The organism is Streptomyces sp. NPDC001443, assembly GCF_053597355.1.
In genome coordinates this window covers 93,718-149,665 of record NZ_JBSFIA010000007.1, presented here as the reverse complement: position 1 = coordinate 149,665, position 55,948 = coordinate 93,718, and the positions used below count along the sequence as shown (strand labels likewise).

49 protein-coding genes, 1 tRNA gene, 2 pseudogenes and 1 riboswitch (1 of these 53 cut by a window edge) are annotated in these 55,948 nt (G+C 73.0%); of the genes and pseudogenes, 27 read left to right on the top strand and 25 right to left on the bottom strand.

The features are described from left to right. Nucleotides 1–1,172, top strand: partial view of a DoxX family protein gene (locus ACWC24_RS10965; RefSeq protein ID WP_450662515.1) — the 3' portion only. The gene continues 700 nt to the left of window position 1, outside the view; 1,172 of the gene's 1,872 nt are visible here — the last part of the coding sequence; its start codon lies beyond the left edge, outside the window; its stop codon occupies nt 1,170–1,172. Between the two features lie 199 nt (nt 1,173–1,371). On the opposite strand, the gene ACWC24_RS10960 is transcribed toward ACWC24_RS10965, so the two are convergent. The 3 genes from ACWC24_RS10960 to ACWC24_RS10950 all read right to left on the bottom strand — a co-directional run bounded on the left by ACWC24_RS10960 (nt 1,372) and on the right by ACWC24_RS10950 (nt 4,029). Continuing rightward, nucleotides 1,372–2,103, bottom strand: a complete 732-nt coding sequence (locus tag ACWC24_RS10960; RefSeq protein WP_450662514.1) for a nucleotidyltransferase family protein — start codon at nt 2,101–2,103, stop codon at nt 1,372–1,374. Nucleotides 2,104–2,210: 107 nt separating this feature from the next. Continuing rightward, on the bottom strand, nt 2,211–2,669 hold the full coding sequence (locus tag ACWC24_RS10955) for a hypothetical protein (protein ID WP_450662513.1): 459 nt from the start codon (nt 2,667–2,669) through the stop codon (nt 2,211–2,213). A gap of 223 nt (nt 2,670–2,892) precedes the next feature. Continuing rightward, a complete protein-coding gene (locus ACWC24_RS10950) occupies nt 2,893–4,029 on the bottom strand; it encodes an ABC transporter ATP-binding protein (protein WP_450662512.1) in 1,137 nt (378 codons plus the stop codon). Nucleotides 4,030–4,247: 218 nt separating this feature from the next. Here ACWC24_RS10950 and ACWC24_RS10945 point away from each other — a divergent pair. Beyond that, a tRNA-Thr gene (locus tag ACWC24_RS10945) sits at nt 4,248–4,321 on the top strand. A 92-nt stretch (nt 4,322–4,413) separates the two neighbouring features. Here ACWC24_RS10945 and ACWC24_RS10940 read toward each other — a convergent pair. Next, entirely contained in the window at nt 4,414–4,893 is a 480-nt protein-coding gene (locus ACWC24_RS10940) for an N-acetyltransferase family protein (RefSeq protein WP_450662511.1), read from the bottom strand. An 81-nt stretch (nt 4,894–4,974) separates the two neighbouring features. Between ACWC24_RS10940 and ACWC24_RS10935 the strand changes: the two genes are divergently transcribed. Next, nucleotides 4,975–5,649: a rhomboid-like protein gene (locus ACWC24_RS10935; protein ID WP_450662510.1), complete on the top strand. Its 675-nt coding sequence runs from the start codon at nt 4,975–4,977 to the stop codon at nt 5,647–5,649. Continuing rightward, nucleotides 5,646–7,052 (top strand): NAD(P)/FAD-dependent oxidoreductase, encoded by a 1,407-nt coding sequence (locus ACWC24_RS10930; protein WP_450662509.1) that lies wholly within the window; start codon nt 5,646–5,648, stop codon nt 7,050–7,052. The genes ACWC24_RS10935 and ACWC24_RS10930 overlap by 4 nt, the downstream gene beginning before the upstream one ends. 185 nt (nt 7,053–7,237) lie before the next feature. Here ACWC24_RS10930 and ACWC24_RS10925 read toward each other — a convergent pair whose 3' ends face one another. Further along, nucleotides 7,238–8,740 carry a DHA2 family efflux MFS transporter permease subunit gene (locus ACWC24_RS10925; RefSeq protein WP_450662508.1) on the bottom strand — a complete coding sequence of 501 codons (1,503 nt, stop codon included), beginning with the start codon at nt 8,738–8,740 and terminating at the stop codon, nt 7,238–7,240. Nucleotides 8,741–8,796: 56 nt separating this feature from the next. Further along, nucleotides 8,797–9,777, bottom strand: a complete 981-nt coding sequence (locus tag ACWC24_RS10920) for a zinc-binding dehydrogenase (protein ID WP_450662507.1) — start codon at nt 9,775–9,777, stop codon at nt 8,797–8,799. Nucleotides 9,778–10,001: 224 nt separating this feature from the next. On the opposite strand from ACWC24_RS10920, the gene ACWC24_RS10915 reads away from it, so the two are divergent. After that, entirely contained in the window at nt 10,002–10,715 is a 714-nt protein-coding gene (locus ACWC24_RS10915) for a pentapeptide repeat-containing protein (protein WP_450662506.1), read from the top strand. Nucleotides 10,716–10,787: 72 nt separating this feature from the next. Here the strand turns inward: ACWC24_RS10915 and ACWC24_RS10910 are convergent, their stop codons facing one another. Then, entirely contained in the window at nt 10,788–11,288 is a 501-nt protein-coding gene (locus tag ACWC24_RS10910) for a hypothetical protein (RefSeq protein WP_162470037.1), read from the bottom strand. Nucleotides 11,289–11,325: 37 nt separating this feature from the next. Between ACWC24_RS10910 and ACWC24_RS10905 the strand changes: the two genes are divergently transcribed. Next, nucleotides 11,326–12,726, top strand: coding sequence for a M1 family metallopeptidase (locus tag ACWC24_RS10905; protein ID WP_450662505.1), 1,401 nt, complete (start codon nt 11,326–11,328; stop codon nt 12,724–12,726). 32 nt (nt 12,727–12,758) lie between these two features. On the opposite strand, the pseudogene ACWC24_RS10900 reads toward ACWC24_RS10905, so the two are convergent. Both ACWC24_RS10900 and ACWC24_RS10895 read right to left on the bottom strand, forming a co-directional pair. Next, nucleotides 12,759–13,268, bottom strand: a pseudogene (locus tag ACWC24_RS10900) (GNAT family N-acetyltransferase); the annotation flags it as partial. A gap of 95 nt (nt 13,269–13,363) precedes the next feature. After that, on the bottom strand, nt 13,364–13,939 hold the full coding sequence (locus ACWC24_RS10895; RefSeq protein WP_450662504.1) for a TerD family protein: 576 nt from the start codon (nt 13,937–13,939) through the stop codon (nt 13,364–13,366). 178 nt (nt 13,940–14,117) lie between these two features. Here ACWC24_RS10895 and arfB point away from each other — a divergent pair, with 178 nt between their 5' ends. Continuing rightward, entirely contained in the window at nt 14,118–14,555 is a 438-nt protein-coding gene (gene arfB, locus ACWC24_RS10890; protein WP_450662503.1) for an alternative ribosome rescue aminoacyl-tRNA hydrolase ArfB, read from the top strand. A gap of 32 nt (nt 14,556–14,587) precedes the next feature. Here arfB and ACWC24_RS10885 read toward each other — a convergent pair whose 3' ends face one another. Continuing rightward, nucleotides 14,588–15,196: a flavin reductase family protein gene (locus ACWC24_RS10885; RefSeq protein WP_450662601.1), complete on the bottom strand. Its 609-nt coding sequence runs from the start codon at nt 15,194–15,196 to the stop codon at nt 14,588–14,590. A 488-nt stretch (nt 15,197–15,684) separates the two neighbouring features. On the opposite strand from ACWC24_RS10885, the gene cdgB reads away from it, so the two are divergent. Together cdgB and ACWC24_RS10875 are read left to right on the top strand one after the other, a co-directional pair. Further along, nucleotides 15,685–17,343 carry a diguanylate cyclase CdgB gene (gene cdgB / locus ACWC24_RS10880; protein WP_450662502.1) on the top strand — a complete coding sequence of 553 codons (1,659 nt, stop codon included), beginning with the start codon at nt 15,685–15,687 and terminating at the stop codon, nt 17,341–17,343. Nucleotides 17,344–17,474: 131 nt separating this feature from the next. Then, nucleotides 17,475–18,416 (top strand): carbohydrate-binding protein, encoded by a 942-nt coding sequence (locus ACWC24_RS10875; protein WP_450662501.1) that lies wholly within the window; start codon nt 17,475–17,477, stop codon nt 18,414–18,416. Nucleotides 18,417–18,536: 120 nt separating this feature from the next. Here the strand turns inward: ACWC24_RS10875 and ACWC24_RS10870 are convergent, their stop codons facing one another. The 4 genes from ACWC24_RS10870 to ACWC24_RS10855 form a co-directional block, all read right to left on the bottom strand. Next, nucleotides 18,537–18,977, bottom strand: coding sequence for a hypothetical protein (locus ACWC24_RS10870; protein ID WP_450662500.1), 441 nt, complete (start codon nt 18,975–18,977; stop codon nt 18,537–18,539). A 174-nt stretch (nt 18,978–19,151) separates the two neighbouring features. Continuing rightward, nucleotides 19,152–20,081, bottom strand: coding sequence for a 1-phosphofructokinase family hexose kinase (locus tag ACWC24_RS10865; RefSeq protein WP_450662499.1), 930 nt, complete (start codon nt 20,079–20,081; stop codon nt 19,152–19,154). A gap of 132 nt (nt 20,082–20,213) precedes the next feature. Then, nucleotides 20,214–21,356, bottom strand: a complete 1,143-nt coding sequence (nagA, locus tag ACWC24_RS10860) for an N-acetylglucosamine-6-phosphate deacetylase (RefSeq protein ID WP_450662498.1) — start codon at nt 21,354–21,356, stop codon at nt 20,214–20,216. Next, the gene (locus tag ACWC24_RS10855; RefSeq protein ID WP_450662497.1) at nt 21,356–22,333 is read right to left on the bottom strand and encodes an ROK family protein; all 978 of its coding nucleotides are present in this window, start codon (nt 22,331–22,333) and stop codon (nt 21,356–21,358) included. The genes nagA and ACWC24_RS10855 overlap by 1 nt, the downstream gene beginning before the upstream one ends. A 291-nt stretch (nt 22,334–22,624) precedes the next feature. On the opposite strand from ACWC24_RS10855, the gene ACWC24_RS10850 reads away from it, so the two are divergent. Together ACWC24_RS10850 and otsB are read left to right on the top strand one after the other, a co-directional pair. After that, nucleotides 22,625–22,873 carry a DUF3263 domain-containing protein gene (locus tag ACWC24_RS10850; RefSeq protein WP_450662496.1) on the top strand — a complete coding sequence of 83 codons (249 nt, stop codon included), beginning with the start codon at nt 22,625–22,627 and terminating at the stop codon, nt 22,871–22,873. An 80-nt stretch (nt 22,874–22,953) separates the two neighbouring features. Further along, a complete protein-coding gene (gene otsB / locus ACWC24_RS10845) occupies nt 22,954–23,820 on the top strand; it encodes a trehalose-phosphatase (protein ID WP_450662495.1) in 867 nt (288 codons plus the stop codon). Between the two features lie 53 nt (nt 23,821–23,873). Here the strand turns inward: otsB and ACWC24_RS10840 are convergent, their stop codons facing one another. Further along, nucleotides 23,874–25,331 (bottom strand): alpha,alpha-trehalose-phosphate synthase (UDP-forming), encoded by a 1,458-nt coding sequence (locus ACWC24_RS10840; protein ID WP_450662494.1) that lies wholly within the window; start codon nt 25,329–25,331, stop codon nt 23,874–23,876. A 107-nt stretch (nt 25,332–25,438) separates the two neighbouring features. Then, entirely contained in the window at nt 25,439–26,383 is a 945-nt protein-coding gene (locus ACWC24_RS10835) for a glucosyl-3-phosphoglycerate synthase (RefSeq protein ID WP_450662493.1), read from the bottom strand. Between the two features lie 188 nt (nt 26,384–26,571). Then, nucleotides 26,572–26,712, top strand: a riboswitch (SAM riboswitch). Nucleotides 26,713–26,729: 17 nt separating this feature from the next. On the opposite strand from ACWC24_RS10835, the gene thrC reads away from it, so the two are divergent. The 7 genes from thrC (at nt 26,730) to ACWC24_RS10800 (ending at nt 34,867) form a co-directional block, all read left to right on the top strand. Further along, nucleotides 26,730–28,013: a threonine synthase gene (gene thrC, locus ACWC24_RS10830; protein ID WP_450662492.1), complete on the top strand. Its 1,284-nt coding sequence runs from the start codon at nt 26,730–26,732 to the stop codon at nt 28,011–28,013. After that, nucleotides 28,010–28,285 (top strand): MoaD/ThiS family protein, encoded by a 276-nt coding sequence (locus ACWC24_RS10825; RefSeq protein ID WP_152894496.1) that lies wholly within the window; start codon nt 28,010–28,012, stop codon nt 28,283–28,285. The genes thrC and ACWC24_RS10825 overlap by 4 nt, the downstream gene beginning before the upstream one ends. 430 nt (nt 28,286–28,715) lie before the next feature. After that, nucleotides 28,716–28,922, top strand: a complete 207-nt coding sequence (locus ACWC24_RS10820; RefSeq protein ID WP_007493268.1) for a cold-shock protein — start codon at nt 28,716–28,718, stop codon at nt 28,920–28,922. 336 nt (nt 28,923–29,258) lie between these two features. Next, nucleotides 29,259–30,881, top strand: a complete 1,623-nt coding sequence (gene groL, locus ACWC24_RS10815; RefSeq protein ID WP_152894495.1) for a chaperonin GroEL — start codon at nt 29,259–29,261, stop codon at nt 30,879–30,881. A 269-nt stretch (nt 30,882–31,150) separates the two neighbouring features. After that, entirely contained in the window at nt 31,151–32,278 is a 1,128-nt protein-coding gene (locus ACWC24_RS10810; RefSeq protein ID WP_450662491.1) for an NADH:flavin oxidoreductase, read from the top strand. A gap of 61 nt (nt 32,279–32,339) precedes the next feature. Continuing rightward, nucleotides 32,340–33,224 (top strand): metallophosphoesterase family protein, encoded by an 885-nt coding sequence (locus ACWC24_RS10805; protein ID WP_450662490.1) that lies wholly within the window; start codon nt 32,340–32,342, stop codon nt 33,222–33,224. Nucleotides 33,225–33,367: 143 nt separating this feature from the next. Further along, nucleotides 33,368–34,867, top strand: a complete 1,500-nt coding sequence (locus ACWC24_RS10800; RefSeq protein ID WP_450662489.1) for an MFS transporter — start codon at nt 33,368–33,370, stop codon at nt 34,865–34,867. Between the two features lie 90 nt (nt 34,868–34,957). Here ACWC24_RS10800 and ACWC24_RS10795 read toward each other — a convergent pair whose 3' ends face one another. From ACWC24_RS10795 to ACWC24_RS10780, 4 genes are all read right to left on the bottom strand, one after another. Next, a complete protein-coding gene (locus tag ACWC24_RS10795) occupies nt 34,958–35,524 on the bottom strand; it encodes a hypothetical protein (protein ID WP_450662488.1) in 567 nt (188 codons plus the stop codon). Nucleotides 35,525–35,821: 297 nt separating this feature from the next. Beyond that, nucleotides 35,822–37,747 carry a PTS transporter subunit EIIC gene (locus ACWC24_RS10790; protein ID WP_450662487.1) on the bottom strand — a complete coding sequence of 642 codons (1,926 nt, stop codon included), beginning with the start codon at nt 37,745–37,747 and terminating at the stop codon, nt 35,822–35,824. Nucleotides 37,748–37,763: 16 nt separating this feature from the next. After that, nucleotides 37,764–38,699 carry an N-acetylmuramic acid 6-phosphate etherase gene (gene murQ / locus ACWC24_RS10785; protein ID WP_450662486.1) on the bottom strand — a complete coding sequence of 312 codons (936 nt, stop codon included), beginning with the start codon at nt 38,697–38,699 and terminating at the stop codon, nt 37,764–37,766. A gap of 315 nt (nt 38,700–39,014) precedes the next feature. Then, nucleotides 39,015–39,932 carry a MurR/RpiR family transcriptional regulator gene (locus tag ACWC24_RS10780; RefSeq protein ID WP_450662485.1) on the bottom strand — a complete coding sequence of 306 codons (918 nt, stop codon included), beginning with the start codon at nt 39,930–39,932 and terminating at the stop codon, nt 39,015–39,017. Nucleotides 39,933–39,987: 55 nt separating this feature from the next. Between ACWC24_RS10780 and ACWC24_RS10775 the strand changes: the two genes are divergently transcribed. Both ACWC24_RS10775 and ACWC24_RS10770 read left to right on the top strand, forming a co-directional pair. Beyond that, nucleotides 39,988–40,371, top strand: coding sequence for a hypothetical protein (locus tag ACWC24_RS10775; RefSeq protein WP_450662484.1), 384 nt, complete (start codon nt 39,988–39,990; stop codon nt 40,369–40,371). A 55-nt stretch (nt 40,372–40,426) separates the two neighbouring features. Next, nucleotides 40,427–40,705 carry a DUF4031 domain-containing protein gene (locus ACWC24_RS10770; RefSeq protein ID WP_450662483.1) on the top strand — a complete coding sequence of 93 codons (279 nt, stop codon included), beginning with the start codon at nt 40,427–40,429 and terminating at the stop codon, nt 40,703–40,705. On the opposite strand, the gene ACWC24_RS10765 is transcribed toward ACWC24_RS10770, so the two are convergent. Together ACWC24_RS10765 and ACWC24_RS10760 are read right to left on the bottom strand one after the other, a co-directional pair. Further along, nucleotides 40,687–41,793 carry a GNAT family N-acetyltransferase gene (locus ACWC24_RS10765; protein ID WP_450662482.1) on the bottom strand — a complete coding sequence of 369 codons (1,107 nt, stop codon included), beginning with the start codon at nt 41,791–41,793 and terminating at the stop codon, nt 40,687–40,689. The two genes, ACWC24_RS10770 and ACWC24_RS10765, sit on opposite strands and share 19 nt — an antisense overlap. 25 nt (nt 41,794–41,818) lie before the next feature. Next, on the bottom strand, nt 41,819–42,484 hold the full coding sequence (locus tag ACWC24_RS10760) for an HD domain-containing protein (RefSeq protein WP_450662481.1): 666 nt from the start codon (nt 42,482–42,484) through the stop codon (nt 41,819–41,821). A gap of 46 nt (nt 42,485–42,530) precedes the next feature. On the opposite strand from ACWC24_RS10760, the pseudogene ACWC24_RS10755 reads away from it, so the two are divergent. Then, nucleotides 42,531–43,234 (top strand): annotated as a pseudogene (locus ACWC24_RS10755) (maleylpyruvate isomerase family mycothiol-dependent enzyme). 126 nt (nt 43,235–43,360) lie between these two features. Further along, nucleotides 43,361–44,053: a copper homeostasis protein CutC gene (locus tag ACWC24_RS10750; RefSeq protein ID WP_450662480.1), complete on the top strand. Its 693-nt coding sequence runs from the start codon at nt 43,361–43,363 to the stop codon at nt 44,051–44,053. Between the two features lie 589 nt (nt 44,054–44,642). On the opposite strand, the gene ACWC24_RS10745 is transcribed toward ACWC24_RS10750, so the two are convergent. After that, the gene (locus ACWC24_RS10745; protein WP_450662479.1) at nt 44,643–46,688 is read right to left on the bottom strand and encodes a HelD family protein; all 2,046 of its coding nucleotides are present in this window, start codon (nt 46,686–46,688) and stop codon (nt 44,643–44,645) included. A gap of 313 nt (nt 46,689–47,001) precedes the next feature. Between ACWC24_RS10745 and ACWC24_RS10740 the strand changes: the two genes are divergently transcribed. Together ACWC24_RS10740 and ACWC24_RS10735 are read left to right on the top strand one after the other, a co-directional pair. Continuing rightward, nucleotides 47,002–47,181 (top strand): hypothetical protein, encoded by a 180-nt coding sequence (locus tag ACWC24_RS10740; RefSeq protein ID WP_162469175.1) that lies wholly within the window; start codon nt 47,002–47,004, stop codon nt 47,179–47,181. A gap of 17 nt (nt 47,182–47,198) precedes the next feature. After that, the gene (locus ACWC24_RS10735) at nt 47,199–48,551 is read left to right on the top strand and encodes a glycosyltransferase 87 family protein (RefSeq protein ID WP_450662478.1); all 1,353 of its coding nucleotides are present in this window, start codon (nt 47,199–47,201) and stop codon (nt 48,549–48,551) included. Here the strand turns inward: ACWC24_RS10735 and ACWC24_RS10730 are convergent. Then, complete coding sequence (locus tag ACWC24_RS10730; protein ID WP_450662477.1) at nt 48,509–50,152, bottom strand: DNA repair helicase XPB; 1,644 nt, start codon at nt 50,150–50,152, stop codon at nt 48,509–48,511. The two genes, ACWC24_RS10735 and ACWC24_RS10730, sit on opposite strands and share 43 nt — an antisense overlap. Nucleotides 50,153–50,390: 238 nt before the next feature. Here ACWC24_RS10730 and ACWC24_RS10725 point away from each other — a divergent pair, with 238 nt between their 5' ends. Next, a complete protein-coding gene (locus tag ACWC24_RS10725) occupies nt 50,391–50,933 on the top strand; it encodes a hypothetical protein (RefSeq protein WP_450662476.1) in 543 nt (180 codons plus the stop codon). A 348-nt stretch (nt 50,934–51,281) separates the two neighbouring features. Here the strand turns inward: ACWC24_RS10725 and ACWC24_RS10720 are convergent, their stop codons facing one another. Continuing rightward, a complete protein-coding gene (locus ACWC24_RS10720) occupies nt 51,282–53,882 on the bottom strand; it encodes a helicase-associated domain-containing protein (RefSeq protein WP_450662475.1) in 2,601 nt (866 codons plus the stop codon). 226 nt (nt 53,883–54,108) lie between these two features. Here ACWC24_RS10720 and ACWC24_RS10715 point away from each other — a divergent pair, with 226 nt between their 5' ends. Continuing rightward, nucleotides 54,109–55,107 (top strand): hypothetical protein, encoded by a 999-nt coding sequence (locus tag ACWC24_RS10715; RefSeq protein WP_450662474.1) that lies wholly within the window; start codon nt 54,109–54,111, stop codon nt 55,105–55,107. An 81-nt stretch (nt 55,108–55,188) separates the two neighbouring features. Beyond that, nucleotides 55,189–55,824 (top strand): HAD family hydrolase, encoded by a 636-nt coding sequence (locus ACWC24_RS10710; protein WP_450662473.1) that lies wholly within the window; start codon nt 55,189–55,191, stop codon nt 55,822–55,824. Nucleotides 55,825–55,948 lie beyond the last annotated feature (124 nt).

Genomic DNA, 55,948 nt, shown 5'->3' with positions numbered 1-55,948 from the left:
CGTACGACGACGCGTACGACGACATCGAGGCGGCGGGCAGGACGCGGCGCGGCTCGCGGTCCGGGCGGCGCGCCGACGACCCGTCACGACACGCCTACTTCCCCGGCCGCCGGATGAACCTCGGCGTGGTCCTGCTCCCGCTGCGCATCTTCCTCGGCTTCATCTCGGTGTACGCCGGCATGGGCAAGCTCTGCGACCCGCTCTACTTCGACGGCGGCAAGCGCGGCTCCATGGTCAAGTGGCTCGACACCCTGCACCCCTGGGAAGTCGCCGAGCCGCTGCGCCAGTTCGCGCTCCAGCACCCGGTCGGGTCCGGCCTGGTCATCGCCTTCCTCCAGGTCGTCGTGGGCGTCCTGACGTTCCTCGGCTGCTGGCAGCGGGTCACCGCCGTGGTCGGCGCCGCGCTGTCCGCCGCGCTCCTCGTGACCGTCAGCTGGAAGTCGGTCCCGGTCTACGACGCGCCCGACATCATCTGTCTCGCCGCCTGGTCCCCGCTGGTCATCGCGGGCGCGCCCGTCTACTCGATCGACGGACGTCTCGCGGCCGGTGCCTGGCGCCGCCTCGGACCCCGCTCGGACATCTGGGAGCTGCGCCGATTCGTGCTGCGCCGCGGCGCCCTCGTCACGGCCGTCGCCGTGGGTCTCACCCTGCTCGTCGGCTCCCTGCTAGGCGGCGCGGTCCGCGACGCCGGCCGGGTCGTCGTCCCCGGCCCCGGCGAGGCCCCGCGCAACGAACTGCCCGGCTCGCCGCTCCCGCAGGACCCGGCCAAGCGCAAGCACCGGCAGAAGCCGTCGCCCTCCTCCAGCGCGCCGTCCCACGGCGCCCCCTCCGGTGCGGCCAGCCCCTCCAGCGGCACCGCCGGCACCCCGGACGCCACCCGCGACACCGGGAGCGCCACCACCGGCGCGCCCAGCCGGAGCCAGAGCACGGCCGGTCAGGCGCCGCCCCCGCGGTCCACCTCGTCCGGCGGCGCCCCGAGCACCAGCTCCGGTCCCTCGTCCGGCGGCAGCGGCTCGCCCGGTGGAACCAGCGGTTCCAGCAGCTCGGGCGGATCGGGCGGCTCCGGCAGTTCCGGCGGCTCCGGCAGCTCGGGTGGCTCCGGCGGCTCGGGCGGCGGTTCGGGCTCCTCCTCCGCCGGCCAGTCCGGCCTGGTCGGCGGCCTGCTCGGCTAGGGCCACGACCGTCACGACGACGGGGCCCCGCACGGATGACGTGCGGGGCCCCGTCGTCGTACTGTCGCGCCGCCTTGCCGTACGGGCGCAGTACAGGCGTGTACAGGCTTGTACGGCGTCGTACGAGCTGTGCGCTCGCGCCCCGGGAAAAACCCCGGGAAAGGGACGCGAGGCGCGGGGAGAGCTCGCGGAAGGCCTCTCAGCGGCCCAGAGCGGCCAGCTCCCGCGCGGCCTCGGTCAGGTCCTTCGCCGTGTCGATCGCCCGCCAGTAGGCGCCCTGCGGGATCGGGAAGCCCGCCAGGCGGCGTTCACGCGCCAGATGCGGGAACGTGGTGCGCTCGTGGTCGCCCCGCGCGGGGAGCAGATCGGCGAACTCCGGGGAGAAGACGTAGACGCCCGCGTTGATCTCGTTCGTCGTCGGCGGCGCCTCGATGAAGTCGGTGATGTGGCCGAAGCCGTCCGTCTTCACCGCGCCCCAGGGGATGCGCGGGCGGGCCAGGGCGAGGGTCGCGACGGCGTCGCGCTCGGTGTGGAAGTCCGCCATGTCGCGCAGCGAGAAACGGGTCCAGATGTCGCCGTTCGTCGCGTACCAGGACCGGTCGGGGTGCGGGAGACGGGCGGCCGCGTACTTCAGACCGCCACCGCGGCCGAGCGGCTCGGTCTCGACGACCGTCGTGACGTTCACCGGCAGGTCGGCGGAGTCCAGCCACTTCTGGAGGACGTCGGCGAGGTGGCCGCAGCTGACCACCACGTCCGTCACGCCCTCCTCGGCGAGCCAGACGAGCTGATGGCCGATGATCGGCGTCCCCGTGCCGGGGATCTCCACCATCGGCTTGGGCCGGTCGTCGGTGTAGGGGCGCAGCCGGGAACCCTGGCCCCCGGCCAGGATGACGGCTTGCGTGGGGCGGGACACGGCGTGCGGATCGGTCATGCCCGAACTGTACGCGGCGCCCCGCCCGTGGCCCGGACCGGCGATCCATCCTCGACCGGCCGGTTCCGGCCGCCCGCCGCGCGGGGCGGCCGGCCGCGAGGTCGGGTTCAGCTGTGGCCGGCCGCCACCCCCGACGCGAAGGAGGTGTCGCAGACGGGGCGCGCGTACGACTGGGCCCGCGGGGCGCCGTAGATACGCACCGCGGCACGGCCCAGGGCACGGGCGATGGAGACGCAGTGCTCGGCGAGCGACGGGTGACCGTTGACGGCCTCCTGGAGGTGCGTGAGGACGACGCCCGGGTCCTTGTCCTGCAGCTGGGTCAGCAGCCGGTCGCGCAGCAGGTCCTGCGGTGCGCGGACCACGGAGTGCGAGGCGCCGCCCGCGGTGGAGACGTCGGACGCGGTGAGCACCGAGTTCGAGGGGTTCCCCGACCAGTTGACTCGGGTGACCGCGAGGGTCCCGGAGAGCACCAGGACGACGGGCAGGACGAGGGCGAGGGTGCGGCCGATCCGGCGGGCGGGGCCGCGGTGGCCGCGTCGCGGCTGTTGGGAGATGGAGTGCTTCACGCGTGTGAGGGTAGCGCCCGGTAATGATTTGGCGACATTTAGTCACCGGTTCGGGGGATGAGAAGACGCCCTTTTTGGGGTAGGGCGTTGACGTACGTCACTCGAAAAGGGTGTTTTGCCGGGGTATTCGGCGACAACGAACCGGGCCCCGCGCTGGTGCGCGGGGCCCGGTTCGTCAGCCTGGGTGAATCCTCCGGGAGCTGCCGTCCCGGGCGGTGTGCGGTCAGTCGGTGAGGCGCTCGCCCGTGGAGGTGGAGAACACGTGGATCTCGCCCGGCCGCGGCACGACGTGCAGCTGCGCGCCCTTGTCCGGCACCTGACGGCCGCCGACGCGGACCACCAGGTCCTTGACCTCGCCGCTGACCTCGGCCGCGCCGTAGACGTAGCCGTCGGCGCCGAGCTCCTCGACGACGTTCACGGAGACCGCGAGACCGGCCGGGGCGTCCTCGGCGTCCTTCGACAGGGAGGAGGCGGCGGCGCCGTTGTGCTCGACCACGTCGAAGTGCTCGGGACGCACGCCGACGGTGACCGTGCGGTCGCCGCGGTCGGCGGCGGCCTTCAGCGCCTCGCGGTTGACCGGCACCACGCTGTTGCCGAACTTGACCCCGCCGTCGGTGATCGGGACCTCGACCAGGTTCATCGCCGGGGAGCCGATGAAGCCGGCCACGAAGAGGTTGGCGGGCTTGTCGTACATGTTGCGCGGGGAGTCGACCTGCTGGAGCAGACCGTCCTTGAGGACCGCGACGCGGTCGCCCATCGTCATGGCCTCGACCTGGTCGTGGGTGACGTAGACGGTCGTGATGCCGAGACGGCGCTGGAGCGAGGCGATCTGCGTACGGGTCGACACACGGAGCTTGGCGTCCAGGTTGGACAGCGGCTCGTCCATGAGGAAGACCTGCGGCTCGCGCACGATGGCGCGGCCCATGGCGACACGCTGGCGCTGACCGCCGGAGAGCGCCTTCGGCTTGCGGTCCAGGTACTCGGTCAGGTCGAGGATCTTCGCGGCCTCCTCGACCTTCTGCCGGATCTCCGCCTTGTTGACGCCGGCGATCTTGAGCGCGAAGCCCATGTTGTCGGCGACCGTCATGTGCGGGTACAGCGCGTAGTTCTGGAACACCATCGCGATGTCCCGGTCCTTGGGCGGCAGGTGGGTGACGTCACGGTCACCGATGCGGATGGCGCCGGCGTTCACGTCCTCGAGCCCCGCGAGCATCCGGAGCGAGGTGGACTTGCCGCAGCCGGACGGACCGACCAGAACGAGGAACTCGCCGTCCTCGATCTCGATCTCGAGTGCGTCTACGGCGGGCTTCTCGGAACCCGGGTAGATCCGGGTCGCCTTGTCGAACGAGACAGTGGCCATGGTGAATGGGCCCCCTTCTACCGGCAGGAACGTGCCGGACGATCCGTTGTAGGAAGGTGGTTGGTGTAGTCCACACGAGTGAACCGAATCAGGACGCTACCTCCCGGTCACCCGATCTGTCAGTACCCGGACGACTGTGAACTTCGCGGAAATTTTCGACAGAGAGCCCCCGCGACGTGGGTACACTGCACGGGCACGTGCGTCCGGCGGACGCGCACGCCTCCTTAGCTCAGCTGGCCAGAGCACCGCTCTTGTAAAGCGAAGGTCGTCGGTTCGAATCCGACAGGGGGCTCCGGAAAAGCCCAGGCCAGAGTTGTCGTGGCCTGGGCTTTCGGCTGTCCGGGGACCCTGGGGCCCCGGGCTGTCCCGGGGGGCGTCCCCGAGCTATTCCTGGGTCCCCAGCTTGGTCAGCGCCTCGTCCGTCAGGCGGTACGTCGTCCACTCGTCCTGGGGAAGGGCGCCGAGCGAGTCGTAGAAGTCGATCGCGGGGCGGTTCCAGTTCAGGACCGACCACTCGAGGCGCTGGTAGCCGCGCTCGACGCAGATGCGGGCGAGTTCCGTCAGCAGGGCCTTGCCGTGGCCGGCGCCGCGGGCCATGGGGCGGACGTACAGGTCCTCCAGGTAGATGCCGTGGACGCCGCGCCAGGTGGAGAAGTTCAGGAACCACAGGGCGAAGCCGACCGTCCCGCCGCCGGCGTCGTCCTCGGCGATGTGGGCGAAGGCGGCGGGCCGCTCGCCGAACAGCGCCTCGTGGAGCTGCTCCGGCGTGGCCCTGGCCTCCTGCGGGGCCTTCTCGTACTCGGCGAGTTCACGGATCAGGCTGTGGAGGACGGGGACATCGGCGGGCACGGCGGTACGGATCATGTCCGCGAGCCTAATACCGTCGCCGATTTGTTCGGAATGTCGATCGCGCGCCGGACGATACCGACGTGTGTGACTTGGCTCATGCGAATCAGCGGAGGCGAGGTCCTGCGCCGGGTGCGGGCGTATGTCCGCAGCGCGCCCGGTACGTACGTGTGGCTGGCGATCCTGTTCTTCACCACGGTCGCCCTGCACCACATGTCGCCGGAGTTCGAGGAACAGTTCCTGCGGCAGCGGTCGACGAACCTCCACGAGCTGTCGGACAACCCGGTGCGGGTGCTGATCGCCAGCGCCATGTGGATCGCCGGCGGATTCTGGTGGCCGTACGTCGTGCTGTACTCCGTCTTCCACGCGCAGGCCGAGCGCTGGCTGGGCACGCTGCGCTGGCTGGCGGTGTGCGTGGCCGCGCACGTGCTGGCGACGCTGATCAGCGAGGGCGTGCTGCTGCGGGCGATCCGGGACGGGATGGCGCCGCCCTCGGCGGTCGACACCCTCGACGTGGGCGTCAGCTACGCGCTGGCGGGGGTGGTCGCGGTGCTCACCTACCGGATCGCCGCGCCCTGGCGGTACGCGTATCTCGCCGTCGTGCTCGTCTGGTACGGGGTCCCGCTCGTGGTCGGCCGCACCTTCACCGATGTCGGACATTTCGTCTCGGTGCTGATCGGGCTGGCCTGTTTCCCACTGACCGGAGGGCGCGGAAAAAGCACGGAATCCGAAGGAGACAGCGGCCGAGTGCAGGGGTTAGCGTCCCGGACATGAGCAACTCGGGCGGCAGCGTCGTGAACGGCGGCATCTCGTTCTGGTACGCGGACGACGGTCTTCCGGCGCGGCGGGAGCCGCTGGCCGGGGACGCCTCCGCGGACGTCGTGATCGTCGGGGGCGGGTACACGGGCCTGTGGACCGCGTACTACCTGAAGAAGGCCGCTCCGTTCCTGCGGATCACCGTCCTCGAACAGAAGTTCTGCGGCTACGGCGCCTCGGGCCGCAACGGGGGCTGGCTGTACAACGGCATCGCGGGCCGCGACCGGTACGCGAAGCTGCACGGGCACGAGGCGGCCGCGCGGTTGCAGCGGGCCATGAACGACACCGTCGACGAGGTCGTCCGGGTCGTCGCGGACGAGGGCATCGAGGCTGACGTCCACCGGGGCGGGGTGCTGGAGGTCGCGCGCACGCCGGCCCAGCTCGCGCGGCTGAAGGCGTTCCACGCGGGAGAACTGGAGTTCGGCGAGAAGGACCGGGAGCTGTACGGCGCCCGGGAGACGGCCGAGCGGATACGGGTCGCGGACGCGGTCGGTTCGACCTGGACGCCGCACGGGGCGCGGGTGCACCCGGTGAAGCTGGTCAAGGGGCTGGCGGCGGCCGTGGAGGCGCTGGGCGTGACCCTGTACGAGTCGACGCCGGTGACGGAGATCCGGCCGAAGCACGCGGTCACCCCGTACGGGACCGTCCGCGCGCCCTATGTGCTGCGCTGCACGGAGGGGTTCACCGCCTCGCTGAAGGGGCAGCGGCGGACCTGGCTGCCGATGAACTCCTCGATGATCGCGACCGAGCCGCTGACGGCGGCGCAGTGGGAGTCGGTCGGCTGGGACGGGCGGGAGACGCTGGGCGACATGGCGCACGCGTACATGTACGCGCAGCGCACCGCCGACGGCCGGATCGCGCTGGGCGGGCGGGGCGTCCCGTACCGCTTCGGGTCGAGGACCGACAACGACGGACGGACCCAGGCGGCGACCGTCGAGGCGCTGCGCGCGATCCTCGTGGACTTCTTCCCCTCGCTGGCCGGGGTGGGGATCGAACATGCCTGGTCGGGTGTGCTGGGCGTGCCCCGGGACTGGTGCGCGACGGTCACCCTGGACCGGTCCTCGGGGCTCGGCTGGGCGGGCGGTTACGTCGGTTCGGGCGTCGCCACCGCCAACCTCGCGGCCCGCACGCTGAGCGATCTCGTGCAGCGGGACTCCGGTCAGGGCGGGCGCACGGAGCTGACGGAGCTGCCGTGGGTGGGACACAAGGTCCGCCGGTGGGAGCCGGAGCCGCTGCGGTGGCTGGGCGTGCAGGGGATGTACGCCACCTACCGGGCGGCGGACCGGCGCGAGCGGGAGACGCACGGCGCGCAGTCCTCCCGGCTGGCCCGGGCGGCGGACTGGGTGGCGGGACGGCACTGAGGCCTCGGGACGGCACCGGGGTGGCGCGGGACGGCACTGAGGCCTCGGGACGGCACAGGGGTGGCGCAGGACGGCACTGAGGCCTTGGGACGGCACCGGGGTGGCGCAGGACGGTACCGAGGCGGCGGGGCGGCGCCGAGGCCGCGGGACGGCCGCCGGTGGTCCGCGCCGCCCGCGGACGTCGGTCAGGCCGCCGACTCGGGGACCGGAGTCCGTGCCGGGCTCTCGCGGGCGGGCGGCTTCGCCGTCACCATCAGGCCCGCGACCAGACCGGCCAGCAGCATGATGCCGGCGGCCCACCAGATGGCGACGGTGTAGCCGTGGACGATGCCCTCGCGCACGATCAGGTCCCTCTGGGCGGGGTCGCGCAGATGCGCCGTGATGTACGCGGCGCCGCTGGTGGTGGCGACGGTGTTGAGCAGTGCCGTGCCGATGGAGCCGCCGACCTGCTGCGAGGTGTTGACGGTGGCCGAGGTGACGCCCGCGTCCTGGGGGGCGACCCCCGCGGTGGCGGTGGAGAACACCGGCATGAAGGTCAGACCCATGCCGAGGCCCATGAGGACCAGCGCGGGCAGGATCTCGGTGGGGTAGGAGGAGCCGACCGTCATCCGGGTGAGGACGAGCATGCCGCTCGCGGCCAGTACCATGCCGGGGACCATCAGCATCCGCGGGGCCACCCGCGGCAGCAGCCGGGCGGATATCTGGGTGGAGCCGATGATGATCGCGACGGTCAGCGGCAGGAAGGCCAGGCCTGTCTGCACGGGGGAGTAGCCGAGGATGACCTGGAGGTAGTAGGTCATGAACAGGAACAGGCCGAACATGCCGATGACCGCGAGGGCCATGGTCAGGAAGCAGCCGGCCCGGTTGCGGTCCCTGACGATGTGCAGGGGCAGCAGCGGTACGGGGGCCCGGGTCTGCCACCACACGAAGGCCGCGAGCAGCGCGACGCCCACCGCGAACAGCGTCAGGACCAGCGGGTCGGTCCAGCCGCGCGGGTTCGCCTCGCTGAACCCGTAGACCACCGAGACGAGGCCGCCGCAGCCGAGCAGCACACCGGGGACGTCCAGGCGGGCACCGGCGTGGCCGGGGCTGTCGCGCAGCAGGACGACGGCGCCGAGGACGGCGACGATCGCGATGGGCACGTTGACGTAGAGGCACCAGCGCCAGTTCAGGTACTCGGTGAGCAGCCCGCCGACGATGAAGCCGATCGCCGAGCCGCTGCCGGCCAGCGCGCCGTAGATGCCGAAGGCCTTGCCGCGCTCCCTGGGGTCGGTGAAGGTCGTGGTGAGGAGGCTGAGCGCGGAGGGGGCCAGGAGGGCGGCGAAGGCGCCCTGGAGGGCGCGGGCGAGGAAGAGCATCCCGGAGCCGGTGGCCGCGCCGCCGAACGCGGAGGCGGCGGCGAAGCCGACGAGACCGATGACGAACGTGCGCTTGCGGCCCACGATGTCGGCGATCCGGCCGCCGAGCAGGAGCAGCCCGCCGAAGGCGAGGGTGTACGCGGTGATGACCCACTGACGGTTGCCGTCGGACATGCCCAGCGCGCGCTGGGCGGAGGGGAGGGCGATGTTCACGATGGTCGCGTCCAGGACGACCATGAGCTGGGCGAGCGCGATCACCACCAGACCCCACCAGCGGCGCGGGTCGGCGTCCAGGGAGGTGGTGGTCTCACCCGTCCGGGGGTCACTCATCTGGTCAGAAGACCATGGTTCGGCAGGGGTCGCATCTCGGTGTGCGCCGTACCTGGTCATGGCTCCAGGACCACCTTCCCGACCGTGTTCCGGGTTTCCAGGGCACGGTGTGCGGCGGCGGCCTCGGCGAGCGGAAAACGCTGTACGACGGGGGTGAGGCGGCCGGCGGCGGCCTCGGCGAGGGCACGCAGTTCGAGGGTGCGCAGCGGGTGGGGTCCGCCGGTCCTGCGGGTCATGGCCGGGCCGAGGACCTGCTCGGAGACGCCCTCGACGAGGTGGGGGCCACCGCCGCTCAGGAGCTGCGCCGACCAGCCGAAGACGAGGTGCCGGCCGCCGGGGCCGAGCAGCGCGACGGCCTCGCGGGCGACCTCGCCGCCGACCCCGTCGAGGACGACGGTCACCGGGCGCCCGCCGAGGTGGGCGCGTACCTTGCCGGGCCAGGCGGGGTCGGTGTAGTCGACGGCGAGGTCGGCGCCGGCCGCCCGCACCCGAGCCACCTTGCGCGGGCCGCCCGCGAGGCCGACGACGGTGGCGCCGGCGTTCCTGGCGTACTGCACCAGCAGGGTGCCGATCGCGCCCGCGGCCGCCGGGACCAGGACGACCGAGTCGGGGCCGAGCTCGGTGAACTGGACGATCCCCAGCGCCGTACGACCGGTGCCGATCATGGCGACGGCCTGGGCGAAGTCGAGGTTCTCGGGGATCTCGTGGACGCGGTCGACGTCGGTGACGGCCAGTTCGGCGTAGCCCCCGGGGGCGAAACCGAGGTGCGCGACCACGCGTCGGCCGAGCCAGTGGTCCGCGACGCCCTCGCCCAGGGACTCGACCGTGCCGGCCACCTCGCGGCCGGGGACGGTGGGCAGGGCGGGCGGCTCGGGCAGCGGGCCCCGGAATCCCTCGCGCAGGGCGGTGTCGAGCAGATGGACACCGGCCGCGGCCACGGCGATGCGCAGTTGGCCGGGGGCGGGCAGCGGGTCCTCGACCTGTTCGTGGACGAGGTTCTCGGCGGGACCGAAGGCGTGGAGCCGGATGGCGTGCATGGGGGACTTCCCGTCGGGGTCGGGTCGGAGGCGGGGCCGAGGCCGGGTTCGGAGGTCGGGACCCGGGCCGGGTCCGGGGCCGAAGACGAGCTCAGTGGTCGGGGCCGTGGCCCGGGACCCACTCTTCGACCTCGATCGCACTTGAGGTCAAGGGGGCGAGGGGGCAAGGGGCAGCGGTGGGCCGGTCCGGACGGGATGTCAGTGGCGCGGTGCAGGATGAGGGCATGACGAGGACAGGCGCGGGCGGGACGGCAGGACGGAGCGGGTCCGGTACGGCGGGCCGTTCCCGGCGCGCGGGCGCGCGTCGGCCGGAGGTGCGGCTGCCGCCGCTGGAGCCGTACGGCGGGGGCGCTCTGGAGCCCGACGGGGACTACGACGGGCTCGAGTTCGGGCCGGAGGACTTCGCCGGACAGGACGGCGCGGGCGCGCGCTTCATGGACTGCGCGCTGAACGGCTGCGCGCTGGACGAGACGCGACTGCACCACGCCCGGATCCTGGACTCGGTCCTGACCGGCATACGGGGTGTCGGGACCGACCTCGCCGAGTCGACGCTGCGGGACGTGGAGCTGGTGGACGCGCGGCTGGGCGGGGTGCAGCTGCACGGGTCGGTGCTGGAGCGGGTGGTGATCCGGGGCGGGAAGATCGACTACCTCAACCTGCGCAAGGCCCGGCTGAAGGACGTCGTCTTCGAGGGCTGCGTCCTGGTCGAGCCGGACTTCGGGGGCGCCCGGCTGGAGCGGCTGGAGTTCGTGGACTGCGTGCTGAAGGGCGTGGACTTCGGCGCGGCGACCCTGACGGACGTGGACCTGCGCGGGGTCGCCTCGCTGGAGATCGCGCGCGGTGTGGACCGGCTGCGCGGAGCGGTGATCAGCACGGGGCAGCTGCTGGATCTGGCACCGGTACTGGCGGCGGAGCTGGGGATCCGCGTGGAGGGCTGAGGGCTGAGGGCTGAGGGCTGAGGGCCCGGCGCCGGGGCGGCGCCGGGCCTCGACCGGGCGGCCGGGGCGGGCTCAGCCCACCCGGGGGAAGCGGGCCTGGAGGGTCCAGATCGCCGGGTTCTCGCCCAGGTCGTCGTGCAGGTCGACCAGGTCGGCGATCAGGTCGTGCAGGAAGTCCCGTGCCTCGCGGCGCAGTTCGCTGTGGGAGAAGGTGAGCGGCGGTTCCTCGGCCGGCATCCAGTCGGACTCGATGTCCACCCAGCCGAAGCGGCGCTCGAAGAGCATGCGGTCGGTGGACTCGGTGAAGTCCAGTTCCGCGTGCTGCGGGCGGGAGGCACGGGAGCCCGCCGGGTCCTGGTCGATGCGTTCCACGATGTCGCACAGCGCCCACGCGAAGTCGAGCACCGGCACCCATCCCCAGGCTGTGGACAACTCGTGGTCCTTCTCGGTGTCCGCCAGATAGACGTCACCGCAGAACAGGTCGTGCCGCAGCGCATGGACGTCCGCGCGGCGGTAGTCCGTCTGGGGCGGGTCCGGGAAGCGGTTGGAGAGGGCGTAGCCGATGTCGAGCACGTGAATGATGGTGTCACGCCCTCATAGGATCGCTGACATGTCCCGATCCGCGCCCGTCGTGCCCGCGTTGGTGCTCACGCTCGTCCTCGCCGCGTGCGACGGCGGTGGGGTCCACGGCACGCCGGGCGGCTCCGGAGTGCGCGATCCGTACTTCCCGAAGGCGGGCAACGGAGGCTACGACGTCACCCACTACGACCTGCGGCTCGCCTACGACCCTGGCAGCCGCCGGCTCACCGGCACCGCCGGCGTCACGGCCCGCGCCACCCAGGACCTCTCCGCCTTCGACCTGGACCTCAAGGGCCTGGACGTGGGTACGGTCACCGTCGAGGGCGAGAAGGCACGCTGGAACCGGGCCGGCCAGGAGCTGACCGTCCGTCCGCCCGACGTCCTCCGCGACGGCGAGACCTTCCAGGTCACGGTCCGCTACGCGGGCACCCCGGTCACCCTCACCGACCAGGACGGCTCGAAGGAGGGCTGGCTGCCCACCGCCGACGGGGCGCTCGCGCTCGGCGAGCCCACCGGGTCCATGACCTGGTTCCCCGGCAACCACCACCCCTCCGACAAGGCGACGTACGACATCGCCGTCACCGTGCCGAAGGGCCTGACCGCGGTCTCCAACGGGGAGCAGGCCGGTGAGACCACCGCGGGCGGCCGGACCACCTTCACCTGGCACACCGCCGAACCCATGGCGAGCCATGCCGCCACCGTCGCGATCGGCCGCTACGAGGTCGGCCGTTCCACCGCCGACGGTCTGCCCGCGTACGTCGCCGTGGCCCCCGCCCGCGCGAAGGAGAGCCGCGCCGTGCTGGCGAAGCTCCCGGAGATCATGGAGTGGGCCCGGACCAACTTCGGCCCGTACCCGTTCTCCTCCACCGGGGTGATCGTCGACCGCCAGGACGAGGTCGGCTACGCCCTGGAGACCCAGAACCGGCCGGTCTTCCCCGGTGTCCTCGACCTCGACACCCTCGTCCACGAACTCGTCCACCAGTGGTACGGCGACTCGGTCACGCCGAGGACCTGGCGGGACATGTGGCTGAGCGAGGGCTTCGCGACCTACGCGGAGTTGCTGTGGCAGGAGGACCAGGGCGGCGACAGTGTCCAGGAGACGTTCGACGCGCTCTACGACGGCGACTACTTCGACACCGCGGAGGCGAACGCGGCGATCTGGGCGTTCCCGCCTGCGAAGCCGTCCGGCGCGGCGCACATCTCCGACCCGCCCGTGTACTGGCGTGGCGCGATGGTCCTCCAGAAGATCCGGCAGACCGTCGGCGACGACACGTTCTACGACATCGTCCAGGGCTGGGCGGCCGCCCACCGCCACGCCAACGCGGACACGGCGGAGTTCACGGCGTACGTGGAGAGCCAGGCGCCGGACAAGGACTTCGGTCCGATCTGGCGGGACTGGCTGTACGGAGACGGCAAGCCGGCCCACCGCTGAAGACCGGGCCCGTCGGAACGGGTCTATCCCCGCAGCGGCTTGCGCAGCACGGCGCAGGGGCGGTCGAGTTCGCGGTCGCGGCGGTGGTCGAGGACCTCGTAGCCGAGGGCGGTCCAGAAGGCGAGCCCCTCGGGGTTGGCGTCGAGGACGGCCAGGCGCACGGCGCTGCGCCCGGCGGCCCGGAACCGCTCCTCGACGGCCGTCGCCAGCTCGCGCCCGTACCCCTTGCGCCGCTCCCGCGCGTCCACCAGCAGCAGTCCGATCCACGGGTCCGGGTCGGCCGGGTCGGGATGGCGGTCCAGGGTCACGACGACCCCGACGAGCCGTCCCTCGCTGCGGGCCAGGGACACCTCCGCGCCCGGCTGGGCCAGTTCGTCCGCGAGCGCCGTCGCCACCTGCTCCGGACGGATGTCGTCCGGGTCGGGGAACTCGCCGCTGAGGGCGTGGAAGGCCCGGGCGGACGCGTAGAGCGCGGTCAGTTCGGTGAGCAGGGGGCCCGGGAGGTCGCGGTCGGGGGTGAGGGCGAGCGGTTCGAGGCGCATGGCCGCAGGGTAGTTGGGCCGTCCCCGGGAACTCCGTACCGAGAACGCCGAAGCCCCCGGCCGGTCGGACGGGGGCTTCGCGCGGGCGGTGCGGATCAGACGTTCACACCGAAGTCCTGGGCGATGCCCACCAGGCCGGAGGCGTAGCCCTGGCCGACCGCGCGGAACTTCCACTCCGCGCCGTTGCGGTACAGCTCGCCGAAGACCATGGCGGTCTCGGTCGCCGCGTCCTCGGAGAGGTCGTAGCGCGCGATCTCGGCGCCGCCGGCCTGGTTCACGATGCGGATGTAGGCGTTGCGGACCTGGCCGAAGTTCTGCGAGCGGTTCTCCGCGTCGTAGATGGAGACCGGGAAGACGATCTTGTCGATGTCGGCGGGCAGACCCGCGAGGTTGACGTTGATCGCCTCGTCGTCGCCGGCGCCCTCACCCGTGCGGTTGTCACCGGTGTGGACGATCGTGCTGTCCGGGGTCTGCTTGTTGTTGAAGAAGACGAAGTGGCCGTCCGAGTACACCTTGCCCTGGGCGTTGACCGCGATCGCCGAGGCGTCGAGGTCGAAGTCGGTACCGGTGGTGGTGCGGACGTCCCAGCCGAGGCCCACGGTGACGGCGGTCAGGCCCGGAGCCTCCTTGGTGAGCGAGACGTTGCCACCCTTGGACAGGCTTACAGCCATTGTTGGGAGTCCCTTCCCTCGTTGCGTACACGGCTTCGTACGGCACGAAGCTACCGCTACCCCTATGAACGCCGTGAGACGTACCCAAGGTTCCAGGTGTCTTTACTTTCTTTACCCGATTGCCCGAAGTCCCGGATGCCGGATATTCGCGTGACGCGGGCCGGACGCACGCGCGACCATGGACGGCATGTCCGGTCCTTATGTCGTCCGCGGCTCCGTCTCGCTCCCCGAGGCCGAGCTCATGTGGCGTTTCTCGCGGTCGTCGGGTCCCGGCGGGCAACACGTCAACACCAGTGACTCGCAGGCGGAGCTGCGCTTCGACCTGGCCGCGACGAAGGCGCTGCCCGAGGTGTGGAAGCAGCGGGCGCTGGAGCGGCTGGCCGGCCGGCTGGTCGACGGCGTCGTGGTCGTACGGGCCTCCGAGCACCGCTCCCAGTGGCGCAACCGCGAGGCCGCCGCCGTACGTCTGGCGGCGCTGCTCGCGGAGGCCACCGCGCCGCCGCCCAAGTCGCGTCGGCCGACCCGGATCCCACGGGGCATCAACGAGCGGCGGCTGCGGCAGAAGAAGCAGCGCTCGGACACCAAGCGCGACCGGTCCGGCCGGGACTGGACCTAGTACCGCACCCGGTACCGCACCCGGTACCGCACCTAGTCCAACTGCCGGTAGCGGCCGCGGAAGTACAGCAGGGGGCCGCCCTCCGCGCTCGGCACCCGTGCGGTCAGCACCCGCCCGATCACCAGGGTGTGGTCCCCCGCGGTCACCCGCTGCTCGGTACGGCATTCCAGGGTCGCCAGCGCGCCGTCCAGCAGGGGCGCGCCGGAGACCTCGCCGCGTACGTACGGGAGGTCCGCGAACAGCAGCCGGTCGCTGATCCGGCCCTTCATCGCGAACCGGCCGGCGATGTGCCGCTGGCCCTCGGTGAGCACGGAGACCGCCCAGTGGGGCTGCTCGTCCAGGAGGTCGTCCATCCGGCCGCCGGCGCGCAGGCTGACCAGCACCAGGGGCGGGTCCAGGGAGACCGACAGGAAGGCCGTCGCGGTCATGCCGACGTCCTCGCCGCCGGGCGCCGTGGGGTCGTCGGGGTCGAGCGGCGGCTCCTGCGCGGTCACCAGGACCACGCCCGCGGCCAGCCGGGCCATCGCGGCGCGGAACTCGTCGTTGCTCACCCCCTCAGCATGCCCGGCGGCGGGAGCGGGGGAGCCGGAGGGCGCGGAGGGCGCGGAGGGCGCCGAGGGCGCGGAGACGGGGGAGGGCAGGGCGGGCGAAGTCTTCAGCACGCCGGAAACGCTAGTCTCCGCTCCGCGGGCGGCACATCGGCCCTCGGTCCGAGTGCGGACCTACGACCGCGGACCGAGACGACGCCGGAACCGGCCGCACGGCAGGCTGGAAGCCGGGCTGCAAGGCGGTGGAAGGCGGTGGAAGAGGGACTGCGAGCAGGGCTGCAAGAGAGCTGCAAGGCGGGCCGCCCGTCTTGCGGACAGGGTCCGATTACAAGATCGACAACGGCGTCTTGCGCATCCTGTTCACAGGCCCACATAGTTTGCGTTCAGAAAACGCACGGGAGAAATGCAGAAACTCTACTGAATTGTTCAGCTTCGGCTGTGACTTGAGTCACAAGAGCCATTAATTGTTGACCCTGTGTACCGAGTGGGCAGCGCGCTGTGATTCAGTGACGGGGAAGCTGCAAGGACGTACGCCGAAGACAACCCTTGATTCGCTGCGAAGTCTCGGGGGGAGGGCGAGCATGGAGACCGAGTCGGAGCCCTATGTCCGTCTTGCGTCCCTGAGACAGCTGCACCAGGTCATGGCGGACATGAACACCGCCCGAAGCCTGGCCGACACGTTGCAGACTGTCGCGGAGGGCGTGGTGACCGCCCTCGGGTACGAGCTGGCGTGCGTGAACCTCGTCCGTCCCGACGGCGACCTCGTGGTCGCCGCCTTCGCCGGCAACCCGGCCGCCGAGGCCCTCATCACCGGCCGCGTCGGCTCGCGCGACTCCTGGGAGCGCCGCCTGAGCATGGGCGAGACCTGGGGCGAGCTGGTCTTCATATCCCACACCGAGGGCTGGGTCCTCGACGACGACGACGTCCCCCAGTGGTACACCGACGGGCCCGCCCCCCGCTTCGAGGACGAGTGGCACCCCTCCGACCGGCTGTTCGCCCCGATGTTCACGCCCGCCGTGCCGGGCGGCTCCAGCGGCGAGCTGATCGGCGTGCTGTCCGTGGACCGGCCGCGCAACGGCCGCCGGCCGGGCGCGTGGGGGCGCGAGGCGCTCCAGATGTACGCGTTCCAGGCCGCCATCGCCATTAGCAACGCGCGTCTACGTGCGAATATGCAGCGCGCGCTGGTCCGTCTCGAGCGGGATCAGCAGGCCCTGCGGGCCAGCGAGGAGAGCTTCCGGCAGGCCTTCGAGTACGCGCCCTCCGGCATGGCCATCGCCGAGATGGGCGGCGAGCAGCACGGCCGGATCCTGCGCACCAACGACGCCCTGTGCCGGCTGCTGGGCCGCCCGGCCTCGGCGATGCGCCGCTACTCCTTCTCCGACCTCGTCCACCCCGAGGACATCGGCACCCTGCTGCGCACCTCGGCCGAGGGCGGGCGGGCCGAGCTGCGCCTGGGCCGCCGGGACGGCACCTACGTCTGGGTCTCGCTGCGCAACAGCGTCGTCGCCGACGCCACCGACGGGCCGCGCTTCCTGCTCACCCACGTCGAGGACATCGAGGAGCGCAAGCGCCGCGAGCTCCAGCTCGCCCACCGCGCCTCCCACGACTCCCTCACCGGACTGCCGAACTCCGCCGAACTGCGGGCCAGGCTGGCCGCCCGGCTCTGCCGGCGCCCGCAGTCGGGGCACCCCGCGGCGCTCGACGCCCACGACGCGGCCTTCGGGCACGCCGCGTTCGACGCCAACGGCCACGGCTTCGACTTCCGGCCGGGCGCGGAGGCGTACGACGGCTTCGACCACCATGTGCACACCGCCGCCCCCGAGGCGGGCGAGGACGACGGCACCAAGGGCCTCGCGGTCCTCTTCTGCGACCTCGACGGCTTCAAGTCCATCAACGACCGGTTCGGGCACAACGCGGGCGACGCGGTGCTCATCGAGGTCGCCCGGCGGCTCAGCCGTCAGGTCCGCGACGGTGACACGGTGGCCCGGCTCGGCGGCGACGAGTTCGTGATCCTCGCCGACGGGCTCGGCCGGGCCGACGCCGAGGACCTGGCCGTACGGCTGCGCAACGAGATCATCCAGCCGATCCGGGCCGAGGGGCGGGCCGTTCGGGTGGGCGCCAGCTTCGGTATCGGCTGGGCGCACTGCGGAATGACCGCGGACGAGGTCCTGAAGTCAGCTGACGAACGGATGTACGTCGAGAAACGATCTCGTCCCAAACAGCACAGACGCGCAGGATGATGTGCAGGTCATCGGGTTGATGCGGCCCGAGTCACCTGTTCGGGCCATCAGAAGCGGGTAGGCTCGCCATTCTCCACTCGTATAAGAACGTGTACCGCATCCGCCCCGCACCTGTTGAGGAGTACGAAGGGATGACGCCCGGCAACAACGGCGCGAGCACGCCTGAGGAAGAAGACCCGTTCGGCTACCTCTACGCCGACGGGCAGGCCAACGGAGCTCAGCCGCCCTCCGGCGGTGGCTACGGCTACCCGAACTCGGTCAGCCGGGTGCGCGCGGTCGGTGAGCGCCAGTACGGCCAGCAGGCGCCGACCGCCGCGTACGGCCAGACCGGCGTGCCCCAGCAGGGCGCGTACGGCCAGCCGAACTCGCACTACGGGGCGCCCGAGTCGCACTCCGGTGGCCCGCCCACCGCTCCCCAGCAGCCGACGCGCCGCGCCGGCAACGGCCGCGGTCCCAACACCAAGGGCCTGCTGATCGGCGCGATCGCGGTGGTCGCGGCGGTGGTCATCGGCATCGCCGTGGCGATGACGGGCGGCGGCGGCGACGACAACAAGGCGAGCGACGACACCTCCACGGCGCCCACCACCTCCGCGAGCGCCTCACCCAGCGAGTCCGGCGGCGACGAGCCCGCTGCGGAGGCCGAGCTCCCGACGGTCGACGCGAAGGCGCTGCGACTGGACGGCGGCGCCGCCCTGTCCTCGGACGTCAAGGGCGCCGAGGCGGACGGCGGCATCTACGTCGGCAACCTCAACCAGGTCGGCAGCTCCGTCACCTGGACCGTCGACGGCATCCCCGAGGACGGCGACTACACGCTCTTCGCGCACTACAGCGTGCCGGGCCAGGACCAGTCGATGACCCTCACGTTCAACGGCAAGCAGTTCGGCACCAAGCTCAACCTGGGCAACTTCGCGCACGCCGCCGACGGTGACTTCGAGAAGGGCTGGACGAAGACCTTCGCGTACCCGACCCTCACCAAGGGCACCAACACGATCACGCTGTCCTGCCAGGACGGCGACAAGTGCAACGTCCTGCTCGACCAGCTCTGGGTCAAGAAGGGCCAAGTCAAAAACTAGATCGCCTGCACTTTCCGGCCATCCTCAAATATCGAACTGTGCGCCGTGATGCGGAAGCCCCTCACGGCGCACATTGCCCTCAGCAGCTGAACTTGTGTGGGTGACTGGGCCTGTGTGGCGTCAGTTCCATTTTGTGCAGGAGTTGAGAAGGGTGTCGCCTTCGAACCTGGCGGCCTGTACCCCGACGTCAAAGATGCCGCTCTCGTCATGTGCGTAGGTGTCCCATGACTGAGTCGATCCCGCGCCATTGTAATTCGCGTGCCATGCCCAGTATTTAATTGTTCCGGCTTGGTTCTTCGTGATCAAGCGGACTCTCACGTGGTGGCCGTCGGCGCTGGTGTCGCGCGCTCCCAGCGAGAGAACTATGGTGTCGGTGGCTCCGTCGAAGTTTGAGACGGAGACATCTCCGTTGGCGCCTGTCGTAGAGCATGAAACGAAGACGTTCGAGGCTGATGCGGGAGTGGCTGATAGCACTCCAAGTATCAATGCAGAACTCGCCACGCATGAACTCAGGGCAATTCGCCTCTTCAGCACGCTGCACTCCCCGCGGGTGTTTGTCATGAAGCTGACAATGTATTGATTCCGTCAATCGAAAGTCAACGTCGTGCATGGAAAGAAGAAGGAGTGGCCGGTTTATGTTGCCGCTGCTTCATGAGTGACGGGAATCTGCCTCACCGGCTCCTTGTGCATACCCTGGTCGAACTTGGAGACGGAGCCGTCGGGCCCGGACCGCGTTCAGGCCGCGCTGCTCTCCTCCGTCACCGAGACCTGGTCCGTCAGCTCCTCGTACACCGTCCGGTCGAACTCGCCCGCCACGGGCGTGAGCACCGTCGCCGCCGACAGGACCGCCGCCCGGGCCAGCCGCGCGGGCCACGGAAGGTGTTCCACGAGGCCCGAGAGCAGCCCCGCGACCGCCGAGTCGCCCGCGCCGGTCGGATTGCCGTGCACGCGGCGCGGCGGCGCGACCCGCCAGCGGCCTTCCGGGGTGGCCGCGATCAGGCCCTGGGGGCCGAGAGAGGCCACCACCGACTGGGCGCCGCGCCGGCGGGCGTCCTGGGTCGCCTTCAGGGGCTCGTGGGAGCCGGTGAGCTCGGCGAGCTCCGCGGCGTTCGGCTTGACGATGTCCGGACGGGCCGCGATGCCCCGGCGCAGGGGTTCGCCGCTGGTGTCCAGCAGGACGGGCACCCCGGCCGCCCGCGCGGTCCGCACCAGCAGCGCGTACGCCCCGACCGGCACCCCCGGCGGCAGGCTGCCGCACAGGGCCACCGCGGCGGCACCGCGGAGCAGTTCCCCGTACGTCTCCTGGAAGGCGGACCACTCGGCCGGCGTGATGAGCGGGCCGGGCTCGTTGAGCTGGGTGGTGTCACCGGAGAGCGGGTCGACTATGGCCACCGTGCGGCGGGTCGGACCCGCGACCGGGACCAGGGCGTCCCGGACGCCGGGCGTGTCCGCGAGCCGGTCCCGCACGACCTGGCCCGTCGCGCCGCCCGCGAAGCCCGTGGCGGTCACCGGGTGGCCGAGCGCGGCCAGCACGCGGGCCACGTTCAGGCCCTTGCCGCCGGGGCGCTCCAGTACCTCGGAGACCCGGTGGGAGGTGTGCGGCCGCAGGGACCGTACGCGATAGGTGATGTCGAGAGCGGTGTTCAGCGTGACCGTGAGAATCACCCGGAGCGACCTCCCCCGAAGAAATCAGGCACACGCCTGTCGTGTCGCCTTGCCCAGAGGCCTGATCATGCCAAAGAGACGGCGGTCGGCCCAGTCCTCGGGTCGGCCACCGTCTCCATGGGAGCGGACGTTTCACGCCACTTGGGGATCGATCACCCATTCGCCCCGGCGCATCACGCCCTTGAGGTCGAAGTCCTCGTCGAGGAGCACCAGGTCGGCGTCCTTGCCGGGTTCGAGGGAGCCCACCCGGTCGTACATCCCCAGCAGCCGGGCGGGGTTGGCGGAGAGGGCGGCGACCGCGTGCTCCACGGAGAGCCGGTCGACCGTCACCGCCCGCCGGAACGCGCGGTCCTGGGTCAGGGTGGAGCCCGCGATGGAGCCGCCCTCCACCAGCCGGGCCACGCCCTCGCTGACCTCGACCTCCAGCGGGCCGAGCATGTAGCGGCCGTCGCCGATGCCGGCCGCGTCCATCGCGTCGGTGATGAACGCGACCCGGTCCGGGCCCGCGTGATGGAACGCCAGTTCCAGGGCGGCCGGGTGCAGGTGCGTGCCGTCGTTGATGAGCTCGACCGTGACGCGCTCGTCCTCGAGGAGGGCGGCGATCGGGCCGGGGGCGCGGTGGCCGAGCGCGGGCATCGCGTTGAAGAGGTGGGTGGCGACGGTCGCGCCCGCGTCGATCGCCTCCACCGTCTGCTCGTACGTCGCGTCCGTGTGGCCGATCGCCGCGATCACCCCGTGCTCGGCCAGCAGGCGTACGGAGTCCATGCCGCCCGGCAGTTCGGCGGCGAGGGTGACCATCTTCGCGTGGCCGCGGGCCGCGTCGACCAGCTTGCGGACCTCCGCCGGCTCGGGGTCGCGCAGCAGCGCCTCGGAGTGCGCGCCCTTGCGGCAGGGCGAGATGAACGGGCCCTCGAAGTGGATGCCCGCGATGTCGCCCTGTTCGGCCAGTTCGGACAGCAGCCCGGCCTGCCGGGTGAGGACGTCCATGTCGTCGGTGACGGTGGAGGCGACGAGGGTCGTGGTGCCGTGCAGACGGTGGGCGCGGACGGCCGTCAGGACGTCCTCGGCCGGGCCGGAGAAGGACGCGCCACCGCCTCCGTGGTTGTGGATGTCGACGAAGCCGGGTACCAGCCAGTGGCCGCTGACGTCCACGGTCTCCGCGTCGGCCGGGGACGGGCCGGCGATCCGGGTGCCCTCGACGAACACGCGGCCGCCGTCCACGGTCCCGGTGGGCAGTACCACCCGGGCGCCGGCGAGAACCTTCCTAGTGGCCATCAGGCGGTTACCTCCGAGGGGTCAGTGGTGGTCAGGAGATCCCGGGCGAGGAGCCCCGCGCCCAGGCAGCCGGCGGTGTCCCCGAGTGCCGCGGGGACGATCGACGGAAGCTTCTGGAAGGTGACGCGCTGCCGGACGGCGTCCCGCAGCGGTGTGAACAAGGTTTCCCCCGCCTCGGCGAGTCCGCCACCGATGACGATCGTGCGGGGGTCCAGCAGGGTGAGTGCGGTGACCAGTCCGTCGGCGAGCGCGTCCACGGCCGTCCGCCAGACCCGGACGGCGTTCGGGTCGCCGGACGCGACGGCCTTCGCGCAGTCCGCCGCGTCGGTCTCCGGGCGTCCGCAGGCGGCGGCCCACGCCTCGCTGACCGCCGAGGCGGACGCGTAGCGCTCCAGGCAGCCGCGCTGCCCGCAGGGGCAGGGGGTGCCGCCGGGCCGTACGACGACATGGCCGATCTCGCCCGCGAAGCCGTGCGCGCCCGCCTCCACCCGGCCGTCGAGGCCGATGGCGCCCGCGATGCCGGTGCCGAGCGGGACGAACAGGAAGCGGTCGGCGCCCCGGCCCGCGCCGATCCGGCCCTCGGCCAGACCGCCGGTGCGCACATCGTGCCCGAGGGCGACGGGGATCCCGCCGAGCCGCTCGGTGAGCAGGTCGCGCAGGGGTACGTCGCGCCAGCCGAGGTTGGCCGCGTAGGCGGCGATGCCCTGCCGCTCGTCGACGATGCCGGGGACGGCGACGCCGGCGGCGGCCGCGGGCTCGCCGAAGTGCCGCTCGCCGTGGGCGCGCAGCTCGGCGGCGAAGTCGAGGATGCCGTCGACGACCGCGTCGGGGCCGCGCTCGCGGCCGGTGGCCCGGCGCGCCTGGTGCAGCAGCACGGGGGGTCCGGGCGACGCTCCCCCGGACGGTGTGGTGTCCACCCCGACCAGGGCGGCCTTCATCCCGGTGCCGCCCACGTCGAGGGCGATGACATGTCTCACGGAGACAGTGTGGCCCGTGGACCCGGGAGAGGTCTAGTCCACTTGCGCGGTATAGACCTTTATTCGACAAACGGACGAGCGGCCGGCGCGGTCCGGGCGAAGAGCGGCGCAGTCGGGACAAAGCGCGGCGCGGTGTGCCAGACGGTCCGGACCGGGACGATCGCGGTGCGTGCAGGGCGGGCCTTGCCGGCGCGGTGTGCCCTGAGCGGGCAAGGCCCGCGGCGCGGTGCGACCCGGCCGCCGGCCTCGCCGCACTCCCGCTCGGCCGCCGGGAGCGGTTACGGTGCCGTCATGGACGACGACCAGGACCGCGGTGCCGCCCTCGGCCGCCGTGAACGGGACATCCTCGCCCTGGAGCGCCGGGGCTTCGCCGGCCCCGGCGCGAAGGAACGCGCCATCCGCGAGGAGCTCGGCCTGGCGCCCGTCCGCTACTACCAGCTGCTCAACGCCCTCCTCGACGACGCGCGGGCCCTCGCCGAGGACCCGGTCACGGTGAACCGGCTGAGACGGGTGCGGGAGTCCCGGCGGGCCGAACGGTGAGCGGGCCGTACCCCTGACTCGTCGCCCCCGCGTCCGACGAGTCAGGGGTACGGCCCCTGCCCCGCGGATAGGGTCGCCGTATGGGCAGCCACGACACGCACCCCCCGCACCCCGCACGGCCCCTGCCGACCCCCACGACCCCGGCGGGCCGCGAAGCACTGGACGCCATCCTCGCCCGCCCGGAGCGCTCGGTGATCGGACTCGACTTCGACGGCACGCTCGCGCCGATCGTGGCCGACCCCGAGCAGGCCCGTGCGCACCCGGACGCGGTGCCCGCGCTCGCCGCCCTCGCGCCGAAGGTGGCGGCGGTCGCCGTGGTCACCGGCCGGCCCCCCGCGGTGGCCGTACGGCACGGCGGTTTCGAGGCCGTGCCGGGCCTGGACCACCTCGTCGTGCTCGGCCACTACGGCGCCGAACGCTGGGAGGCCGGCACCGGCGCCGTCATCGCCCCGCCGCCGCACCCCGGCGTCGCGGCCGTACGGGCCGAACTGCCGGGCTTCCTCGACGCGATCGGGGCCTGGAAGGGCACCTGGATCGAGGAGAAGGGCCGGGCGCTCGCCGTCCACACCCGCCGGGCCGAGGACCCGCAGGCCGCCTTCGAGGCGCTGCGCGAGCCCCTCGCCCGGCTCGCCGCCCGCCACGGCCTGATCGTCGAGCCCGGCCGCATGGTCCTCGAACTGCGGCCGCCGGGCATGGACAAGGGCGTCGCCCTCACGGACTACGTCCGCGAGATCGGCGCCGAGGCCGTCCTCTACGCCGGTGACGACCTCGGCGACCTCCCCGCCTTCGCGGCCGTCGACAAACTCCGCTCCGAGGGCGTCCCAGGCCTCCTGGTGTGCAGCGGCAGCGACGAGGTGGCCGCCCTGCGGGAACGGTCGGACCTGGTGGTCGACGGCCCCGAGGGAGTCGTGGACCTGCTGCGCGCCCTGACGGCCCGGCTCGGCTGACGGCCCGGCTCGAGGCCGACCGCCGGGGCGGTCGGCCTCGAGCCGCAGGACGGTCAGCCGCGCAGAGCGTTCAACTGGTCCAGGAACCACTGGGCCGGCGGCAGCGCGGTCGCCGCGCCGGCCAGCCGCTTCGTGCGCTCCGCCCGCTCGGGCACCGGCATCACCAGCGCCTCGTGCAGCGCCCGCGCCGTCCCGGTCACATCGTACGGATTGACGGTGATCGCGTCCTCGCCCAGCTCCTCGTACGCCCCCGCCTCCCGTGACAGCACCAGCGCGCACCCCTCGTCGGAGACGACCGGCACCTCCTTGGCGACCAGGTTCATGCCGTCCCGGATCGGGTTCACCAGCGCCACGTCGGCCAGCCGGTACGCGGCCAGCGAGCGCGCGAAGTCGTCCTTCACGTGCAGCACGACCGGCGTCCAGCCCGGCGTCCCGTACCCGGCGTTGATCTCGTCCGCGAGCCGTTGCACCTCGGCGGTGTACTCGCGGTAGACCGCGAGGTCCTGCCGGGAGGGGTAGGCGAAGGCGACGTGCACGACCCGCTCCCGCCACTCGGGGTGGTCGTCGAGGAGCTGCCGGTACGCCAGCAGACCGCGCACGATGTTCTTCGACAGCTCGGTCCGGTCCACCCGCACGACCGACCGGCGGCCCTCGCCGATCTCCGCCCGCAGCGCCGCCATCCGCTCGCCGACGTCGGCCCGGTGGGCGCGCTCGCGCAGGAAGTCGGCGTCGGCTCCGAGGCCGTGCACGCCGATCGCCGTGGTCCGCGGCGCGCCGCCGCCGGGCGGGGTGTGCTCGATCGTCCCGTGCGGTCCGTCGTCCGGCCGGGCCGGGCGGATCCGCTCGCGGTCCACCTCACCGGCGCAGTCCATGAAGGCGCCCGCCCACCGGTGGGTGAGGAAGCCCAGCCGGTCCGCGCCGAGCATGCCCCGCACGATCTGCTCGCGGATGTCGTCCGGCAGCATCCGGAAGTAGTCCGGCGGCGCCCACGGGGTGTGCGAGAAATGGCCGATGCGCAGGTCGGGGCGGAGTTCTCGGAGCATGCCCGGCACCAGCGTCAGGTGGTAGTCCTGGACGACCGCCGTCGCCCCCTCGGCCGCCTCCTCGGCGAGCGCCTCGGCGAACGCGCGGTTGTAGCGCTCGTACGACGCCCACCGGCGCCGGAACTCCGCGTCGAAGACCGGCTCCAGCGGGGTCTGGTACAGCATGTGGTGGACGAACCAGAGCACCGAGTTGGCGATGCCGTTGTAGGCGTCGGCGTGCACGTCGGCCGGGATGTCCAGCATCCGCACGCCCGGCTCGCCCGTGCCGCGCCGCACCGCCTCGCGGTCGCCGTCGGACAGGGCGGAGCACACCCACAGCGCCCCGGCGTCGGGCCCGATGGCCGACAGGCCCGAGACCAGCCCGCCGCCGCCCCTGCGGGCGTGCAGCGAGCCGTTCTCGCGCACCTCGTACGAAACCGGGCCGCGGTTGGACGCGACCAGCACCTCAGCAGCGTGCGTGGAAGCCATACGCCTCAACCTAGCCCGGCCCGGAAACGCTCAAACGTGCGGAAGGCCCCTGACAGTCCGGAAACATTTGTATACGAACCCTTGGGGAACATCACCGCGCGCATCCGTCAGGCCACCTTGCGTGACGCGTACTCGGCGATCTCGGCCATCGGCGGCCGCTCCTCCGTGTCCACGGAGTACGTGCGCGGCTCGAAGCCGTCCCGGCCCCGCTCGAACTGGGTGAGGGAGGGCCGGACCAGATGCCCGCGGGCCATCCGCAGCTGCGCGGTGCGGTAGATGGCGGCGGCCATCCGGCCCAGTGCCTGTCCGTCCTGGTGGCGGTGCTTGCGCACCCCGACGTCCACCTGGGCGAGCGCGTCGAGGCCCACCAGGTGCAGCGAGTCGACCAGCATGCCCAGCTCCACCCCGTACCCGACCGGGAAGGGCAGCTGTTCCAGCAGGGAGCGGCGGGCCGCGTACTCGCCGCCGAGCGGCTGCACGAAGCCGGCCAGCTGCGGCCAGTGCATGTTCAGCAGCGGGCGGGCCATCAGCTCGGTGACCCGGCCGCCCTGGCCCGCCGCCCCGCCGAGCGGGCGGTCGTACATGGCCTTGACGAGGTCGACGTCCGGATCGGTGAGCAGTGGGCCCACGATGCCGGAGACGAAGTCGGAGGAGAACTCCCTCAGGTCCGCGTCGACGAAGCAGACGATGTCCCCGCCGGTGACCAGGAGGGACCGCCACAGCACCTCGCCCTTGCCGGGCACGGCCGGGATGCGGGGCAGGATGGCGTCGCGGTGGACGACCCGGGCGCCCGCGGCCGCGGCCACCGCCGAGGTGCGGTCGGTGGATCCCGAGTCGACGACGACGATCTCGTCGACGAGCGGGACCTGCTGCATCAGGTCGTGCCGGATCACGGCGACGATGTCGCCGACCGTCTCCTCCTCGTTGAGCGCGGGCAGGACGACGGAGACCGACTGGCCCCGGGCGCGTTTCGCGGCGAGGATCTTGTGGAGCGGGCGGTCGTTGACGGACCAGGAGCGGGTGCTCAGCCAGCGCTCGACTTCTTCCAGCACAGCGGCGGCTCCTTCTGCGTTCTGCGTGCTCGCGGCGGGTGGGAGTGCCCGCTGCGACAGCGGTCGACGGTCACGGGCATCTCGCGGTTCGGACGACTCTCTCAACTGTCGGGGCCTTCGGTTACAGTCTTGAACAACGCGGATGACCATCGCATGTCCAGGGTGGCCGACCGCTGAAAACTTCATACCGCTCATCCAGAGGGGCAGAGGGATACGGCCCGATGAAGCCCCGGCAACCCTCCAGTCGGTTTCTCGTTCACGCGAGGCTCCCGGCTCGGGAAGGTGCCAAATCCGTCTCACGGCGAAGTGCGTCGTGAGGAAGATGAGGAGAAAGGGCCTCGCCTCCATGGCTGCGCAGACTGCTGTAAGCACCACGAACCCCGTCGATCTGGGCTCCGCCGCGGCGCTCTCCTGCCGCGAGTGCGGACACCGGGTACCGCTCGGCCCGGTCTTCGCCTGCGAGGAGTGTTTCGGCCCGCTCGAGATCGCCTACGACTTCTCGCGGTACGAGACCGAGGAGCTGCGCAAGCGGATCGAAGCGGGACCCGCGAACATCTGGCGCTACGCGCCGCTGCTGCCCGTCCCCGCGGACGTGGCGGACAAGCCCAACATCAACCCCGGCTGGACCCAGCTCGTCAAGGCCGACAACCTGGCCCGTGAACTCGGTGTCACCGGTGGGCTGTACGTGAAGGACGACTCCGGCAACCCGACGCACTCCTTCAAGGACCGGGTCGTCGCCCAGGCCCTGGAGGCCGCGCGCGCCTTCGGCTTCACCACCCTGTCCTGCTCCTCCACCGGCAACCTGGCCGGCGCCGTCGGCGCCGCCGCGGCCCGCGCCGGTCTGCGCTCCTGTGTGTTCATCCCGCACGACCTGGAACAGGGCAAGGTCGTCATGGCCGCGATCTACGGCGGTGAACTCGTCGGCATCGAGGGCAACTACGACGACGTGAACCGTTTCTGCTCCGAGCTGATCGGCGACCCGGCGGGCGAGGGCTGGGGCTTCGTCAACGTCAACCTGCGGCCGTACTACGCGGAGGGTTCCAAGACCCTGGCGTACGAGATCTGCGAGCAGCTCGGCTGGCGGCTGCCCGACCAGCTGGTCGTCCCGATCGCCTCGGGCTCCCAGCTCACGAAGATCGACAAGGGACTCCAGGAGCTGATCAAGCTCGGCCTGGTCGAGGACCGGCCGTACAAGATCTTCGGCGCCCAGGCGGAGGGCTGCTCGCCGGTGTCCGTGGCCTACAAGGCCGGCCACGACGTCGTACGCCCCCAGAAGCCGGACACCATCGCCAAGTCCCTCGCCATCGGCAACCCGGCCGACGGGCCGTACGTCCTCGACATCGCGCGCCGCACCGGCGGTGCCGTGGAGGACGTGACGGACGAGCAGATCGTGGACGCGATCAAGCTGCTGGCGCGGACCGAGGGGATCTTCGCCGAGACGGCGGGCGGGGTGACGGTGGGCGTGACCCGCAAGCTCATCGAGAACGGCCTGCTCGACCCGAGCCTGACGACCGTCGTGCTGAACACCGGTGACGGCCTGAAGACCCTCGACGCGGTGGCCGGCACCGGTCTGACCGCGACCATCCGCCCGAACCTGGACTCCTTCCGAGAGGCTGGCCTCGCATCATGAGCGTCAACGTCCGCATCCCCACCATCCTGCGCACCTACACCGGCGGCGCCGCGGAGGTGAGCGCCGAGGGCGCGACCCTCGCCGAGGTCATCTCCGACCTGGAGAAGAACCACACCGGCATCGCGGCCCGCGTCCTGGACGACCAGGGCAAGCTGCGCCGGTTCGTCAACGTGTACGTGAACGACGACGACGTCCGCTTCGAGCAGGGCCTCGAGACGGCGACCCCGGACGGCGCGGGCGTCTCCATCATTCCGGCGGTCGCCGGAGGCTGATCATTACCTTCGGTAACCTCGGTTACCGAGTGTTCATCGAATTGCCCCCTCCGCGAGAGAAGCGGAGGGGGCAATTCTGTGTGATTGAGCGCGGTAGAGTTGGGGAACCCGCTCCCGATTCCGGGGTTTGCGACCTTCACCACCTGCCGTACGGACGACGAGAAGTAGCCAAAGTGGGCAGGTGTTTTGCGCCTTTCGTTCCCAATGCCTGGCCCAAGTTGCCCTGGAACAAGGCGAATTGCACATGTTCCGTGAGCCCGTCGTGCCCGGATTTCTCGTCCGATTGACCTGTTGCAGACGGCAGTTGGACAGATACATTCAGCCGCGGTCGACGCGTTCCGGCGCACGCCCCCGTCCCATGGGGGGTGAGGTCTGACCCGGATCCGCGAAGTGTGGATCTGTGCAAGGGCCAGTAATAGGGGAGTTAGGCATGGCTCAGGGCACCGTCAAGTGGTTCAACGCGGAGAAGGGGTACGGCTTCATCGCGGTCGACGGTGGTGCGGACGTGTTCGTCCACTACAGCGCGATCCAGATGGACGGGTACCGCACCCTGGAAGAGGGCCAGCGGGTCGATTTCGAGATCTCGCAGGGTCAGAAGGGGCCGCAGGCGGACATGGTCCGCCTGGCGACCGGCTGAAGCACGCGCCGACTTATTGCAGCGACGTTCTTCTGTTCTTTCGTCGAAGGGCTCGCATCCCCCGGGATGCGAGCCCTTCGGCCTGTCCGGGCACCGCCGCGCGGGACCCGCGGATCACCCGGGGCGCTCGCACTCGTCGGCCGGAGGCGCTTGCACTCGGCAGGGGCGAGTGCTAATCATTGCGTTAGCACTCTGAAGGTGAGAGTGACAACGAGGACCGGGTCGGTGAGGCCCGCAGGCCAAGTGGGGCAAGGAACCACGAGGCGTGCGAGCCGTCCGTCGCGGGCGCCAGCGCGGTCCGGAGCAATCCACCCCAGTCCGGGAGGACCACTTCACATGGCCAAGATCATCGCGTTCGACGAGGAGGCACGGCGCGGCCTCGAGCGCGGCATGAACCAGCTCGCGGACGCCGTGAAGGTGACGCTCGGCCCCAAGGGCCGCAACGTCGTCCTCGAGAAGAAGTGGGGCGCCCCCACGATCACCAACGATGGTGTCTCCATCGCCAAGGAGATCGAGCTCGAGGACCCGTACGAGAAGATCGGCGCCGAGCTGGTCAAGGAAGTCGCCAAGAAGACGGACGACGTCGCCGGCGACGGTACGACCACCGCGACCGTCCTCGCCCAGGCGCTCGTCCGCGAGGGTCTGCGCAACGTGGCCGCGGGTGCCAACCCGATGGCCCTCAAGCGCGGCATCGAGAAGGCCGTCGAGGCTGTCTCCGGCGCCCTGCTCGAGCAGGCGAAGGATGTCGAGACCAAGGAGCAGATCGCTTCCACGGCCTCCATCTCCGCCGCCGACACCCAGATCGGCGAGCTCATCGCCGAGGCGATGGACAAGGTCGGCAAGGAAGGCGTCATCACCGTCGAGGAGTCCCAGACCTTCGGTCTGGAGCTGGAGCTCACCGAGGGTATGCGCTTCGACAAGGGCTACATCTCGGCGTACTTCGCCACCGACATGGAGCGGATGGAGGCGTCGCTCGACGACCCGTACATCCTGATCGCCAACTCCAAGATCGGTTCCGTCAAGGACCTGCTCCCGCTCCTGGAGAAGGTCATGCAGTCGGGCAAGCCGCTGCTGATCATCGCCGAGGACGTCGAGGGCGAGGCCCTGTCGACCCTGGTCGTCAACAAGATCCGTGGCACCTTCAAGTCCGTCGCCGTCAAGGCCCCGGGCTTCGGTGACCGCCGCAAGGCGATGCTGAACGACATCGCCATCCTCACCGGCGGCGAGGTGATCTCCGAGGAGGTCGGCCTCAAGCTGGAGAACGCGACCCTGGACCTCCTGGGCCGCGCCCGCAAGGTCGTCATCACCAAGGACGAGACCACGATCGTGGACGGGGCCGGCTCCGCCGACCAGGTCCAGGGCCGGGTCAACCAGATCCGCGCCGAGATCGAGAACTCGGACTCGGACTACGACCGCGAGAAGCTCCAGGAGCGCCTGGCGAAGCTGGCCGGCGGCGTGGCCGTCATCAAGGCCGGTGCCGCCACCGAGGTCGAGCTCAAGGAGCGCAAGCACCGCATCGAGGACGCCGTCCGCAACGCGAAGGCGGCCGTCGAGGAGGGCATCGTCGCCGGTGGTGGCGTGGCCCTGCTCCAGGCCTCCGCGGTGTTCGAGAAGCTCGAGCTCTCGGGTGACGAGGCGACCGGCGCCAACGCCGTGAAGCTCGCCCTGGAGGCCCCGCTGAAGCAGATCGCCGTCAACGGTGGTCTCGAGGGCGGCGTCGTGGTCGAGAAGGTCCGCAACCTGACCGTGGGCTGGGGTCTGAACGCGGCCACCGGTGAGTACGTCGACATGATCGCCGAAGGCATCATCGACCCGGCGAAGGTGACCCGCTCTGCCCTGCAGAACGCCGCCTCCATCGCCGCGCTGTTCCTCACCACCGAGGCCGTCATCGCCGACAAGCCGGAGAAGGCCGCGGCCCCGGCCGGCGGCGGCATGCCGGGCGGTGACATGGACTTCTGATCGACCTCTGGTTGATCCACGTCCTTACCGAGGGCGGTACCTCCCGACGACGGGGGGTACCGCCCTCGGGCATTTCCCGGTCCGGCCGGTCCGGGCCCGCGTCCCCGCCCGCGCTGCGGCGGACCGGCGTCCGGTGCGTGTCCGGGATCACAGAACACGGTGACGGTGGCCGGAATGCGTCGGGGGCGCGGTGCCGTTGAGGTAGGCACGCGTTATATGCGTATGCACATACCGTCCGGTCTATCGTCACTTCGCGAGGAGCCCCCCACGTGAGCGTCACCGAGTCCGCAGTCTCCCGTGCGGCCGAGATCCTGTCCCGGCCCGTCGACATCAACGGCCTCACCGTCCCCAACCGCATCGTGATGGCGCCGATGACGCGCGAGTTCTCCCCGGGAGGGGTCCCGGGCGAGGACGTGGTGTCGTACTACGCCCGCCGCGCCGCCGCGGGCGTCGGCCTGATCGTCACCGAGGGGACGTACGTCGGCCACGACTCGGCCGGTTACAGCGACCGGGTACCGCGGTTCCACGGCGAGGAGCAGCTCGCGGGCTGGTCGAAGGTCACCGAGGCCGTGCACGCGGCGGGCGGGACGATCGTGCCGCAGCTGTGGCACATCGGCATGGTGCGCCGCCCGGGCCAGCCGCCGTTCGCGGACGCCCCGCCGGTCGGCCCCTCCGGCCTCTACAAGGAGGGCGCCGAGGTCACCGGACGGGCCATGACCCAGCAGGACCTGGACGACGTCGTCGAGGCGTTCGCGAAGGCGGCGGCCGAGGCCGAGCGCATCGGCTTCGACGGGGTCGAACTGCACGGCGCCCACGGCTATCTGATCGACCAGTTCCTGTGGGCGGGCACCAACCGCCGCACCGACGCCTACGGCGGCGACCCGGTGGCCCGGACGAAGTTCGCCGCGGAGATCGTCGCCGCGGTGCGCGCGGCCGTCTCGCCCCGGTTCCCCGTCATCTTCCGCTACTCGCAGTGGAAGCAGCAGCAGTACGACGCCCGGCTCGCCGAGACCCCGCAGGAGCTGGAGGCGCTGCTGGCCCCGCTCGCCGCGGCCGGTGTCGACGCCTTCCACGCCTCCACCCGCCGCTACTGGCTCCCGGAGTTCGACGGCTCCGACCTCAACCTGGCCGGCTGGACCAAGAAGCTCACCGGCAGGCCCGCCATCACCGTCGGTTCGGTCGGCCTCGACGGCGACTTCATCAACGCGTTCGTCGGCGAGGGTTCCCCGGTGCTCGGCATCGACAACCTCCTCGACCGCTTCGAGCGCGACGAGTTCGACCTGGTGGCCGTCGGCCGCGCGCTGCTCCAGGACCCGCAGTGGGCGGCGAAGGTGCTGGCCGACCGCTTCGACGAGCTGAAGCCGTACGACGCGGCCGCCCTGAAGACCCTCAGCTGAACCGTCGGGGCCCGCGGACGCCCTCTGGCCGCGGGCCCCGACTCCCGTTAGCGTGCGGCGGATGAGGATCCTGCATCTGTCCGACACCCATCTGGAGCGGACGGACGAGCCCAACCGGCACGGCGTCGACGCCACCGGGTCCCTGCGGCTGATGCTGGCCGAGCTGGCCGGTCAGCGTGACATCGACGCGGTCGTCGTCACCGGCGACCTGGCGAACGACGGGGCGGTGGAGGCGTACACGACCGTACGGGAGGCCGTGGGCGCGTTCGCGCGGACCTGGGGCGCCCCGGTCTTCTTCACCACCGGCAACCACGACGAGCGCCAGGCCTTCGCGAAGGTGCTGGGCAGCGGGCACCTGGGACCGGACGGCACGGACCGGGCCGCCGCCGTCCTGCCGGGGGCCGAACGGGCCGCCGTCGGCGAGGTGGCCGGCCACCGCTTCGTGACGCTGGACTCGCTGGTGCCCGGCGAGGTCTACGGGCGGCTGGGGGAGACCCAGCTCGCCTGGCTGCGCGAGGTGCTGGCCACGCCCGCGCGGCACGGCACCGTCCTCGCGCTGCACCATCCGCCGATCTGTCTGGACGTGCCGACCCAGCGGGCCTTCGGCCTGCTCGACGCGGACGCCCTGGCCGACGCGATCCGCGGGACGGACGTACGGGTCGTGCTCGCCGGACACTTCCATCTCCAGCTGTCCGGCTTCCTGGCGGGCGTGCCGGTGTGGGTCACGCCAGGCGTGGTCAACCGCGTCGACCTGACGACCCGGCCGGGCACCGAGCGCGCGGTACGCGGCGCGTCCGCCTCGCTGGTGGAGCTCGGCGGGACGGCGGGGCCGATGTTCCACACCTTCCACGCGCGCGACCCGCGGGCCCACGAGACCGTCTACGAACTCGACGAGGAACGCACCCGCGAGGTGCTCGCCCGGTACGGGCCCCCGGACCTGCGATAGGCCCCGGCGCAGCCCCGGGGCTCGGGCGCCCCGGGGGGCGGGCGTGCAAGTTTTCGCTTGCTTAAGTCAATCAATCGACTTAAGGTTGCCTGAGTCAAGCACATTGGCGTGCCCGCGCGTCCCATTCCCACGGAGGCCTCTTCATGTCCGACGCTCCTGTCCGGCCCGCAGCCGCCGGGGGAACCGCCCCGCCGAGGTCGAACGCAGTGGTGGCGGTCCTGGCCTTCGCCGGAATCGTCGTCTCGCTGATGCAGACCCTGGTCATCCCGATCGTCCCCGAGCTGCCGAAGTACCTGAACGCCTCCGCGTCCGACGCGGCCTGGGCGGTCACCGCCACCCTGCTCGCCGCGGCCGTGGCCACGCCCGTCGCCGGCCGGCTCGGCGACATGTTCGGCAAGCGCAAGCTGCTGCTGGTCAGCATCGTGCTGCTGGTCTCCGGCTCGGTGGTCTGCGCGTTCAGCGACTCGCTGGTCCCGATGATCATCGGCCGTGCCCTCCAGGGCCTGGCCGCCGCGGTCATCCCGCTCGGCATCAGCATCATGCGCGACGAACTGCCGGCCGAGAAGCTGGCCGGCTCGATCGCCCTGATGAGCGCCTCACTGGGCGTCGGCGGTGCCCTGGGCCTGCCCGCCGCGGCCTTCATCGCCGACAACTTCAGCTGGCACGTCCTGTTCTGGACCTCCGCGACCCTCGGCGTCGTCGCCTTCGGGCTGGTACTGACGCTGGTGCCGGAGTCCCCGGTGCGCTCCGGCGGACGTTTCGACTTCCTCGGCGCGCTCGGTATGGCGGCCGGTCTGGTCTCCCTGCTGATCGCCGTCTCCAAGGGCGGCGACTGGGGCTGGGGCAGCGGCACCACGCTCGGCCTGTTCGCCGTCGCGGTCGCGGTCCTCGTCGCCTGGGGCTTCTTCGAGCTGCGCACCACGACCCCGCTGGTGGACCTGCGCACCACCGCCCGCCGTCAGGTCCTGTTCACCAACCTCGCCTCGATCGCCTTCGGTTTCTCGATGTTCGCGATGGCGCTGGTCCTGCCGCAGCTTCTCGAGCTGCCCACCCAGACCGGTTACGGCCTCGGCAAGTCGATGATGACCGCCGGTCTGGTCATGGCTCCGCAGGGCCTGGTCATGATGGTGTTCGCCCCGGCGTCCGCGGCCATCACCAAGGCCAAGGGCCCGAAGGTCACCCTGATGATCGGCGCCGTGATCGTCGCCGCCGGGTACGGCCTGAACATCGTCCTGATGTCCGAGGTCTGGCACCTGATCCTGGTGTCCTGCATCATCGGCGCCGGTGTCGGCTTCGCCTACGGCGCGATGCCCGCGCTCATCATGGGCGCCGTCGACCCGTCCGCCACGGCCGCGGCGAACGCCCTCAACACCCTGATGCGGTCCATCGGCACCTCGGTGTCCAGCGCCGTCGCCGGAGTGATCCTGGCCAACATGACCATGAACCTCGGCGGCTACGCGCTGCCGTCCGAGAACGGCTTCAAGGTCGTCATGGCCCTCGGCGCGGGCGCCGCCGCCCTCGCCTTCGTCCTCGCCGCCTTCCTGCCCGGCCGCCGGCCGGCGGCCACGGCCGGCGAACCGGACCCGCAGCCCGGGAACGAGGCGGCCGACGGTGCCGCCGAGATCTCCGGAGCCAAGGCGTAGCACGCGCAGGACGCGTTCTCACCGGACGGCCGCCGCCCCGCACCGACGGGACGGCGGCCGTCCGCCGTCTTTGTCCGGCGCGCCATGGGCTCAGAGGTTCCCGAGCGGTTCGATGTCGACCTTCACCGGCGTGCCCCACACGCGCAGCACCTCGTAGTCGGTGAACTCGTGCACGAGCCGGTAGGCCATCGCGGGCCGGGAGCCGCGCCGCTGGGCGGCGATGAACAGCTCCGCCTCCCGGCGGTCGCGGCGCGGGGTGCCGCACAGCTGCCACTCCTGCCCGTTCCACAGCTCCGGCAGCCAGCGCTGCTGCGGCTGCGGCCGGTCGGCACGCACCCCGTAGCGGGACGGGCCGGTGGCGGGCCGCGGGTCGGCGGCGGGGCCGTTGATCTCGGAGCGGCGGGCGGCCCGGCGCCGGGTCTCGCACAGCAGGCACAGGTCGGGGGCGGCGGTGTCGACGGGACCGTTCGGGTGCTCGGCGCACCGGGTGCTGGGCGCGGCCGTGGTGACGCTCTCCTCCAGCAGGTCCAGGGCGCGCCGCAGATCCGCCCTGACCTCGTGCAGCCGGGCGTCGGGCGTGTCGGCGTTGAGGGCCTCCCCGTGCTCGCCGAGCAGGCGGAGAGCACGACCGAGAGCCGTGAGCTGGGCGTGATTCATGTCGGTCGGCGTAGTCCTTGGGCTTCTCGGTGTCGAGCGTGATGCCGACGGGGAGGGATGGTCGACGGTCACTCCCCAGGGTACGAGGAGGTCCCCCGGTGGGGACCGTCCTCGCGCGGGAGGGCTGGGCAGCGGTCCCGGCGGTGGGCCGGGGCGGCGGCCGGGGCGGTGGTCCGGGCTGGGGCCGGGTCGGAGACCGGGCTGCGATCCGGGCGGCGGCCGGGGCCGGGGCTGCGGCCGAGGCGGCGGCCCGGGCGGACGCAGGGGTGGTGGCCGGGGCGATGGTCCGGGCCGGCGTCAGGTCGGAGGCCTGGGGGTGGTCGGGGCGGTGGTCGGGTCGGCGGCCTGGGTGGCGGCCGCGGTGGCGGTCTGGGCGGACGCCGGGGTGGTCTGGGCGGTGGTCGGGTCGGCGGCCTGGGTGGTGGCCGAGGTGGCGGTCCGGGCGGACGCCGGGGTGGTCTGGGTGGTGGTCCCGCCGGAGGCTTGGGCGGTGGTCGGGGCGGAGGTCGGGTCGGCGGCCTGGGTGGCGGCCGCGGTGGCGGTCTGGGCGGACGCCGGGGTGGTCTGGGCGGTGGTCGGGTCGGCGGCCTGGGTGGTGGCCGAGGTGGCGGTCCGGGCGGACGCCGGGGTGGCCGGGGCGGCGGCCGGGTCGGTGGTCTGGATGGTGGTCCGGGCGGAGGTTGGGCCGGAGGTCTGGTCGGAGGCCGGGACCGTGGTCCGGTCGGAGGCCGGGACCGTGGTCCGGTCGGAGGTCTCGGCGGCGGCCGGGCCCGAGGCCTCCGTGGCGGTTCGGGCGGCGGCCGAGGTGGCGGTTCGGGTGAGGTGGGTGAGGCCGAAGAGGTAGGTCGCGGCGAAGCCGACCGCGTACCCCGTCAGCAGTCCGCCCGCGTAGATCGCCGCCGTGGCGGCCGGTCCCCTGTTCCCGGCCAGCAGCGGGAACAGGGCCCAGCCCGACGGGCCGATCGCCTTCGCGCCCACGTGGCCGCCGAGCATCGCGAAGCAGCCGATGAAGGCGCCGCCGGCCGCTCCGCCCGCGCAGGCGGTCAGGAAGGGGCGGCCCAGTGGCAGCGAGACGCCGTAGACCAGGGGTTCGCCGACGCCCAGCAGACCCGCCGGGAGTGCCGATCTGATCGTCGTACGGATGGAGGTGTCGTGGCGCAGGCGGACGTACACCGCCAGTGCCGCGCCCACCTGGCCCGCGCCCGCCATCGCCAGGATGGGCAGCAGGACGGTGCTGCCCTGCTGCTCGATGAGGGTGGTGTGGATGGGGATCAGCGCCTGGTGCAGGCCCAGCATGACCAGGGGCAGGAACAGACCGCCGAGGACCAGGCCCGCGAACGCCCCTGTGGTCGACAGCAGCCAGTTCGCGGCCGTGCCGATCGCCGTCGCGACCTGTCCGGCCGCGTACATCAGGCCGTACAGGGTGGCGAGGCCGGCGACCAGGACCGTGAGGGCCGGGGTGAGCAGGACGTCCAGGGCGTCCGGGACCCGGCCGCGGCACCACCTCTCGACGTACGTGCCCAGCAGGGCCGCCGCCAGTGCCCCCAGCACCCCGCCCTGACCGGGCGCGAGCGCCGTCCCGAACACCGTCACCTTCGCGACCCCCGGGTAGACCACCACGGCCGCCACCGCGCCGCCCAGGATCGGCGTCCCGCCGAACTCCTTCGCGGTGTTGTGGCCGACGAACACGGCGATCAGGGCCATGAACGCGGAGGCCACGGCCGACAGGGCGGGGGCGAGGCCGGGCAGGAGGCCGTTGTTCACCAGGAGCCCGGCCACGCCCGCGAGCACTCCGCAGCCGATCAGCGCCGGGATCAGCGGCACGAAGATGTCCGCCACCCGGCGCAGCACCGCCTTCGCGGGGGTGGCGGCGGGCCGCCGTTCCGCGGGCGGCGCGGTGCTCCGGGCCGCCGGGGTCCCGGCCGTTGCGCTCAGGTCCGTAGGGCCCTCGGCCGCCGTGCCCCGCACCAGCTCCTCGAACTCCGCCGTCACCCGCGCCACCGCCCCCGGCCCCAGGACGATCTGGTACGACGTGTCGTCGGCGACGACACCGAGGACACCCGGCAGGGCGCGCAGCGACCGCAGCGCCTCCTCGCCGATCCGCGTGGGATCGGCCAGCCCCAGTCGCAGCCGGGTCATGCAGTGGGCGACGGAGGTGACGTTGGCGGGGCCGCCGACCAGGGGGAGGATCGCGGCGGCGGTGGAAGCGGGATCGGTGCGCACCCGTCGAGCGTGCGGCTCAGTCCCCGGCGGCCGCCAGCGCGGCGCGCAGATGGCCGTGCGACTCCTCCAGAAGGCGGCCGGCCGTAGGCCCGTCCACCCCGGCCAGGATCGCCAGGATCGCGTGTTTCACCTCACCGCCGGTGGCCGTCAGCGCCTGCTCGATCTCCGGGTCGTCCGCGCCGGTGGCGAGCGCGACGATCCGGCGGGAGCGGGCGCGCAGCTTCTCGTTCGAGGCGCGGACGTCGACCATCAGGTTCCCGTACGTCTTGCCCAGCCGGATCATCGTGATCGTCGAGATCATGTTGAGCACCAGCTTCTGCGCGGTGCCCGCCTTCAGCCGGGTGGAGCCGGTGAGCAGTTCGGGCCCGACGACGATCTCGATGCCGTGCTCGGCGGCGCGGGCCAGCGCGCTGCCCGCGTTGCAGGCGAGCCCGATCGTCAGCGCGCCGCGCGCCCGGGCGTGCTCCACGGCGCCGATCGCGTACGGGGTGCGCCCGGAGGCCGAGACGCCGACCACCGTGTCGCCGGCGGTCAGGGCGAGGGCGTCGAGGTCGGCCCGGGCCAGCTCCCGGGAGTCCTCCGCGCCCTCGACCGAGGTGACCAGGGCGTCGGGGCCGCCCGCGATCAGGCCGACGACCTGGCCGGGCCGGGTGTCGAAGGTGGGCGGGCACTCGGAGGCGTCCAGCACGCCGAGCCGGCCGGCCGTCCCCGCCCCGGCGTAGACCAGACGCCCGCCCCGGGCCATCCGCTCCGCCACGGCGTCGATCGCGGCGGCGATCTGGGGCAGCCGGGCGGCGACCGCGGCGGGTACGGAGGTGTCCTCGCCGTTCATGAGCCGGGCGAGGTCGAGGGTGGGCAGCCGGTCGATGTCGGCGAGCTCCGGACGGAACGCCTCGGTGGTGAGGGTCTCCAGTTCGGAGCGGAGGTCGTGCTGAGGAGACGTGGAGGTCATGGCTGTGGCTCTTTCGTGTCCTGCGGGTCGACGGTCGATCGGTCCTGCGCGTCGTGGACGGTCCCGCCGGGCCCGCGTCGCCGCGGGCGGGGCGGCCGCCGTGGCTGGTGCCGCGGCAGGCGAGGTTCGCCCCGTCGCGACGCCCGGCACGCTTCCCCACGCTCGGCTTCGCTCGCGCGGGCGGTGCCCCCACCGCCGCACCGGCCGAAAGCCCGAGTACGTCCAGTACGAGGACTTCCGGCCGGCACGCCGAGAGCACGCTCCCCCACGACGCCGCTCCTTGACGGGCAAACGTTGCCTGCCGCGGCACCAGGTCTACCGATGCCGGTGGGCCAGCGCCTCGTACGACGCGGCCAGCGCCGGACCCGCCGTGTCGTACGTCCGCTGCGCCACCCCCACGAACAGGCAGTCCACCACCAGCAGTTGGCTGGTGCGGGAGGACATCGCCGCGGGCCGCAGTTCACTCTCCCGGGCCGTGGACGTGGTCAGTACGTGATCGGCGTACTGGGTGACCGCGCCGGCGGGCCGTCCGGTGATCGCCACCGTCGTCGCCCCGCGCTCGAACGCGACCCGCAGCGGCTCGATGACGTCGCCCGTGGACCCGGAGTGCGTGATCGCGATCGCCACGTCCCCGGCGCGCAGCTGCACCGCGTTGGTGACGGCGAGATGCGGGTCGCTGTGCGCGTGCGCTATCAGCCCTATGCGCAGCAGCTTCTGGGCGAGGTCCTGGGCGACCAGGCCGGACGCCCCGATGCCGTACACGTCGACGCGGCGGGCGGTGGCGACCGCGGCGACCGCCGCGCCGAGCTGTACGGTGTCGAGCCCGGCCGCGGTGTCGGCGAGGGTCTGCTGCTCGTCGTAGGCGAGCTTGGCCACCACGTCGGCGATCGGGTCGTCGACCGCGATGTCGGTGGTGATCGCGGGGGCCCGCCCCGACTGCTGCTGCGCGGCCAGGCCGGCGAGGGCGAGCCGCAGGTCGCGGTAGCCGGGGTAGCCGAGCAGCCGGGCGGTGCGCACCACGGTCGCCTCGCTGGTGCCGGTGAGTTCGGCCAGGCCGGTGACCGTGAGGGCCGCGCAGCCGGCCGGGTCGCCCGCGACGGCCTCGGCGACGCGCTGCATGGAGCGGGTCATCGACGGGGCGAGCGTGCGGACCTTGGCCGCGAGGGCGGCGGGGGCGGGCGGGCCGCCGGGTGAACCGGAGCTGCCGAAAATTTCCTTCACGTCCTGGGTCACCCTTGAAAGATATTTTCGGCTCGGTGCCTGGGTCAAGAGTGCGCACAATGGGTGCATGAACCCCATCAACCCCCTGGAGAAGGCGCTGCACGCCGCGCGCGCCCTGGTGCTCGCCGACCTGGTCGCGGGCCAGGTGGCGGAGGCGGACGTGGTCTCGCTGGTCGAGGACTCCGTGGTGCAGCGGCGCTGGTGGGTGGAGCAGTGGCCGGACGGCCTGGACTACGTGGCCGGGCTGGTCGCGCAGGACGTCCAGGACGCGCTGCTGGAGCGTTACGGCCGCTGGCCGCTGTGCCCGGTCTGCGGCTCCGGCGACCCGCACGCCCTGGACGTCGAACCGGAACTCGGACCCGACCCGCACTGGGTGTGCCACCAGGCGGGCGTGAAGGTCGCGCCGGTGGGTGCGCTCGGGTCGGCCACGGACGGGACGCCCTCGTCGTGAGGGACCGGACGAGGACATCCGCGGCGGTTCTCCCGGGCACGCGCGGGGCACGCCCGTGACGATCTACATCGATCCGCCCACCTGGCCCGGCCACGGCCGGGTGTGGTCGCACGTCGTCAGCGATGTCTCCTTCGACGAACTGCACCTGTTCGCCCATGGATTGGGCGTGCCGCGGCGGGCCTTCGAGCGGGACCACTACGACCTCCCCTCGCACCGCTACGCCGACGCGGTCGCCGCCGGCGCGGTCGAGGTCAGCAGCCGCGAGGTGGTGCGGCTGCTGCACTCCGCGGGACTGCGCCGGCCGAAGGGCCGCGCTCAGCGGCCCAGTTCGTAGGCGAGCTCCCCGTCGTCGGCGGGGTGCGGGGTGTCCGTGTCGACGCGGGTGAACCCGGCCCGGGACAGCACCGCCTGCGAAGGGGCGTTGCCCCGCTCGACGGTCGCGAACAGGGAGCGTACGTCGTCACGGGCCAGTGCCCACTCCGACAGCGCGCGCAGCGCCTCGGTGGCGTAGCCCCGGCCGCGCGCGCCCTCGACGAGGTCGTAGCCGATCTCCGCGCGTCCCTGCTCGTCGGGGGCGCCGTGGAAGCCCATGCCGCCGACCGCGCGGCCGTCCTCGGTGCGTACGAGGGCGAACACGCCCCACTCGGGCCGGTGCACCCCGGCCTCGTACGCCTTCACCAGCATCCCGGCGGCGTCCCGCGTCCCCTCGAACGGGCCGCCCTCGATCCACTCGAACCCGCCGTCGCCGCTCTGGCGCAGGTCGCGGGCGGCGGCGGGGGTGATGCCCTGGAGGGTGAGACGGCCGGCCGGGATCACGAGGTTGTTGCTCCAGCGCCAGTCGGTGACCGGGGCGCGCCCGGCCAGGTCGCCGCGGCCGGTGGCCCACAGAAGGGTGGCCCAGGGCGTCGGGCCCGGCCGGACCTGCGGGAAGATCCGGGTGAGCACGTCCTCGGCGAGGGCCGGGGAGGGCTCGTAGGCGATCCCGAGACCCTCGGCCATGTCGTGGGTGTGCAGCAGCACCTCGGTGACGCCCATCGCGGCGAAGCCCTCGCGGTTCGCGCTGCGGAACGGGAACGGGTGGAAGGCGCGGACCTCACGCGGGGTGGTGCGCAGGGTGGCGACGAGCAGGGCGCCGGTCGTCTCGACCACCTCCAGGACACCGGCGTTGTCCGCCGGGTCGAGTCCGTCGTCGCCGTCGCCGTCGAGGGTGATCTCGAAGGGGACGTACCTCTGCTGCGCCCGGCCCGCCAGCTGCCCGGCGTAGGCGAGGAGGGCGCCCGCCATGTGCGCGGCCGTCTCCCGGCAGTCCCACTCCAGCCCGCCGGCCTTCACCGTGGTCCAGTCCGTGTCCACGGCCTCGCCCAGCGCCGCGACACAGCCCGCGACGGCCTCTTCCACCTGTTCCCCGCCCCATGCATGCATGAGGGGCAGAGTAGGGGCGGGTCCGTCATCGGAGCGACAGCATTTCCAGCTCCGAACGGAGGTTGTGGCGTGCCGTGGCCTCCCAGTGCTCCGCGGCGAGCGGGGTGCGGAACAGCCTGGGCAGGTCCAGGAGTTGACGCAGGATCGCCGACCGTCCGGCGCGGAAGGCGTCGTCGGGGACGAAGTGGTACTCCTGACGGACGGCGGCCGTGTAGGCGGCGTACGCGCCGGGCGCCCCGGCCAGCACCGCGAGGTCGGCGTCGCACAGCACCTGACCGTTGCGGTCGTCCTCGGCCGGGTCGTGGCCGACGGTCAGCCGGACCAGCCGGGCGACCTCGGCCGCGCGCGCGGCGCCGACGCCGGCCTCCGGGAGCGCGCGTTCGGCGAGACGGGCCGAGCGCTCCTCGTTCTCCGACCGCTCCGGCAGGTAGACCGCGTCGTGGAACCAGGCGGCCAGCCGCACCGCGGCGGGGTCGTCCGCGTACTCCTCCAGCGTGTCGACGTGGTCCAGGACCGCGGTCAGATGGGCGACCGTGTGGTATTTGCGCTGCGGCTCCGACCAGCGGCGCAGCAGCTCGTCGGCGTACGGCCACGGGTCGGGGTGACTGGCGCCCTCGCGGGCCGCGAGCAGCGTGGGCAGCCAGCGGGAACGCAGGGCGTGCAGAGCGTCGGGAACGACGTGTTCGGCCATGTGGCCATTCTCCCGCCGGGGGCGTCTTCCCCCTAGCGTGGTGGTCATGACTGACTGGACATCCGACGAACGGGACCCCGAGCTGCCCGGGCGGCTCCTGAGGATCGAGCGGGACGCGCTGATCCCGCTGCTGCGGGCCAGGACGGACGACGACTTCGCGCTGCCCACCGAAGCGTGTCCGGGCTGGACGGTGCGTGATGTGCTGGCGCACGCCTCGGCCGCGCTGAGCCGGGTGGTGGAGGGCAGGTTCGGGAAGGGCGTCTTCTCGCCCGAGTCCAACGACCGCGACATCGCCGAGCGCGCCGGGTGGACGAACGCGCGGGTCGTCGACGAGCTGGAGCGCGGGATGACCGAGGCGGGGCCCGTGATCGCCCGGACCGACGGCGGGATCGACGGGATCGCGCTCGGGGTGGGGGTCCCCCCACGTCTTTGAGGCAGTGGGGGAGGGTGCATGCCGGGGACGTACGGGAGGCGCTCGGGGAGCCGGGGGCGTACGCCGGGGACGGACTGCCGTACGCGCTCACGCTCCTCGCCCGGATCAGCCGCGAGCGCGGCCGGCTGCCCCTGCACGCCGACCTCGACGACCGGGACGAACCGCTGGCCCTGGGCGACCACCTGGCCGGGCGTCCCCCGGCGCGCTACATCGGCGACGCCGCCACCCTCGTACGGCTGTACGCGGGGCGTCCGGTGCGGAGCGGCTCGTACGAACTGGCCGGTGCGCGGGAAGGGGAACTGAACCTCTTCGACTGACGGGCGTCGGCGCGGGCCGTGCGGCTCTCGCCGGTCCCGGGTCGGTGGGCGTACCCTGATATTGGACTAGACCTGTAGTCGCGCCGGGGGCCCGGGGAATCCGGGCAGCCCAAGAGAAGGGGACCTATGAGCACGCGTGCAGTCCTGGAGGTGATCGCCCTCGACGTCGTGGACGCGGTCGCCGCCCAGGCCGGAGGCGCCGACCGCCTCGAGCTGGTCACCGACATGGCCGCCGAGGGGCTCACCCCGTCGGTCAGGACCTTCGCCGGGATCCGGGACGCCGTCGACATCGGTCTGCGCGTGATGCTCAGGTTCGAGGCCGGCTTCACGGCGGGCGACCTCGACCGGCTGGTGCAGGCCGCCCGCGAGCTGCGGGCGGCCGGGGCCACCGAGTTCGTGCTCGGCTTCCTCGACGGGCACGGCGGCGTCGACCTGGACGCGGTCGAGCGGATCGTCGACGCACTCGAAGGCGCCCCCTGGACCTTCCACCGGGCCATCGACCGTGCCGCCGACCGGGACGCCCTGCGCAAGCAGCTCGACGGCCTGGCCGGACTGGACACCTACCTCACCGCCGGTTCGCCGAACGGCGTCGACGACGGTCTGCCCACGCTGCTGGCCGAGGCGGCCCGGCGCGGAGAGCCCGGCTACGAGCCGCGGATCCTCGTCGGCGGCGGGCTCCGGCTCGACCATGTGCCGACGCTGCTGGACGCGCGGATCGACGGCTTCCACATCGGCGGCGCGGCGCGGCCGGACGGCTGGTCGGGCCCGGTGTCGGCCACCGCGGTCGAGGAGTGGCGACGGGCGGTCGACGGGCAGTGAGACCGGCCGCGAGGCCGGGAGCGGGCGCCGGGTGAAGGCTTCCGGCCGTCTGGCGCCGGCTCCCTGACCCGGGCCGTCTGACCCGGGCCGTCCGGCGTCGATCCCGAGCGTCGACCGCCCGGTTCCGGCTCTTCGGCGCGGACCGCCGGGCGTCGACTGCCCGGCGCAGGCACTCCCTGGCGCGGACCGCCTGACTGCGACTTCCTGGCGTTGGCCGCTGGCCGCTGGCCGCTGGCCGCTGGCCGATGGCCGTTGGCCGCTGGTCGTTTGGCGCCGGTCATTCGGCGCGGGGCGGTGTGGCGTGGCGCGGCCGGGCGGCTGGTCGGGCCCGGTGTCGGCCACCGCGGTCGAGGAGCGGCGGCGGGCGGTCGACGGGAGTGAGACCCGGCGCGACGCCGGGATCGGCCGCCGGGTGACGGCCGGTACCCCTTGGTGGCGGCCACCCGGCGCCGATCGCCTGGCGCCGGCCGCTCGTGCAGGCCGCTCGGCGTCGTGCACCCGGCACGGGGGCGGGGTGGCGCGGCCGGACGGCTGGCCGGGTCAGGGGTCGGCCACCGCGGCCGGGCAGCGGCGGCGGCCGACGAGCCGGTCAGCCGGTCAGTTCGTCCGGCAGGGGTGCCGCGTGGGTGACGATCAGGCCCGACACCGCTCGGGTCAGCGCCACGTACAGGCGGCGCAGCCCGGTGCGTTCGTCCGGTTCGCCGTCCACCACGGCCCGCGGCTCGTCGAGGACCACGTAGTCGTACTCCAGGCCCTTGGCGAGCGAGGCCGGGACCAGGGTCAGCCGGGTCTGCCGGGTCGTCTCCTCGCCGGGCGCCAGATACGCGAGCCCGGCCGCCGTGAGTGCCTCGGCGAGCGCCGGGATCCGGGCGTCGGCCGCGATCAGGCCGGTCGAGCCCTCGTTGCCCAGCAACTCCGTGCAGGCCGCGACCACTTCGTCGGTCTCGGTGACCGGGCGCAGGTCGAAGAAGCCCGGGTTCTCCCGGACCGACGCGACCGGCGTCAGACCCGGGGCGATGTGCGGCAGCAGCCGGGAGGCGTAGGTGATGACGTCCGTCGGTACGCGGAAACCGGCGGTCAGTTCCTCGACCACACCGTCCGACTTCCCGAGGTGCGTCAGCGCCTCGTCCCAACTCCGGGTCGCCCACGGGGTGGTGCCCTGCGCCAGATCGCCGAGCACGGTCGCCGAACCGGTGGTGCAGCGCCGGCCCACCGCCCGGTACTGCATGGGCGAGAGGTCCTGCGCCTCGTCCAGCACCACATGCCCCAGGGAGTGCGTCCGCTGGATCAGGTCGGTCGCCTCGTCGATCAACACCGCGTCGGCCAGGGACCACTTGGCCGCCCTGACGCTCCGCGCGGGCTTCGCCCACAGGATCGCCTTCTGCTCCTCCTCGGTGAGGATCCCGGCCGCGTGCTCGGCGAGGAAGTCCACCTCGGCCAGCAGTCGCAGCACGAGCTTCGCCGGGTCGACGAGCGGCCAGAGCTCCTTCACCGCCGCCTTCACCGCGGTGTTGCGGGCCACCGCGTCCTGCACCCGGTCGTCCGGCGCCTCGCCCGACCGCTCCATCTGCACCAGCACCGCGTGCGCGACGCGCTGCGGCAGGGCCTCGCGGGCGGCGCCGTAACGCATGTCGCGCGCCAGCAACTCGCGGACGATGTCCTCCAGTTCGTACGCGGGCACGCGCCAGCGCCGGGAGCCGCGCACCACCACGACCGGCTCGGTGGGCAGCGTGACATGGGAGTACAGGGCCCGCCTGAGCACCTCGGCCATCCGGGCGTCGCCCTTGACGACCGCGGCCGTCGCGTCGTCCGTGCCCCGGATCTCCACCTGGCCCACCAGGTCGTCGACCGTGGCCTGCCGGACCGACAGCTCGCCCAGCGCGGGCAGCACCTGCTCGATGTAGTTCAGGAAGGACCGGTTCGGCCCGATGACCAGGGTGCCGGTGCGGGCGAGCCGCTCCCGGTGCGCGTACAGGAGGTAGGCGACCCGGTGCAGGCCGACGGCCGTCTTCCCGGTTCCCGGCCCGCCCTGCACACAGACCGTTCCGCCCAGCCCGCTGCGCACGATCTCGTCCTGCTCGGGCTGGATGGTGGCCACGATGTCCCGCATCGGACCGACACGCGGGCGCTCGATCTCCTGCTGGAGCAGCTTGCTGGTGCGCGCCGTCTCGGCGGGGTCCGAGAGGTGCTCGTCCTCGTACGCCGTGAGGTCGCCGCCCGTGTACCCGAAGCGACGGCGCAGCCCGACGTCCAGCGGGTCCTTCTTGGACGCCCGGTAGAACGGCTGCGAGACCGGCGCACGCCAGTCGATCACCATCGGGTCGCCGTCCCCGTCGTGCACGTGCCGGCGACCGATGTAGAACTGCTCGCCCTCCGCGCCCTCGGCCTGCTCGGCGCCGGGAGCGTGCAGGTAGTCGAGCCGGCCGAAGAACAGCGGGGTGTCGCTGAGGTCGGCCAGCGCCTTGATGCGGTCGTCGATCTGACGGGAGAGGACCTCGGCGTTGACCCAGTTCGCGGTGACGTCGCGGATGTCGAGTGACTCGACGTCCTCGCGCATCGCGCGCAGCGCGGCCCGGGACGAGGTGAGGTGGGCGCGCTCGCGGGAGAGGGGATCGTCGGCGGACGGCGTGGACAAGGGAGTGCCTCCGGGGCCTGCTGCGGGATGACGACTGGTGCGCCGCGGCCGATGGGCGGCCGCGGGGATGCCGCCCGGTTTCCGTCCGGCCGGCCGCGCTCCGCGAGGGAGGCGGGCAAGAGCGGAGATTGTAGGCGAGAGGGCGGTCCGGAAGCGAACGGTTTTCCACCCCGCGTCTCCCCCCGCGTCTCCCCTAAGGGACATCCCTTCCGTCCCGGAGGCGTTCGCTCGGCCCACGGGTGTACGTGGGGACGGTACGGGGTCGACCTCTCGTCCGATGCCGCTTTCGTCCGGGGAAGGCCACTATGGAGGTATGAGTGCAGCCATCGTCACCCCAGCACCGAATCGTCCCCCCGGGGCCACCCCGCTCACCGGGAGTCACCCGCACCGCCTCGGCGACGCCCTGCGCGCCGTGAAGGTGTTCCTGGGGGCGGCCTTCGACGTGGTCATCCTCGGGGAGTACGGCGAGGAGGCGGGCGTCCGCCACAAATGACACCCTAGGGTCACTGCGTGACCCGTCGATCACCCTCCGCGACCTCCCTTCTCCTGCTGGCGGTCTCCCTCGCCGCCTTCGTCGCCCTGTGCGTCGTGCAGCGCGCCCCGATGGCCGACGCGCTGGTCTACCGCGCCGAGGGCGCGGCCGTCCTGGACGGGGGCGGCGACCTCTACGGCTTCACCGTGACCCGGTGGCACCTCCCGGCCACCTACCCGCCCTTCGCGGCGCTGCTGTTCACCCCGGCTGCCTGGCTGCCCGTCCCCACCCTGAAGGCGGCCTTCCTCGCGGGCAACGCACTCCTGCTGGCCCGGCTGGTCCAGCTCTCCACCCGGCTCGCGGGCCGTCCGCTCGGATCCTCCGCCCTGTGCGCCGCCACGGCCCTGGCGCTCTGGCTGGAACCGGTCTTCCAGACCGTGCTGTTCGGCCAGGTCAACCTGGCCGTGACCGTCCTGGTGCTGTGGGACCTCACGCGCCCGCCGGGCGCCCCGGGCCGGGGTGTCGCCCTGGGGATCGCGGCGGGCGTCAAACTCACCCCCGCGCTCTTCGTCGTCCATCTGCTGCTGCGCGGCAGGCGCCGGGAGGCGGCCACCGCGACGGCCGCGTTCGGCGCCACCGTCCTGCTCGGCGCCCTCGCGCTGCCCGCCGCCAGCGCCGACTTCTGGACCCGCCGCCTCTACGACACCGGCCGCGTCGGCAAGCCGTGGATCGTCGACAACCAGTCCCTCCAGGGCCTCGCGGCCCGCCTCCTCGGCGACCCGACGCCCGGCCTCGCCTGGGCGCTCCCGGCGCTTGCCGTCGCCGTCTGCGGCCTGTGGCTCGCCGCGCGCGCCGCACGGGAGCGGCACGCGGTGCTGCTCACCGCGTTCACCGCGCTGCTGGTATCGCCGGTCAGCTGGTCCCATCACTGGGTGTGGTGCGTCCCGCTGATCGCCGTACTGCTGGCCGAAGGCCGTCTCCGTACGGCGCTGCTGACCACGGTGCTGTTCACCGCCCGCACGATGTGGCTGCTGCCGCACCAGGGCGACCTGGACCTGCGGCTGTCCTGGTGGCAGCAGCCGGCGGCGGCGCCGTACCCGCTGCTGGGCTGTGCGCTGCTGGCGGGCGCGGCCCTCTCCGGACGGCGGGCCGCCCGGGTCGCCGAAGACCTGCCGCGGCCCGGGACTGCGGCCCCGCCCGGGACTGCGGCCCCGCCCGGGACTGCGGCCCCGCCCGGGACGGCGGCCCCGCCCGGGACGGCGGTCCCGCCCGGGACGGCGGTCCCGCCCGGAGTCCCGGCGCGGCGGAGTCGCCCGTCCCCGGATCCGGACCCGGCGGGGCGCTCCCGTCAGCCCTCCGACAGCAGCTCGTCCGCGTCCACGATCCGGTAGGAGTACCCCTGCTCGGCCAGGAACCGCTGCCGGTGGGCCGCGAAGTCCTGGTCGATCGTGTCGCGGGCGACGACCGAGTAGAAGTGGGCCTGGTGGCCGTCGGCCTTGGGCCGCAGCACCCGGCCCAGCCGCTGGGCCTCCTCCTGCCGCGAGCCGAACGTGCCCGACACCTGGATGGCGACGGTCGCCTCCGGCAGGTCGATGGAGAAGTTGGCCACCTTCGACACCACCAGCACGCTGATCTCGCCCTCACGGAAGGCGTCGAAGAGCTTCTCGCGCTGGGCGTTCGACGTCTCGCCCTTGATCACCGGCGCGTTCAGGTGCTCGCCCAGCTCGTCGAGCTGGTCGATGTACTGGCCGATGACGAGGATCTGCTGGCCCGCGAAGCGCCGCACGATCGCCTCGGTCACCTTCCGCTTCGTCGCGGTCGTGGCGCAGAAGCGGTACTTCTCCTCGGTCTCGGCGGTCGCGTAGGCCAGCCGCTCGGAGTCGGTGAGGTTCACCCGGACCTCGACACAGTCCGCGGGCGCGATGTAGCCCTGCGCCTCGATCTCCTTCCACGGCGCGTCGAACCGCTTGGGCCCGATCAGCGAGAAGACGTCCGACTCGCGGCCGTCCTCGCGCACCAGGGTCGCGGTGAGCCCGAGCCGGCGCCGGGCCTGGAGGTCGGCGGTGAACTTGAAGACGGGCGCGGGCAGCAGATGCACCTCGTCGTAGACGATCAGCCCCCAGTCCCGGGAGTCGAACAGCTCCAGGTGCGGGTAGACGCCCTTCCGCCGGGTGGTGAGCACCTGGTACGTGGCGATGGTGACGGGCCGGATCTCCTTGCGCGTACCGCTGTACTCGCCGATCTCGTCCTCGGTGAGCGAGGTCCGCTTCACCAGCTCGTGCTTCCACTGCCGGGCGGAGACGGTGTTGGTGACCAGGATCAGCGTGGTCGACGCGGCCTGCGCCATCGCCCCGGCCCCGACCAGCGTCTTGCCCGCGCCGCACGGCAGCACGACGACACCGCTGCCGCCGTGCCAGAAGTTCTCCACGGCCTGCTTCTGGTACGGCCGCAGCGCCCACCCGTCCTCGGCCAGCTCGATCGGGTGCGCCTCGCCGTCGACGTACCCGGCGAGGTCCTCGGCAGGCCAGCCCAGCTTCAGCAGCGTCTGCTTGATCTGCCCCCGCTCGGAGGGGTGCACGACAACGGTGTCGGGGTCGATGCGGCTGCCCACGAGCGGCGCGATCCGCTTGGAGCGCAGCACCTCCTCCAGCACCGGCCGGTCGGTGGTGGTCAGGACCAGCCCGTGCGCCGGGTGCTTGGACAGCGTCAGCCGGCCGTAGCGGTCCATCGTCTCCGCGATGTCGACGAGCAGCGCGTGCGGCACGGGGTAACGGCTGTAGTGCACGAGCGCGTCCACGACCTGCTCGGCGTCATGGCCGGCGGCCCGCGCGTTCCACAGACCGAGCGGGGTCAGCCGGTAGGTGTGGATGTGCTCCGGCGCCCGCTCCAGCTCCGCGAACGGGGCGATGGCCCGGCGGCAGTCGTCGGCCTGCTCGTGGTCGACTTCGAGGAGCAGGGTCTTGTCGGACTGGACGATCAGCGGACCGTTCACTCGGGGCTGCCTTTCTGGATGGCGCGGCATGGCCAAACGTCCAGTGTGCCCTACCGGCCGTCGGCGCGGTCGGCCCCGGGACGAAGGTCCGCCGGCCCCCGGGGCACGGCCGACGGAGATGTCCGGACCGTTGTGAAAAGTGGTTTCTTCATTCTCCCGCGCAACCCTGTCCACCCGGCGGCTGTCTGACCAGGACGGAAGCGGCGCGGTCCGGGCGGCGCGGTGAGGAGCTCACGGAATGTCGGTACGCAGATGGGGCACCGGCGTGGGAGCCGCGGCGGTGCTGGTGGCGACGGGCTCGTGGGTCATGACGCGTCCGGCGGACATCGACACGCGGCTGTGGGACGAGGTGGGGCCCGTGATCGAGGCCCGGCTGGTGGCGCAGTCGCAGGGCAGCGGGTACGGGGAGAGCGTGCCCGAGCTGGAGGCGCGGTGGTTCTGCCGGGCGAGGGCGCTGGAGATGGAGCGCAGCGGGGACCGGATCCGGGCCGGTGTGGACACGCTGTGCAGGGAGTACGGGGTGCGCGACGGCGCTCTGGTGGAGTGCAGCGGCTCCCACGTCCCGCAGGTGGTCCGGCTGGAGCGGGAGACGGACGGCGGCTACCGCGTGCTGTCGCAGGAGGAACCGCCGGACGGCGCCGGGTACGGCGAGTGGGAAGCGGACCACTTCGGGTTCCACGCCCGGTCCGTGCTCGACGGCGCCGACCGGCCCTCGGCGCTGGAGGCCGCCGCCCGCAGACACTTCGGCCTGCCCGAGGGCACCCGCGTGGAGGACTGCTGACCGCGCCCCCGGGCGAGGACCGTCGGCGGGCCCGGGGGCGCGGTCCGTCGGCCGGATGGCGGGCAGGGGCTTTGGGCGAGGTCCGTCGGCCCGTCCGGGGGTGGAGGCTGTTGCCGGGGGCCGAGGGCGGGACCGCGTGCGAGGTCCGTCCGGCCCGGTCGTGGACGGGTACCTCTGCCGCGGGCCGGAGCCGTCGGCCGGATCACCGGATCGAGGTCCGTCGGCCGGACCGCAGGCGAGAACCGCTGTCCCGGACCGCGGGCGAGGCCGTCCGGCCGTGGCCGGGGCCTCTGCCCCGTACCGCCGGCCGGAGCCGTCGGGCCGGGGCGCCGGGCGGTCACCGCCGCGTCACTGCTGCTCGTCGGCGAGTTCCGCCACCCCCGTGATCCGGTGCAGCGGATACGTGCGGACCTCGTCGGCCGTGTGGTCGTACGCCGTGACGAAGCCGCCCTCGACCCGTACCGGCGCGATCACCCGCTGGCTCGCGGCGCCCTCGGCGTTGACGTAGCCGATCCACACGGCCTGGCCGGTGAGGACGGCGGCCTGCATGGTGGCCAGGGTCTCCGCGGAGCCGGTGCGCGGGAGCTCGCCGCCGGCCGGCGGGGCCGCGTCGTCGGCCGGGACCTTCCGCGGGGCCGTGGAGGCCAGGTCGCCCGCCCGGATCGCCCGGATCGCCGCCGTCAGCAGCGTCGGGTCGGGCACCGGCGGACCCTCGGGGACCGGCTCGGGGGCCGTGCGGGGCGGGGTGCGGTGGGCGTGCGCGCGGGCGATCAGTACGTCGCCCTCGGCGGACTCGGCGGCGGGCGCGTACCCCATCGCCCGCAGTCCCTCCAGCAGCGTCGCCGGGTCGGCCTCGGCGGCCAGCACGGTCGGCGCGAGACGGCGCAGCCGCAGGGCGGCGGCACGCCTGTCGGCGATGATCTCGTTCAGCAGGGCGTCGTCGTCGCAGCGCACGTACGCCGAGGCCGCACCGACCCGCAGATGACCGTGTCTGCGGGCGACGTCGTCGATCAGGTACGCGAGCGGCTGCGGGACCGGGGTACGGGAGTGGGTGGCGAGGAAGGCGTGCAGATCGCTCGCGGTCCGGCCGGCGTCCAGCGCGCGCCGTACCGAGCCCGGCGTGAACCGGTACACCGTCGCCCCGCCCTTCGACTCGACGTCCGCGAGCACGCCCAGCGTGTCGGCCAGCGGGCGGCGCAGCGGTCCGGGTGCCACCGCCGTGAGGTCGGCCTGGAGCAGCACGTGGTCCAGCGGCTCGGGCAGCAGCGGGGCGAGCAGCCGGGCCGCGGTCGCGGAGGCGACGGACTGGTCGGCGGGGGAGAGGGGTTCGAGGCGGGCGGCCCGGTGGTGCGGGAAGGGCAGCCTGCCGCCCGGCCCGGCGGGACCGTCGGCGTCGGCCGCCCTCGGCCCGGGCGCCCCCAGCAGCGCCCGCCCGTGCGCCGACAGCGCGCCCCGGCCGGTCACGCCCAGCGTCTCCGCCTCCGACAGCGTCCAGCGCACCAGCCGGGAGCGCAGGTCGTCGTCCTCGCTCCCGGGGGTCCCGGGGTTCCTGGGGTTCCCGGTCTCGCCGGGACGGGCGACGGCGCCGCCGCGGGCGCGCAGCGGACGTTCCCAGCGCAGCCGGGCGAGCACCACGTCGGCGGCCGGCGCGGTGCCCTCCGGGAGCCCGGCCAGCAGGGTCAGCACCCGGTGCCGCACCTCGGGCGCGGCGGACCGGTCGAGCCCGGGGCCCAGGGCCGACAGCGGCCGTTCCTTCGCGTCCCGGCCGCCGACCACGCCCGCCGTCCGGGTCGCGAGCAGCCAGACCTCGGCGAGCCGCGCCCAGCGCTCGGCCGGCGGCTGCTGGAGCCACTCGTCGTAGGCCGGGGTGGCCGCGTACCGTTCGTCGGCCTCGCCGTCGGAGGCCAGCAGCCCCGCCGCGTAGGCGAGTTCGACCCAGAACGCGGCCATGGGCTCGGACGCGTCCAGGGCGACCGCGGTCCGCTTCAGGTCGCGCACGCTCAGCCCGCCCGCCCGCAGCACGGCCGGCCCGCCCTCGTCCCAGTCCTTCAGCAGCTCCTCCACGGTCGCCAGCGCCGTGTACGCCTGGCCGGCCGCGGTCGAGTCCACCACCGCCGCGGTGTGCGTACCGGCCGGTTCGACGGCGGGCGGCACGGGCTCCGGGGCGCGGTGTGCCCGCCCGGCCCGCAGATGCAGGGCGACCTCGCGGGGCAGTACGACCGTGCCGGGCGCCGTCGGCAGCAGCAGCCCGCGGTCCAGCAGCCAGCGCAGCCGGGCCGCCGGGTCGGCCGTGACCTGCCCGTACGGCGGGCCCCACACCAGCCGGTCCAGGACGTCGAGCGAGTCGGCGGGGGCCTGGCCGAGCAGCGCGTCCATCCGGGCGCGGTCGGTGAACAGCGCCGTGAGCGCGGCGGCCGCGGACACGGCGTCGTGCGTCGACGCCAGCCCGGCGGTGCCGACGATCTCCTGGATCCGGCCGGGCGACATCCCGGCCGTCACCTCCTGCACCGTCGGGCCCAGGCCGGTCGGCGACGGGTGCTGCGGCGACGGCGCGAGCAGTTCGCGGGCGGTGCGCACCAGCCGCAGCCGGTCGTCGCCGCCCCACACCAGGGCCTGTTCGCGCAGTCCGGCCACGGCACCGGGCAGGGCCGCGGTGACGGCCGGGTCCCCGTCGTCGCCGCCCATCAGACCGAGCAGTTCGTCGTACGACGCCGGGTCCGCCGCGACCGCGAGCGCCTCCGCCGCCTGGAGGGTGAACCGGTCCAGCCGCTCCAGCGCGCGGACCACCGAGGCACGGGTGCCCGCCCTGGTCGCCAGCTGGGTGAGATCGGTGGGGACGGGGGTGATGAGGTCGGGGCGGCTGCGCAGGAGGGCGGCCAGGGAGTGGTCGTCCCTGGCGCGGAGCGCTTCCGCGAGGGAGCGGGGGGCGGGGTGGTCCGCGGTGCTCATCTGACCCACGGTAGCGGTTCCCCTTGGGCGGCCGACCCCCGCGCGGGCCTGTCGGCTCGGGCGCTCCCGGGGCCGCGCCCCGGCGACGGCGGTCGCGGCGGTCGGGGCGACCGCGCGAACCGCCGCGCGAACCGCCGCGCGGGCCGGGAGATGCCCCGGCCGTGCCGGGAGCGGTAACGTCTGCCACCACGGGGTCAGCCAACACATCCGCCCCGGAGGGGACTTCGTGGGGATCGAGAGCGACCAGGTCGTCTACGAGTATCTGAGCCGTGTCGGAGACGTGGCGCACCAGCGGCAGTTGCCGTCGTCCACGCGGATGCGGCTGGTGTCGGAGCTGCGCAACGAGATCGACCGGCGGCGCGCCAGGACGCCGGTGGACAGCCCGGCCGCCGTCCGCCGCATCCTGGACGGCCTCGGCAGTCCGGACGACGTCGTCGCGGCCGCCGCCGGCGGCGGGGGCGCCCCGCAGGCACCGGCCGCCGCCGTGCCCGTACAGCGCGACGCGACGCCGGAACCGCAGGACGGGCGTACCGGCCGACTGCGCCGTGCGGTCCCGCGCCCCAGGTCGGGGCGGACCTCCGGGACGGACGCGCCGCCGCCCTCGGACGCCGCGTCGCCCCCGCACCGCGCGCCCGCGCACGAGCTCGGCGACAGCGCGACCCAGCCCGACTGGTGGCGTACGGACAGCAGCCCCTTCGGCGTCGGCGACGAGGTGCCGGGGTTCGTCGGCGGGGTGGAGATCCCCGAGCTGCTCAAGCCGCCGCCGCGTAAGGACCTGAAGAACCTGAAGGACCCGGCGGCACCGGCGGACCGGGACGCGGAGACGGCGGCCGGCGTCCCGGACGAACCCGCCCCCGCCCGCCGCCGCCTGCCGTCCCTGGGCACCGGAAACTGGAGCAATCCGCTTCTGCTGGTCGCCGCGGGCGCGCTCGTCGTCGGCGCGGTGCTCGGCAACTGGTTCGCGCTGCTGCTCGGCTGGCTGATCGCCTACGCCTCGCGGCGGCTGACCCGGGCGGAGGCGAAGTGGGCGGTCGTGTGGCTGCCCGGCCTGGCGGTCACGTCCGGTCTGGTGTGGCTGTGGGGCAGGACCGACGGCCGGTGGGGGACCCCCATCGCCGACGGCCGGATGAACGACGCGGTCGCCCAGACCTGGCCCTGGGTGGTGCGGGGCGCGGCCGTCGCGTCGGCCCTGTTCCTGGTGTGGCGCTCCCAGCGCAGCCGCTGACCCGCCCCGGCCGCGGGGGCGGGGCGCCCGCCTCCGCCTCCGCCCCGCCCGCGGGCCGTCGGCCTGGGCACAATGGCCTGCATGGCCTCCATCACCGCTCCCGCGCTGACCGTCGGATTCGATCTCGACATGACGCTGATCGACTCCCGCCCCGGCATCCACGCCTGCTACAAGGCACTCACCGAGCGGACCGGGACGTACGTCGACGCGGACCTGGTGGTCACCAGGCTGGGGCCGCCGCTGGTGGAGGAACTGGCCAACTGGTTCCCGGCGGAGGAGGTGCCGGCCGCGGTGGAGCTGTACCGGGAGATGTATCCGGCCTTCGCCGTCGCCGCGACCTCCGCGATGCCGGGCGCCCGCGCCGCGATCGAGGCCGTACGGGCGGCCGGCGGGCGGACGATCGTCGTGACCGCGAAGTACGAGCCCAGCGCCAGGCTGCACCTGGAGCACCTGGGCATCGAACCCGACGAGGTGATCGGCGACCTGTGGGCCGAGGCCAAGGCGCAGGCGCTGCGCGCCCACGCGGCGGACGTCTACGTGGGCGACCACGTCGGGGACGTCCGCGGCGCGCGTACGGCCGGCACGCTGTCGGTGGCGGTCGTCACCGGGCCGTGCAGCGCGGCGGAACTGCGCACGGCCGGCGCGGACGTCGTCCTGCCGGACCTCCTGCACTTCCCGGGCTGGCTGGCGTCGTACCGTCCGGCGGCCCGCGCCTGACGGCGGTCTACCGTCCGGCGGCCCGTGTCTGACGGCGGTCTACCGTCCGGCGGCCCGTGTCTGACGGCGGTCTACCGTCCGGCGGCCCGTGTCTGACGGCGGTCTACCGTCCGGCGGCCCGTGC

What these genes read in the sequence shown, in the direction of transcription:
- ACWC24_RS10960 (WP_450662514.1), bottom strand. Translation starts at nt 2,103, where the DNA reads ATGACCGATCCGCACGCCGTGTCCCGCCCCACGCAAGCCGTCATCCTG.
- ACWC24_RS10940 (WP_450662511.1), bottom strand. Translation starts at nt 4,893, where the DNA reads ATGATCCGTACCGCCGTGCCCGCCGATGTCCCCGTCCTCCACAGCCTG.
- ACWC24_RS10905 (WP_450662505.1), top strand. Translation starts at nt 11,326, where the DNA reads ATGTCCCGATCCGCGCCCGTCGTGCCCGCGTTGGTGCTCACGCTCGTC.
- otsB (WP_450662495.1), top strand. Translation starts at nt 22,954, where the DNA reads ATGGGCAGCCACGACACGCACCCCCCGCACCCCGCACGGCCCCTGCCG.
- ACWC24_RS10720 (WP_450662475.1), bottom strand. Translation starts at nt 53,882, where the DNA reads ATGAGCACCGCGGACCACCCCGCCCCCCGCTCCCTCGCGGAAGCGCTC.
- ACWC24_RS10935 (WP_450662510.1), top strand. Translation starts at nt 4,975, where the DNA reads ATGCGAATCAGCGGAGGCGAGGTCCTGCGCCGGGTGCGGGCGTATGTC.
- ACWC24_RS10725 (WP_450662476.1), top strand. Translation starts at nt 50,391, where the DNA reads ATGTCGGTACGCAGATGGGGCACCGGCGTGGGAGCCGCGGCGGTGCTG.
- ACWC24_RS10750 (WP_450662480.1), top strand. Translation starts at nt 43,361, where the DNA reads ATGAGCACGCGTGCAGTCCTGGAGGTGATCGCCCTCGACGTCGTGGAC.
- ACWC24_RS10925 (WP_450662508.1), bottom strand. Translation starts at nt 8,740, where the DNA reads ATGAGTGACCCCCGGACGGGTGAGACCACCACCTCCCTGGACGCCGAC.
- ACWC24_RS10795 (WP_450662488.1), bottom strand. Translation starts at nt 35,524, where the DNA reads ATGAATCACGCCCAGCTCACGGCTCTCGGTCGTGCTCTCCGCCTGCTC.
- ACWC24_RS10850 (WP_450662496.1), top strand. Translation starts at nt 22,625, where the DNA reads ATGGACGACGACCAGGACCGCGGTGCCGCCCTCGGCCGCCGTGAACGG.
- ACWC24_RS10775 (WP_450662484.1), top strand. Translation starts at nt 39,988, where the DNA reads ATGAACCCCATCAACCCCCTGGAGAAGGCGCTGCACGCCGCGCGCGCC.
- ACWC24_RS10870 (WP_450662500.1), bottom strand. Translation starts at nt 18,977, where the DNA reads ATGACAAACACCCGCGGGGAGTGCAGCGTGCTGAAGAGGCGAATTGCC.
- ACWC24_RS10760 (WP_450662481.1), bottom strand. Translation starts at nt 42,484, where the DNA reads ATGGCCGAACACGTCGTTCCCGACGCTCTGCACGCCCTGCGTTCCCGC.
- murQ (WP_450662486.1), bottom strand. Translation starts at nt 38,699, where the DNA reads ATGACCTCCACGTCTCCTCAGCACGACCTCCGCTCCGAACTGGAGACC.
- ACWC24_RS10740 (WP_162469175.1), top strand. Translation starts at nt 47,002, where the DNA reads ATGAGTGCAGCCATCGTCACCCCAGCACCGAATCGTCCCCCCGGGGCC.
- nagA (WP_450662498.1), bottom strand. Translation starts at nt 21,356, where the DNA reads ATGGCCACTAGGAAGGTTCTCGCCGGCGCCCGGGTGGTACTGCCCACC.
- ACWC24_RS10875 (WP_450662501.1), top strand. Translation starts at nt 17,475, where the DNA reads ATGACGCCCGGCAACAACGGCGCGAGCACGCCTGAGGAAGAAGACCCG.
- ACWC24_RS10895 (WP_450662504.1), bottom strand. Translation starts at nt 13,939, where the DNA reads ATGGCTGTAAGCCTGTCCAAGGGTGGCAACGTCTCGCTCACCAAGGAG.
- groL (WP_152894495.1), top strand. Translation starts at nt 29,259, where the DNA reads ATGGCCAAGATCATCGCGTTCGACGAGGAGGCACGGCGCGGCCTCGAG.
- cdgB (WP_450662502.1), top strand. Translation starts at nt 15,685, where the DNA reads ATGGAGACCGAGTCGGAGCCCTATGTCCGTCTTGCGTCCCTGAGACAG.
- ACWC24_RS10950 (WP_450662512.1), bottom strand. Translation starts at nt 4,029, where the DNA reads ATGGCCACTGTCTCGTTCGACAAGGCGACCCGGATCTACCCGGGTTCC.
- ACWC24_RS10920 (WP_450662507.1), bottom strand. Translation starts at nt 9,777, where the DNA reads ATGCACGCCATCCGGCTCCACGCCTTCGGTCCCGCCGAGAACCTCGTC.
- ACWC24_RS10930 (WP_450662509.1), top strand. Translation starts at nt 5,646, where the DNA reads ATGAGCAACTCGGGCGGCAGCGTCGTGAACGGCGGCATCTCGTTCTGG.
- ACWC24_RS10825 (WP_152894496.1), top strand. Translation starts at nt 28,010, where the DNA reads ATGAGCGTCAACGTCCGCATCCCCACCATCCTGCGCACCTACACCGGC.
- arfB (WP_450662503.1), top strand. Translation starts at nt 14,118, where the DNA reads ATGGACGGCATGTCCGGTCCTTATGTCGTCCGCGGCTCCGTCTCGCTC.
- ACWC24_RS10710 (WP_450662473.1), top strand. Translation starts at nt 55,189, where the DNA reads ATGGCCTCCATCACCGCTCCCGCGCTGACCGTCGGATTCGATCTCGAC.
- ACWC24_RS10765 (WP_450662482.1), bottom strand. Translation starts at nt 41,793, where the DNA reads ATGCATGCATGGGGCGGGGAACAGGTGGAAGAGGCCGTCGCGGGCTGT.
- ACWC24_RS10915 (WP_450662506.1), top strand. Translation starts at nt 10,002, where the DNA reads ATGACGAGGACAGGCGCGGGCGGGACGGCAGGACGGAGCGGGTCCGGT.
- ACWC24_RS10840 (WP_450662494.1), bottom strand. Translation starts at nt 25,331, where the DNA reads ATGGCTTCCACGCACGCTGCTGAGGTGCTGGTCGCGTCCAACCGCGGC.
- thrC (WP_450662492.1), top strand. Translation starts at nt 26,730, where the DNA reads ATGGCTGCGCAGACTGCTGTAAGCACCACGAACCCCGTCGATCTGGGC.
- ACWC24_RS10805 (WP_450662490.1), top strand. Translation starts at nt 32,340, where the DNA reads ATGAGGATCCTGCATCTGTCCGACACCCATCTGGAGCGGACGGACGAG.
- ACWC24_RS10820 (WP_007493268.1), top strand. Translation starts at nt 28,716, where the DNA reads ATGGCTCAGGGCACCGTCAAGTGGTTCAACGCGGAGAAGGGGTACGGC.
- ACWC24_RS10800 (WP_450662489.1), top strand. Translation starts at nt 33,368, where the DNA reads ATGTCCGACGCTCCTGTCCGGCCCGCAGCCGCCGGGGGAACCGCCCCG.